The sequence below is a fragment of the Hymenobacter sp. UYP22 genome, from assembly GCF_040547285.1.
In the GTDB taxonomy this organism is placed as follows: Bacteria; Bacteroidota; Bacteroidia; order Cytophagales; family Hymenobacteraceae; genus Hymenobacter.
In genome coordinates this window covers 230,687-288,130 of the sequence record NZ_JBEPPK010000006.1, presented here as the reverse complement: position 1 = coordinate 288,130, position 57,444 = coordinate 230,687, and the positions used below count along the sequence as shown (strand labels likewise).

The 57,444-nt window shown below is 59.3% G+C and carries 46 protein-coding genes (1 of these 46 running past the window's edge); 17 read left to right on the top strand and 29 right to left on the bottom strand.

All coding sequences use genetic code 11. The annotated features are described in order from the left end of the window. The first annotated feature begins 46 nt into the window (after positions 1 to 46). Positions 47 to 1,813: a glycoside hydrolase family 10-like protein gene (locus ABIB60_RS12940; RefSeq protein ID WP_354580403.1), complete on the top strand. Its 1,767-nt coding sequence runs from the start codon at positions 47 to 49 to the stop codon at positions 1,811 to 1,813. Positions 1,814 to 1,901: 88 nt separating this feature from the next. On the opposite strand, the gene ABIB60_RS12935 is transcribed toward ABIB60_RS12940, so the two are convergent. From ABIB60_RS12935 to ABIB60_RS12925, 3 genes are all read right to left on the bottom strand, one after another. After that, a complete protein-coding gene (locus ABIB60_RS12935; RefSeq protein ID WP_354580401.1) occupies positions 1,902 to 3,176 on the bottom strand; it encodes a hypothetical protein in 1,275 nt (424 codons plus the stop codon). A 41-nt stretch (positions 3,177 to 3,217) separates the two neighbouring features. Then, complete coding sequence (locus ABIB60_RS12930; RefSeq protein WP_354580400.1) at positions 3,218 to 4,786, bottom strand: SusD/RagB family nutrient-binding outer membrane lipoprotein; 1,569 nt, start codon at positions 4,784 to 4,786, stop codon at positions 3,218 to 3,220. Positions 4,787 to 4,886: 100 nt separating this feature from the next. Beyond that, positions 4,887 to 8,015 (bottom strand): SusC/RagA family TonB-linked outer membrane protein, encoded by a 3,129-nt coding sequence (locus ABIB60_RS12925; protein ID WP_354580398.1) that lies wholly within the window; start codon positions 8,013 to 8,015, stop codon positions 4,887 to 4,889. A gap of 408 nt (positions 8,016 to 8,423) precedes the next feature. Here ABIB60_RS12925 and ABIB60_RS12920 point away from each other — a divergent pair, with 408 nt between their 5' ends. The 3 genes from ABIB60_RS12920 (at position 8,424) to ABIB60_RS12910 (ending at position 11,507) form a co-directional block, all read left to right on the top strand. Continuing rightward, complete coding sequence (locus tag ABIB60_RS12920) at positions 8,424 to 9,602, top strand: acyltransferase family protein (RefSeq protein ID WP_354580396.1); 1,179 nt, start codon at positions 8,424 to 8,426, stop codon at positions 9,600 to 9,602. Between the two features lie 218 nt (positions 9,603 to 9,820). After that, positions 9,821 to 10,954 (top strand): acyltransferase family protein, encoded by a 1,134-nt coding sequence (locus ABIB60_RS12915; protein ID WP_354580394.1) that lies wholly within the window; start codon positions 9,821 to 9,823, stop codon positions 10,952 to 10,954. A 40-nt stretch (positions 10,955 to 10,994) separates the two neighbouring features. After that, positions 10,995 to 11,507: a DUF2059 domain-containing protein gene (locus ABIB60_RS12910; protein WP_354580393.1), complete on the top strand. Its 513-nt coding sequence runs from the start codon at positions 10,995 to 10,997 to the stop codon at positions 11,505 to 11,507. Positions 11,508 to 11,662: 155 nt separating this feature from the next. On the opposite strand, the gene ABIB60_RS12905 is transcribed toward ABIB60_RS12910, so the two are convergent. After that, positions 11,663 to 13,282 carry a 3-(methylthio)propionyl-CoA ligase gene (locus tag ABIB60_RS12905; RefSeq protein WP_354580391.1) on the bottom strand — a complete coding sequence of 540 codons (1,620 nt, stop codon included), beginning with the start codon at positions 13,280 to 13,282 and terminating at the stop codon, positions 11,663 to 11,665. An 85-nt stretch (positions 13,283 to 13,367) separates the two neighbouring features. Between ABIB60_RS12905 and ABIB60_RS12900 the strand changes: the two genes are divergently transcribed. Next, on the top strand, positions 13,368 to 14,564 hold the full coding sequence (locus ABIB60_RS12900; protein ID WP_354580390.1) for a TIGR03435 family protein: 1,197 nt from the start codon (positions 13,368 to 13,370) through the stop codon (positions 14,562 to 14,564). 50 nt (positions 14,565 to 14,614) lie between these two features. On the opposite strand, the gene ABIB60_RS12895 is transcribed toward ABIB60_RS12900, so the two are convergent. Both ABIB60_RS12895 and ABIB60_RS12890 read right to left on the bottom strand, forming a co-directional pair. Next, on the bottom strand, positions 14,615 to 17,866 hold the full coding sequence (locus ABIB60_RS12895; protein WP_354580389.1) for a serine hydrolase domain-containing protein: 3,252 nt from the start codon (positions 17,864 to 17,866) through the stop codon (positions 14,615 to 14,617). 69 nt (positions 17,867 to 17,935) lie between these two features. Continuing rightward, the gene (locus tag ABIB60_RS12890) at positions 17,936 to 18,961 is read right to left on the bottom strand and encodes an alkaline phosphatase D family protein (RefSeq protein WP_354580388.1); all 1,026 of its coding nucleotides are present in this window, start codon (positions 18,959 to 18,961) and stop codon (positions 17,936 to 17,938) included. Between the two features lie 107 nt (positions 18,962 to 19,068). On the opposite strand from ABIB60_RS12890, the gene ABIB60_RS12885 reads away from it, so the two are divergent. Further along, the gene (locus ABIB60_RS12885) at positions 19,069 to 19,209 is read left to right on the top strand and encodes a hypothetical protein (RefSeq protein WP_354580386.1); all 141 of its coding nucleotides are present in this window, start codon (positions 19,069 to 19,071) and stop codon (positions 19,207 to 19,209) included. 124 nt (positions 19,210 to 19,333) lie between these two features. Here ABIB60_RS12885 and ABIB60_RS12880 read toward each other — a convergent pair whose 3' ends face one another. Then, a complete protein-coding gene (locus tag ABIB60_RS12880) occupies positions 19,334 to 20,599 on the bottom strand; it encodes a carboxypeptidase-like regulatory domain-containing protein (RefSeq protein WP_354580385.1) in 1,266 nt (421 codons plus the stop codon). A gap of 200 nt (positions 20,600 to 20,799) precedes the next feature. Between ABIB60_RS12880 and ABIB60_RS12875 the strand changes: the two genes are divergently transcribed. Then, positions 20,800 to 21,549, top strand: coding sequence for a superoxide dismutase (locus ABIB60_RS12875; protein WP_502915126.1), 750 nt, complete (start codon positions 20,800 to 20,802; stop codon positions 21,547 to 21,549). 78 nt (positions 21,550 to 21,627) lie between these two features. On the opposite strand, the gene ABIB60_RS12870 is transcribed toward ABIB60_RS12875, so the two are convergent. From ABIB60_RS12870 to ABIB60_RS12850, 5 genes are all read right to left on the bottom strand, one after another. Further along, positions 21,628 to 22,176, bottom strand: a complete 549-nt coding sequence (locus ABIB60_RS12870; RefSeq protein ID WP_354580383.1) for a DUF6438 domain-containing protein — start codon at positions 22,174 to 22,176, stop codon at positions 21,628 to 21,630. 126 nt (positions 22,177 to 22,302) lie between these two features. Then, complete coding sequence (yidC, locus tag ABIB60_RS12865; RefSeq protein WP_354580382.1) at positions 22,303 to 24,186, bottom strand: membrane protein insertase YidC; 1,884 nt, start codon at positions 24,184 to 24,186, stop codon at positions 22,303 to 22,305. A gap of 259 nt (positions 24,187 to 24,445) precedes the next feature. Next, positions 24,446 to 26,092, bottom strand: a complete 1,647-nt coding sequence (pyrG, locus tag ABIB60_RS12860) for a CTP synthase (protein ID WP_354580381.1) — start codon at positions 26,090 to 26,092, stop codon at positions 24,446 to 24,448. A 229-nt stretch (positions 26,093 to 26,321) separates the two neighbouring features. Then, positions 26,322 to 26,999 (bottom strand): hypothetical protein, encoded by a 678-nt coding sequence (locus ABIB60_RS12855; RefSeq protein ID WP_354580380.1) that lies wholly within the window; start codon positions 26,997 to 26,999, stop codon positions 26,322 to 26,324. A 219-nt stretch (positions 27,000 to 27,218) separates the two neighbouring features. Then, positions 27,219 to 28,640 (bottom strand): dicarboxylate/amino acid:cation symporter, encoded by a 1,422-nt coding sequence (locus tag ABIB60_RS12850; RefSeq protein ID WP_354580379.1) that lies wholly within the window; start codon positions 28,638 to 28,640, stop codon positions 27,219 to 27,221. Positions 28,641 to 28,813: 173 nt separating this feature from the next. Between ABIB60_RS12850 and ABIB60_RS12845 the strand changes: the two genes are divergently transcribed. Next, positions 28,814 to 29,830, top strand: a complete 1,017-nt coding sequence (locus ABIB60_RS12845; protein WP_354580378.1) for a dipeptide epimerase — start codon at positions 28,814 to 28,816, stop codon at positions 29,828 to 29,830. A gap of 91 nt (positions 29,831 to 29,921) precedes the next feature. On the opposite strand, the gene ABIB60_RS12840 is transcribed toward ABIB60_RS12845, so the two are convergent. The 11 genes from ABIB60_RS12840 to ABIB60_RS12790 form a co-directional block, all read right to left on the bottom strand. Beyond that, positions 29,922 to 30,695, bottom strand: a complete 774-nt coding sequence (locus tag ABIB60_RS12840) for a 3-keto-disaccharide hydrolase (protein ID WP_354580377.1) — start codon at positions 30,693 to 30,695, stop codon at positions 29,922 to 29,924. 156 nt (positions 30,696 to 30,851) lie between these two features. Then, positions 30,852 to 31,742, bottom strand: a complete 891-nt coding sequence (locus ABIB60_RS12835) for a hydroxypyruvate isomerase family protein (RefSeq protein WP_354580376.1) — start codon at positions 31,740 to 31,742, stop codon at positions 30,852 to 30,854. Between the two features lie 133 nt (positions 31,743 to 31,875). Next, positions 31,876 to 33,126, bottom strand: coding sequence for a nucleoside permease (locus ABIB60_RS12830; RefSeq protein ID WP_354580375.1), 1,251 nt, complete (start codon positions 33,124 to 33,126; stop codon positions 31,876 to 31,878). A 122-nt stretch (positions 33,127 to 33,248) separates the two neighbouring features. Beyond that, the gene (locus ABIB60_RS12825) at positions 33,249 to 33,719 is read right to left on the bottom strand and encodes a c-type cytochrome (RefSeq protein WP_354580374.1); all 471 of its coding nucleotides are present in this window, start codon (positions 33,717 to 33,719) and stop codon (positions 33,249 to 33,251) included. Positions 33,720 to 33,736: 17 nt separating this feature from the next. Beyond that, complete coding sequence (locus ABIB60_RS12820; protein WP_354580372.1) at positions 33,737 to 34,789, bottom strand: sugar phosphate isomerase/epimerase family protein; 1,053 nt, start codon at positions 34,787 to 34,789, stop codon at positions 33,737 to 33,739. 6 nt (positions 34,790 to 34,795) lie between these two features. Beyond that, on the bottom strand, positions 34,796 to 35,947 hold the full coding sequence (locus tag ABIB60_RS12815) for a Gfo/Idh/MocA family protein (protein WP_354580370.1): 1,152 nt from the start codon (positions 35,945 to 35,947) through the stop codon (positions 34,796 to 34,798). 94 nt (positions 35,948 to 36,041) lie between these two features. Further along, complete coding sequence (locus ABIB60_RS12810) at positions 36,042 to 36,656, bottom strand: gluconate 2-dehydrogenase subunit 3 family protein (protein WP_354580369.1); 615 nt, start codon at positions 36,654 to 36,656, stop codon at positions 36,042 to 36,044. 12 nt (positions 36,657 to 36,668) lie between these two features. After that, positions 36,669 to 38,345: a GMC oxidoreductase gene (locus ABIB60_RS12805; RefSeq protein ID WP_354580367.1), complete on the bottom strand. Its 1,677-nt coding sequence runs from the start codon at positions 38,343 to 38,345 to the stop codon at positions 36,669 to 36,671. Between the two features lie 40 nt (positions 38,346 to 38,385). Further along, entirely contained in the window at positions 38,386 to 39,270 is an 885-nt protein-coding gene (locus ABIB60_RS12800; RefSeq protein ID WP_354580365.1) for a sugar phosphate isomerase/epimerase family protein, read from the bottom strand. A 203-nt stretch (positions 39,271 to 39,473) separates the two neighbouring features. Then, positions 39,474 to 42,311: a hybrid sensor histidine kinase/response regulator transcription factor gene (locus tag ABIB60_RS12795; protein ID WP_354580364.1), complete on the bottom strand. Its 2,838-nt coding sequence runs from the start codon at positions 42,309 to 42,311 to the stop codon at positions 39,474 to 39,476. Positions 42,312 to 42,518: 207 nt separating this feature from the next. After that, complete coding sequence (locus tag ABIB60_RS12790; RefSeq protein WP_354580362.1) at positions 42,519 to 43,094, bottom strand: DUF6799 domain-containing protein; 576 nt, start codon at positions 43,092 to 43,094, stop codon at positions 42,519 to 42,521. Between the two features lie 202 nt (positions 43,095 to 43,296). Between ABIB60_RS12790 and ABIB60_RS12785 the strand changes: the two genes are divergently transcribed. Beyond that, a complete protein-coding gene (locus ABIB60_RS12785; RefSeq protein WP_354580360.1) occupies positions 43,297 to 43,746 on the top strand; it encodes a MarR family winged helix-turn-helix transcriptional regulator in 450 nt (149 codons plus the stop codon). A 54-nt stretch (positions 43,747 to 43,800) separates the two neighbouring features. Then, positions 43,801 to 44,439 (top strand): YceI family protein, encoded by a 639-nt coding sequence (locus tag ABIB60_RS12780; protein ID WP_354580358.1) that lies wholly within the window; start codon positions 43,801 to 43,803, stop codon positions 44,437 to 44,439. Between the two features lie 81 nt (positions 44,440 to 44,520). Here ABIB60_RS12780 and ABIB60_RS12775 read toward each other — a convergent pair whose 3' ends face one another. Together ABIB60_RS12775 and ABIB60_RS12770 are read right to left on the bottom strand one after the other, a co-directional pair. Continuing rightward, complete coding sequence (locus ABIB60_RS12775; protein WP_354580356.1) at positions 44,521 to 45,231, bottom strand: hypothetical protein; 711 nt, start codon at positions 45,229 to 45,231, stop codon at positions 44,521 to 44,523. A gap of 168 nt (positions 45,232 to 45,399) precedes the next feature. Continuing rightward, a complete protein-coding gene (locus tag ABIB60_RS12770) occupies positions 45,400 to 45,957 on the bottom strand; it encodes a hypothetical protein (protein WP_354580355.1) in 558 nt (185 codons plus the stop codon). 263 nt (positions 45,958 to 46,220) lie between these two features. Here ABIB60_RS12770 and ABIB60_RS12765 point away from each other — a divergent pair, with 263 nt between their 5' ends. Then, complete coding sequence (locus ABIB60_RS12765; protein WP_125427395.1) at positions 46,221 to 46,502, top strand: ATP-dependent Clp protease adaptor ClpS; 282 nt, start codon at positions 46,221 to 46,223, stop codon at positions 46,500 to 46,502. A 137-nt stretch (positions 46,503 to 46,639) separates the two neighbouring features. Then, the gene (gene recR / locus ABIB60_RS12760) at positions 46,640 to 47,254 is read left to right on the top strand and encodes a recombination mediator RecR (protein WP_354580353.1); all 615 of its coding nucleotides are present in this window, start codon (positions 46,640 to 46,642) and stop codon (positions 47,252 to 47,254) included. A 106-nt stretch (positions 47,255 to 47,360) separates the two neighbouring features. On the opposite strand, the gene ABIB60_RS12755 is transcribed toward recR, so the two are convergent. Continuing rightward, complete coding sequence (locus tag ABIB60_RS12755; RefSeq protein WP_354580351.1) at positions 47,361 to 48,497, bottom strand: glycosyltransferase family 61 protein; 1,137 nt, start codon at positions 48,495 to 48,497, stop codon at positions 47,361 to 47,363. A 297-nt stretch (positions 48,498 to 48,794) separates the two neighbouring features. Here ABIB60_RS12755 and ABIB60_RS12750 point away from each other — a divergent pair, with 297 nt between their 5' ends. From ABIB60_RS12750 to ABIB60_RS12740, 3 genes are all read left to right on the top strand, one after another. Beyond that, positions 48,795 to 50,792, top strand: a complete 1,998-nt coding sequence (locus ABIB60_RS12750; protein ID WP_354580349.1) for a glycosyltransferase — start codon at positions 48,795 to 48,797, stop codon at positions 50,790 to 50,792. 262 nt (positions 50,793 to 51,054) lie between these two features. Next, a complete protein-coding gene (locus ABIB60_RS12745; protein ID WP_354580348.1) occupies positions 51,055 to 52,278 on the top strand; it encodes a pyridoxal phosphate-dependent aminotransferase in 1,224 nt (407 codons plus the stop codon). Between the two features lie 190 nt (positions 52,279 to 52,468). Next, positions 52,469 to 53,488, top strand: coding sequence for a bifunctional heptose 7-phosphate kinase/heptose 1-phosphate adenyltransferase (locus ABIB60_RS12740; protein WP_354580346.1), 1,020 nt, complete (start codon positions 52,469 to 52,471; stop codon positions 53,486 to 53,488). A gap of 204 nt (positions 53,489 to 53,692) precedes the next feature. On the opposite strand, the gene hemE is transcribed toward ABIB60_RS12740, so the two are convergent. From hemE to ABIB60_RS12725, 3 genes are all read right to left on the bottom strand, one after another. Then, positions 53,693 to 54,730 (bottom strand): uroporphyrinogen decarboxylase, encoded by a 1,038-nt coding sequence (gene hemE / locus ABIB60_RS12735; RefSeq protein ID WP_354580345.1) that lies wholly within the window; start codon positions 54,728 to 54,730, stop codon positions 53,693 to 53,695. Positions 54,731 to 54,797: 67 nt separating this feature from the next. Then, a complete protein-coding gene (locus ABIB60_RS12730; protein WP_354580343.1) occupies positions 54,798 to 55,355 on the bottom strand; it encodes a hypothetical protein in 558 nt (185 codons plus the stop codon). A 5-nt stretch (positions 55,356 to 55,360) separates the two neighbouring features. Next, entirely contained in the window at positions 55,361 to 55,987 is a 627-nt protein-coding gene (locus ABIB60_RS12725; RefSeq protein ID WP_354580341.1) for a MarC family protein, read from the bottom strand. Positions 55,988 to 56,138: 151 nt separating this feature from the next. Here ABIB60_RS12725 and purE point away from each other — a divergent pair, with 151 nt between their 5' ends. Next, positions 56,139 to 56,690: a 5-(carboxyamino)imidazole ribonucleotide mutase gene (purE, locus tag ABIB60_RS12720; RefSeq protein WP_354580339.1), complete on the top strand. Its 552-nt coding sequence runs from the start codon at positions 56,139 to 56,141 to the stop codon at positions 56,688 to 56,690. Positions 56,691 to 56,750: 60 nt separating this feature from the next. After that, positions 56,751 to 57,444, top strand: partial view of an endonuclease/exonuclease/phosphatase family protein gene (locus tag ABIB60_RS12715; protein WP_354580338.1) — the 5' portion only. It continues 476 nt past the right edge of the window; only the first 694 of its 1,170 coding nucleotides appear in the window; its start codon is at positions 56,751 to 56,753; its stop codon lies beyond the right edge, outside the window.

The following is a 57,444-nucleotide window of genomic DNA, read 5'->3' as shown; positions in this document are numbered from 1 at the left end:
ACAAATCCTCCACCAGTTCACCGCCGCACTCCCTAACTTTGGGGCAATGTTTCGATTGACTGCTGCCGGCCGTTTCCTCCTTTTCTTGTTTCTGAGTGCTTTTCTGCTGGCTCCGCTACGGAGTCGCGCCACTGATGTGCCCCCCAAGCGGGAGTTGCGCGGCGTGTGGATTGCCACGGTGGAGAATATTGACTGGCCCAGCAGCCGCAGCCTCACGCCCGAGCAGCAGCGCCGCGAGTACCGCCGCATGCTCGATGACCACCAGAAAAGTGGCATTAACGCCGTGTTTGTGCAGGTGCGGCCCGCTTCCGATGCCTTCTACCAAAGCAGCCTGGAGCCCTGGAGCAAGTGGCTGACGGGCACCCAGGGCAAAGCCCCCACCCCCCTCTGGGACCCGCTGCCCTTCCTCATCGACGAGGCCCACCAGCGCGGGATGGAGTTTCACGCTTGGTTCAATCCCTACCGGGCCACCATGGACACGGTGACGCGCCGCCTAGCCACCAACCACCCTTACCGCCGCCACCCCGAGTGGTTCATGCGTTACTCCGGCAAGCTGCTTTATAACCCCGGCCTGCCCGAGGTGCGCCAGTACATCAACCAGGTTATTCTGGACGTGGTGCAGCGCTACGACATCGACGGGGTGCACTTCGACGACTATTTCTACCCCTATCCTGAAGCGGGACAGGTGATTCATGATGAGCAGGCCTACGCCCGCTTCAACCCCGACAATCTACCCGTGGCCGACTGGCGGCGGCAAAACGTGAACATTCTCATCCGCGACCTGCACACCTCCATTCAGCAGGCCAAGCGCTGGGTGAAGTTCGGCATTTCGCCCTTCGGCGTGTGGCGCAATCAAACCTCCGACCCCAACGGCTCGGCCACGAAGGCATTCCAGGGCTATGATGGGCTGTACGCCGATGCGCTGGAATGGACCCGCCAGGGCTGGATTGACTACGTGCTGCCCCAGTTGTACTGGAGCACCGGTTTTCGGGTGGCGCAGTATCCGGTGCTGGTGGAGTGGTGGGCCCGCAATGCCAACGGCCGCCACGTGTATATCGGGCACGGGGCCTACCGCATGTTGGAAAGTACCCGCTCCGACTCGGTATGGCGCAACCCACGCGAGCTGCCCCGGCAGGTGCGCCTGAACCGCACGTTTCCGGCTGAGGTGAACGGCAGCGTATTCTTCAGCTCGAAGTCGTTGATGGCTAATGCCCTGCACACTACTGACTCTCTGCGTCAGCACGAGTTTCGGTACCCGGCGCTGGTGCCGGCCATGCCCTGGCTGGATGCCGTGCCGCCCCGCCCGGCCCAGCAGCTCACCGCCTCTACCCAGCTCACGGTAAACACGCTCACCTGGCAGCCCGGACCCGTCGCCGCCGACGGCGACAAGGCAGTTTACTATGCCCTTTACCGCTTTAACGAAGACCAGACGCCTACCCCCGATGACCCCCGTAACCTGCTGGCCCTCATTCGGCCCCAGATGGGCGGCAAATTGCAGTTTCAGGATACCACGGCCCGGTTCGGCAAGGGTTACGCTTACTACCTCACCGCCTTCGACCGCCTGCACAATGAGAGCCGGCCTATTTCGGTGCGCACCACAGGCCGCCCCGCCGAGGTGGTAGTAGCACAGCAGGCTCCCCCCATACCGATACCCGCTCCCGCACCGGAGCCCCAACCAACCACGCCCCCGGTAGCCACCACGCCTCGCCCGACCCCTCCACGCCCAACCACGGTCAATACCCCTACCAAGGTGAAAGTGAAAACCAAGCCGAAGCGCCGGAGCCTTCTGGAACGCATATTTGGCCGGCGCTAAGTATGGTAGCTCAGTAAGCGTTGCTATAAAAGCAGAAAAGCCTCTCCTATTATCTAGGAGAGGCTTTTTACTGCAATTAAGAGGCTGCTTACAGCGTCCGGTACTCGAACTTCACGCGGCCGGTAGAGCCGGCGGCGCTGCTTTTGATGCCCGTAATGCGCAGGAGCATCATCTCGCCGGTGCCCCGCACGCGCACGGCGTATACGTCGTTGACGGCTACGGTACCCAGGTCGGCGGAGGTGGTGTTCTGGAAGAGCAGCAGGCCAATGGCGTTGGCCGTAGCCGTGGTATAAAGGCCCGATGCTACCTGCGCCGGCGTAAGCTTGTAGTAGCGGGTGGTATTGGCCGCAGCCAGCGTGAAACTGGTAGTAGAAATACCCGATACAAACAAGTCCTTGTTGGCCACTGGGCCGGCGGCCGGTTCATTCAAGGCTGTTTTCAGGTTGAATGCCAACGAATCGGAAGGAGCCGAGGCGCCAAACACTACCCGGCCGGTTTTCAGGGCCGTAGCAAACGACGTAGGCCCCACAATGTTGATGGGAGCGGCCGTGAGCGTGGTAGTGGTGTTCTGGGCGTAGGCTACAAACGAGTAGGTGAGGGTCTGGCCATTGGAGCCGGCCGGCACGGGCGCATTCACCGTGACGGTAGTAGCCGCCCCGGCCGAAGGGCCGCGCACTACCCCGAGGCGCTTGGGCGCATCAGTACCCACCCGCGCAAAGTAGGTAAGGCTGTCTACTGCTTTGAATAAGGTAGCCGTGCTGCCAGCGGTGGGGACCGTGGCAATACCGCCCTCATTCAGCAGAATAGAATACCCCAGAATGTCGCCGGAAGACTGCTGGGTGGCGCTCAGGCCGTTGCGGTAGGTTACGGGCGTAGCCGAAAACTTGAGCGTGGGCGAACTAGCCGACAGATACGTGAAGCGGCGTAGGCGCTTGCTGCCGTCGGCAAAGTTCAGGGTCACATCTACCCGCACCGGGGTTTTGTTGGCCAGCGTAGCGGGCACCGTGTAAGGTACAGTCTGGGTGAAAATCTGCGGAGTGCCGTTGTACTGCCCATTGGCCGGGTAAGTACCCACCACTGCTGAGTCCTGCTTGTTGATTACCTGGAACACGGTAACGTCTTTCAGGTTGTCGCCTTGATTAAAGGCCACAATTACCGGTACCGTTTCGCCAGGGGCATACTTGGTAGCCAAAGCCCCGCCGACGGTGGTAATGGAGCCAAAGCCGGCTTCGTCCTGCAAGGTGTAATGGTCGTCAAACTCTTCCTTTTTACAGCCGGCTGTAGCCAGGCCCAGGGCCAGCAGCCCGGCCAGCCCGAGGGGCTGCCACAGGCGGGCGGCAAAAAGAGAACTATGTCGTGTCATACTAGAGAGAAGTAAATAAGAGAGAAAACGGAGGCTAAGCCTCAGGGACGGTCCCACCACAGGGGCTTGCCAACGTACTCGTCGTTGGAGCTAGCCATGGCCTCAGCAAATAGCTTGGCTACGGCTTGAGGGTTGTAAAGCACCTCGGTAGCGCCCGGCAGCATGCGGCGCGGCCATCGGTTTTTGAACTCGGTTTCTTTGGACAGGGCAGCGTTGACGTTGGTGCCAGTTGGGTAGCGCAGGTTGGGGTAAATGACGGGGTCGTAATCCAGGCGGCGCAAATCCGACCACGACTCCGGGTTCAGGAACATAGCAATGTACTTCTGCTCCATGATGCGCTTGAGCGTCAGTTCCGAGGTGGTCTGGGCCACGGCGGCGCTGCTCAGGTAGGTTTCAATCTGGGCCCCGGAAATGAGCGGGAAGGAAACTGGCGGCACGGAGTTGGTGCCGCCCACGCCAATTTTGGCTATGTGCGCCCGAATGCCTTCCCGGTATGCCGTAAGCGCCCGGTTCAGGTTGCCGGCCCGGAACGCTGCTTCGGCCTCAATGAACTTGATTTCGTGGTAGGTGAGCACCTCAAAGTAGCCTAAGTCGCGGGCGTACCAGGAGCTGTAAAAGTCGGTGTAGCCGTTCACCACGGTGGCCGCCGCGGATGTGCCCACACCGGGGTCGGCGCCGGGGCTGCCGGCCGTGGCCATAATGGTCAGGCGCGGGTCTACCACGCCGGGGTAGGCGGCACCCGCGGCATTACCATTCAGGTACTTGATGATGTTGGTGGAGAAAGTAGCCGTAGAAAAGTTGTTGCGGGTGGTCCCGAAAATGTTGGTGGTACCCGTAAGCGGGGCCACGGCCTGGATGTACTGCAACTGGGCGTCGTCGGCCGTGGAGGTCAGGCTCTGATCCACCAGGGCCAGCACTTTGGCCGGGTCGTAGGAGCTTTTCTTGGTGAGGTGGTTGAGCTGGCGGGCTTTCAGGCCATTGGCAAACTTGATCCACTTCTGGGTATTGCCCTGGAACAGAATGTCGCCGGATACGCTGGGTGAGGTAATGTACAGGGGCCGGAAGTTTTCACCGGCTGGCTTCTGCATCAGGGCAATGCCCTCGTCGCAGAGCGTGTTAATGGTGGCGTAAATCTGCTCCTGAGAGTCGTACTTAGGAGTGTAGTTCTGCGCCCCTAGGTAGGCCTCCGAGTACGGAATGTCGCCCAGCATATCGGTGGCGTGGGCCAGCAGCATGGCCTGCACAATTTTGGCCGCCCCAATGTAATAGGGTGAGCCTTCTTCTTCCGCCGCTTTGGCCAGGGTGGGGATGGTGCCGCCCGAGTAGAAGTAGCTGTAGTTGAAGGTATTGGTGCTGTTGGCGTTGGTCAGAATGAACTGATCGGAACCCCCGATGGGCGACTTGCGCACCACGTATTGCGTGAGGTAGGGCGTTACCAGGGAGGTGAACATCTGGGTCTGGATGCCCTGGGAAATAATGCCGGGCAGCAGGAAGTTCGGAGTGGAGGTAACTGGGTTGTTGGGGTCGGTATTGACGTCGAAGAACTTGTCGCAGGACGTCATCACCCCGCTGCTCAGCGCTAAACCCAGCAGCAGCATATATTTTTTCATCACTTGAAGTCGGTTGATTGGTGCTCGTTGTCAATTATCAGCTATTCGATGTCAGCCTAAATGCTGCATGAACAGCTGATAGCCAGCAACTAATAGCTAGTTAGAAGTTCACGCGCAGACTCATGTCTACGCCCCGGGTGCGGGGTACTCCGCCGTAGTCGAAGCCGCCCGAGCCGCCCCCGCGCACCCCGGCCCCGGCCGAGGAGGTTTCTGGGTCACCGCCCGAGTACTTGGTGAACAGCAGCAGGTTGCGGCCTGTCACCGACAGCTCCACGCCTTTCACTGATTTAGAATCAGTAAACAGTTTGGCGGGCAGCAGGTAGGTCAGCGTGGCGTAGCGTAGCCGCGACCAGGAACCATCCTCAATAAAGGGAGTGCCAATCACGCCTAGCACGTTCTGGTAGTAGCTCTGAGTGAGCTCTACCGGGCGCGTATTTGGTACGTAGGAGCCATCCGTCTGCCGGATTACCCCCTCAAACACAGCCGTTTTGTAGCGGTCCAGCGTCCGTTCGCTCTGGCCGGTGCGGGTGGCCAGCCAGTCGTTGCCATTCACCACTTTACCGCCCTTGCGGAAATCCCAGAGGAAGGAGAAGGAAAGCTCCTTATAGCGTAGCGTGTTGGTAACCTGCACCGTGTATTGGGGCGCGCGGTTGCCGGCGTACACAAAGGTGCTGGTGTTTACCAGCGGGTAGCCGGTAGTGGGGCTGATGAGGATCTGACCATCGGGAGCGCGCTGGTAGTCCAGGGCGCTGATGGAGGAAATAGCGTAGCCGGGGAAGGCACCGCCCCGGGCCACATCCACCACCCAGGCATCCGACTGGTACACCTCCGTGAGGAAGCCGGGTAGCTTGTTGGCTTGGTTGCGGTTGGCATAGTAGTTGGCCACTACATCCCAGGTAAAATTGGCCTGCTGCACGGGCGTGCCACGCAAGGCAATTTCCAGACCCTTATTCTCCACGGTACCGCCGTTAATGTACTGCAGAATAAAGCCGGTGGCCTGACTTACGCGCGGGGCAATCAGCTGGTCGCGGGTGGTTTGCTGGTACACGTTGGCCTCCAGGCCCACACGGTTGCGCAGAAACTGCAGGTCTACCCCAAACTCGATGGCGCGGGTGTGCTCCGGTACCAGGTTGGCGTTGGATCCGTAGAAGCCGTTGCGGAAACCACCCCCGATGTAGGTGCCCTGGGCCAAAGGCGAATCCACGCGGTAGGGGCCCGTGTCTTTGCCCACATCCGAGATGGAGCCGCGCAGCTTGCCGTAGTTCAGCCAGGGGTTCTGAGAGAGGCCCAGCAGCTGCGTGAACTCCCAGCCCACGGAGGCCGCGCCGTAGTAGAACACGCGGCCGTAGTTTTTACCTTTGCCGGGGCGGGGCAGGGTAGAGGTCTGGTCGCGGCGCCCGTTCAGCTCCAGGCTTACTTGGTTGAAGAAATTAACATTCAGGCGGGCGAAGTTGCCCACTAGCCGCCGCTCCGAGTTGGTGGTGAGGGCGTTGCGGTTAACCGTGTTGTTGATGGACGGTACGGCCGGGTTGGGGTTCTGGAAAATCAGGCCTAGGTTGTCCACAATTTCCGAGCGGCTCACGTCCACCATGTTGCCCAGCACCAGCGCCCCCCCAATGTTGTCGGTAAAGTCGTGCTTGAAGGTGAGCAGGGTGTTGGAGTTGAGCAGGCGGCTCAAGGTGCTGGTTTCCGAAATACCGCCGTCTTGGTTACCGGTGAGCGAGGTGCCCACGGCCCGCACCGAGCGGTCCTTCTGGAAGTACAGGTCGGTGCCACTAGTGTTTGACAGGTTCAGCCACTTGAAGATGTCCAAAGAAGCCTGAATACTGCCGATAAAGCGGTTGTTGCGGGTGGTCTGGGGGTTGCGGTAAATGGAGAAGTAGGGGTTGTCGGCGTCGTTGGCCGAGGTAGCCGTGCCCAGCAAGCGGCGGCGCGTACCGTCGGGATTGAGGTACACGCGGGCATCGTCGTTGCGGGGCCAGTTGAGCAAGCTGGTGTAGAAACCGCCCGTGCCCCCAAACAAGCCCGGCCCCTGAATGGGCACCGTGCCACCCGAGTTGATGTACTGGGTGGAGCCCGTCAGGCTCAGCTTTTCCGAGAGTTTGGCCGAGCCGCCCAGGCGCAGTGTGGTGCGCTCGTAGCGGCTGGTGGGCACAATGCCATCGGTGGTATTGCGCGAGGCCGAGAAAATAAAGGAGCTTTTCTCCGAGCCGCCCGACATGGTCAGGAAGTGCTGCCAGCTTTTGCCCTTCTGAAAAAAGTCGCTCAGGTTGTTGTACACGGTTTCGCCGGGCTGAAACTGGGGCCCGAAGGAGGAGCGCACGGCGGGGTCGAAGGTGCCGTTGGTGCCCTGCTTGTAACGGTCCTGGAGCTTGGGCAACTGCCGTACCTCATCCACCGAAAACTGGGTGCGGTAGCTGATGGTAGTACGACCGGCGGTGCCTTTTTTGGTGGTAATGATAACCGCGCCGTTGGCGGCCCGCAGCCCGTAAATAGCGGCGGCGGCCCCGCCTTTCAGTACCGTGAGCGAGGCAATATCCTCGGGGTTCAGGTCGCCCACACGGTTCTGGCTGGCCACTGAGCGGCCCAGCAACCCGTTGAAGCCTGAGCCCCCGCCCGGAGCCGTGCTTTCCGTGAACGAGGAGTTATCCATAATCACCCCGTCAATCACAAACAGCGGCTGGTTGTTGCCATCCAGGGAGTTACCGCCCCGGATTACAATGGCAGCACCCTCGCCTGGCGCCCCACCCGACGACGTAATGCTTACGCCCGCCACCTTGCCCTGCAAGGCATTCACGATATTGGTCTGGCGGGTTTCCACCAACTCCCCGCCCTGCACCTGGGGGGCGCTGTAGTTCAGCTCGCGCCGCTCCTGCTTGATGCCCATGCCCGTTACTACCACCTCGCTGAGGCTCTTGGAGTCGGGGGCCAGCGCGATGTTGGCCGTGGTGGCATTGCCCACACGAAACTCCTGGGGAGCGTAGCCGATAAAGCTGAACACCAGCGTGCTGCCAGCGGGTACATTCGAGAGGCTGTAGCGGCCGTCGGCTCCGGTCTGGGTGCCAATGGCCGTGCCTTTTACCACCACGTTTACGCCGGGCAAAGGCTGACCATCATTGCCGCCCGTTACCACACCCTGCATGGTTGTGGTGGCCTGCTGGGCCCATACGGCCGGGGCGGCCAGTAGCAGCCCCAACGATAGGGAAGAGGACCATAGTTGTTTTTTCATACGCAATAGAGAGGTGAGAGAAAAGGAAGGAAACGGCACACCCAACGCGCCCGAGAGGGCGCGCGGCAGTTGGACTATGGCGGGACAGGTGGAGGGTGGGTGGGAAGCGGGCCAGCAAAAATCAGCTAAGGCCGAGGCAACGCACCAGGACTGTGGAAGGCGCTAGGTGGGAGTGGGAAAGGCAGAGCGGAAGCGGAAACGGAGCGGAGAAGCGTGTGGAATTCAGCTAAAACTAACAGTTGTTGTACAGTGAAACAACTATATATGGTATTTTTTGAAGGCTGTACCGACATTCAATCAAGGCAAACTTCTGGGCAAGTTGGCAGGGTCAAGTTGCGGTGCAGAAGCAACAAAACTCCGCCGGATACTGCATCTTGCCGGGAATTCCGCCCTCCGATTCCCGCACGTATGCAAACCACTACGCAGGCTGCCCATGCCACCACGGGTACCACGCCCCTGGCCGAAGCCTCCCAACCCGGCCGCCTCACGAGCCTTGATGTGTTTCGGGGCCTTACCGTCATGGCCATGATACTGGTGAACAACCCCGGCGACTGGGGCCACATCTACGCCCCTCTGGAACACGCCCACTGGCACGGCTGCACCCCCACCGACCTGATTTTTCCCTTCTTCCTGTTCATTGTGGGTGTCAGCATTACCTATGCGCTGGATGGAGCCCGGCAGCAGCCCGCCACCCACGGCCGCACCATGCTGCGGGTGCTGAAGCGGGCCGCCATTCTGTTTGGGTTGGGTCTGTTTTCGGCCTTGTTCCCGAAGTTTGAGTTCAGTACGGTGCGCATACCCGGGGTGCTGGCCCGCATTGCGGTGGTGTTTCTGGTGTGTGGCATCCTGTTTCTGAAAACCAACCGCAGGCAGCAAATTGGGCTGCTGGCCTTTATCCTGATTCTCTACAACGTGCTGCTGCAGCTGGTGCCCGTGCCCGGCTACGGCCCGGCCAACCTGGAGGCCGGTACCAACCTGGGCGCTTGGCTTGACCGCACGGTGCTGGGGGAGGCTCACCTCTGGAAGCAAAGCCGCACCTGGGACCCTGAAGGCCTGTTGAGCACGCTGCCAGCCGTGGGCACTGGGCTGCTGGGCCTGCTGGCGGGGCAGTGGCTGCGCCGCCGGGAAGTGGAGCCGGCTACGCGGGTGGCCTGGCTGTTTGTGGCGGGCGGGGGCTGCGTGCTGCTGGGCCTGGTCTGGAACGGGTGGTTTCCCATCAACAAAGCCCTCTGGACCAGCTCCTACGTGCTGTACGCCGGCGGGCTGGCCCTGGCTATGCTGGGCGGGCTGTACTGGCTGGTGGATGTGCAGCAGTACCGCCGCTGGACGCTGCCAGCCCTGGTGTACGGCGTGAATGCCATTACCGTGTTTTTCCTCTCGGGCCTGATTCCGAGGCTGCTGAATATGGTGCAGGTAACCGACGCTGCCGGCGAGAAAGTGGGCCTGCGTACCTGGCTGTATGATACGCTGTTCGTGCCCTATTTCAGTCCCATTAATGCTTCCCTGGCCGGGGCGCTGGTATGCGTACTCATCTGGTTCGGGGTACTCTGGCTGATGTACCGGCGCAATGTCATCATTAAGGTGTAGTAGGTGAATCAACAAAAACAGAACGTCATTCCGAGCTTGCCGAAGCATTTCGCGTGCTGACGTTGTGCTGCTATTGTCATGCTGAGCTTGTTGTGCGTCTGGCAAAGAACCGACGCATCTTTGCCGCTTCGGTGAGCTACCGGCACAACGTCAGCACGCGAAATGCTTCGGCTACGCCTCTGCATGATGTTCTATTACAACTACAACCAATCCACAGAATGCGCGCTGATAAACCCGCCCGCCTGCTTTCCCTGGATGTTTTTCGGGGGCTGACGGTGCTGCTGATGCTTTTGGTAAACAACGCCGGCGACTACACCCAGTACTACCGCCCGCTGGCCCACGCGCCCTGGCACGGCTGTACCCCCGCCGATCTGGTGTTTCCGTCCTTCGTGTTCATCATGGGGGTGGCGCTGGTGTACGGGCTGGCGGCGGTGCGCCCGCAGCCAGCGTTGCACCGCGCTACGCTGTGGCGGGTGGCCCGCCGCACGCTGGTGTTGCTGGTGCTGGGCCTGCTCATCGGGCTGATTCCCTACTTCTACTTCACTTCCTTCCGAATTCCGGGGGTGCTGCAGCGCATTGCTTTGGTGTACGGGGCCTGCAGTGTGCTTTTCCTGAAAACTACCTGGCGGCAGCAACTCTGGCTAGTTGGCGGGCTGCTCGTGTTTTATAACGTGCTGCTGCAGCTGGTACCGGTGCCCGGCTACGGCCCGGCCAATCTGGAACCGGCCACTAACCTGGGGGCCTGGCTCGACCAGCGGCTGTTCACCGTCAACCATATGTTTCTAAAAGACAAAGGCTGGGACCCGGAATCCTTGCTGGGCACGCTCCCTACCATTGCCACCGGGCTGCTGGGCGTGCTGGTGGGCCAGGGGCTGCACCGCCCCGCCCCCGACCGGGCCAGCAAAGCCGCGTGGCTGTTTGTGGGCGGCAGCGGACTGGTGCTACTGGGCCTTGTCTGGAACGGGTGGTTTCCCATCAACAAAGCCCTCTGGACCAGCTCCTACGTGCTGTACGCCGGCGGCATCAGCGTGCTGGTGCTGGCGGGATTGTACTGGCTGGTAGATGTGCAGCAGTGGTGCGGGGCTTGGACCCGGCCGCTGGTGGCCTGCGGTAGCAATGCGCTGCTGGTGTTTTTCCTGCCCGAAGTGCTGGAGCGGCTGCTTACCCGCCTCAAGCTGCACCACGCCAATGGCACCCTGTTTTACGCCCGCGACTGGCTGTACCGCACCTTCTTCACGGACCATATTGCTAACCCCTACCACGCCTCCCTCGCCTACGCCGTGGCCTATACTGCCGTGTGGGTGGGCATTTTGTGGGTGCTGTACCGGCGGCGAATTTTCTTTACCGTGTAGTGGCGGCCAGCTGCCGGTGCGAATTTTCCGTACTTCGAGTATGAAATATTCTTGGATCCTGACCGCCGCTCTGGCCCTGACTGCCACCGTGGCGGAGGCGCAAACGACTACCCCCACTACCGCCGCTGCTCCAGCCAAAACGCCCATATCGGCTAGCCAGCGCAAGGCGGCCGAGGAGCTGCTGGCGGCTTCCAACTCCGAGAAAAACCTGACGGAATCCATCGACCGGATGCTGGCTTCACAGATTGAGCAAAACCCCGGCATGAAGGCCGTGGAGCCTGAGATGCGCGCCTACATCACCAAATACATGAGCTGGAATGCCATGAAGGAAGATATGGTGCAGCTCTACGCCCGCGAGTTCACCGAAAAAGAGCTGAAGGAGCTGGCCAAATTCTACCAGACGCCCATCGGCCGCAAAACCATCGACAAAATGCCCCAACTGATGACCGCCAGCATGGAAATCGGGCAGCGCCGCATGCAGGAGCACTTGCCCGAGCTGCAACAGGCCATTGCCGAGAAGATGAAAGAGCAGAATCCGGGAGAAGTGAAGTAAACCGTCAGTTGTACGTACCAAACCGTTTGTCATCCTGAGCGTAGCGAAGGACCTTATTACGCCTGAACGAGGCGTTGTTACGGTTTTCGTTCAGGCGTAATAAGGTCCTTCGCTACACTCAGGATGACGATTTATTATTCAGTCCCAGCAATTAGCTACCACTGGTAGCCGTCAAAATCCTTGCGGAGCTGGGTTTTGAGGAGTTTGCCGGTGGCGGTGTGGGGGAGTTGCTCCACGAATTCCACAGCCTCAGGCACCCACCAGCGGGCTACCTTGCCGTCGTAGTAGGCCAGGATTTCTTCCTTGCTGAGTTCCTGGTCGGGCTTCTGGACTACAATCAGCAGGGGCCTTTCGCTCCATTTGGGGTGGGGCACGCCAATAACAGCAGCTTCAGCCACGGCGGGGTGCCCGATGGCCAGGTTTTCCAGCTCGATACTTGAAATCCACTCCCCACCCGATTTAATAACGTCCTTGCTCCGGTCGGTAATCTGCATGAAGCCAGCCGGGTCGATGGTAGCTACGTCGCCGGTGCGGAACCAGCCGTTTGCAGTAAGCTGGCCGGACTCGGTGCCGAAGTACTCGGCCACGATGAAGGGCCCGCGCACCAGCAGGTCGCCGAAGGCCACGCCGTCGTGGGGTAGCTCCCGGCCTTCGTCGTCCACAATCTTCATATCCACCCCAAAAATGACGCGGCCCTGCTTGGTCTGGATGGCGAACTGCTCGTCGGGGCTGAGGCTGAGCTGCTGGGGCTTGAGAGTGCACACGGTGCCCAGGGGCGAGGTTTCCGTCATGCCCCAGGCGTGGCGGATGGTGACACCCAGCTCCTCATCGAAGGCTTTTAATAATGCCGGTGGGCAGGAGGCCCCGCCCACAATCATCTGCCGCAGCGAGGAAAACCGCCGCTGCTTTTCGCGCATGAAGGTGAGCAGCCCAAACCAGATGGTGGGCACCCCGGCCGTAAACGTGACGCCTTCCGTCTCGAACAGCTCGTAGAGGCTGGCCGCATCCAGGCCCGGCCCGGGCAGCACCAGCTTACAGCCAATCATGGGAGCCAGGTACGGAATGCCCCAGGCGTTGACGTGGAACATGGGCACCACCGGCAGAATCACGTCCCGGGCCGAGCAGTTGAAGCAGTCGGGCAGGGCGGCGGCGTAGCTGTGCAGCAGCGTGGAGCGGTGGGAGTACAGCACGCCCTTGGGCTGGTCGGTGGTACCGGAGGTGTAGCACAGGGAAGACGCCGTGTTTTCATCGAAAACGGGCCACTCAAACGCGTTGTTTTCCGCCGCCAGCAGGTCTTCGTAGCAGCGCAAACCGGGCAGGGTAGTGGTTTCGGGCATGTGGGCCCGGTCGGTCAGCAGCACCCAGGCTTCCACAGTAGGGCAGCTGGGGGCCAGCTTTTCCACCAGCGGCAGGAACGTGAGGTCGAAGAACAGCAGCCGGTCCTCGGCGTGGTTGATGATGTACACCAGTTGCTCCGGAAACAGCCGCGGGTTGCTGGTGTGGCACACCGCTCCCGAGCCCGATATGGCATAATACAGCTCCAGATGGCGGTGCGTGTTCCAGGCCAGCGTGCCCACCCGGTCACCGCTCCGGATGCCTAGGCGGTGCAAGGCGTTGGCCAGCTGGCGGCTGCGGCGGCCCAGGCCGGCGTAGGTGGTGCGGTGCAGGCCGCCTTCGGGCAGGCGGCTCACAATTTCCGTGTCGGCGTGCCATTTTTCGGCGTGTTCCAGCAGCCCCGCAATGCGCAGGGGGGTGTTCATCATGAGGCCTAGCATAGGGCAGGGGGGTAGTGGGTGGCACAGTGCAGTAAGCTACTGAGAATATAGTAGTTTAAAGGCCTTAATCCAGTCGTCTTTTGCTATGCATATACGTCGATTTTTATCAGTTACTTGTCTACTGGGGGCCCCCTCGTTTGGTTCGGCTCAGGCGCTGCATGAGGGCGACCAAGTACCAGCTTTTACGCTGGCCACGCTCAACAGCCCGCGCCCAGTGTTTAGCTCTGCAGCGGTGGCAGGCAAGTTGCTCATTCTGGAGTTCTGGGGAACCTGGTGTAGCCCCTGCATTCCGGCGCTGCTGCACCTGGATTCTTTGCAGCAGGCGTTTCCGCAGCAGTTGCAGGTAGTAGGGGTAGCCGCCGACCCGGAGGCGCGGGTACGTACGTTTCTACAGCGCCGGCCGGTGCATATTCCATTAGCTGCGTTGCTCGACGAGCAGGCACTCCTGTACCGGTACTTCCCGCACCGTACCGTGCCGCACACCGTAGTCATCGGCCCCGATGGTAAAGTGCTGGCTATTACCAATCCCAAGGCCATTACGCTTACGGTGATACGGCAATGGCTAGCAGGACAGAGTGCGCCGGTTGAAGCCAAACACGATGAGCTGCGGAACCCACTGAGCTTTTTTCCGGCCGATACGAGCACGCGCTATGCCTTGCGGGTTCAGCCGTATTTGGTAGGGCTGGGCAGCCAAATGCGTCGTGACCAAACTCCCGGGTTACGAGGCCGTCGGGTTACCTTTATCAATACCAGTCTGCAAAATCTGGTGCAGCAAGCGTACCAGGTGTCGCACCTGCGCGTGCAAAATCAGCTGCCCGCCAGCCGTACGTCATATGAGCCCGCCAACTTGTTCTGCCTGGATTTAATCGTGCCGCCCGCGGAAAGTAGACAATTATTCAATCGGCTGAGGCCGGAACTTCACAGCCGGTTTGGGCTGCACGTTTCGGTGCGCCCTGAAAGCCGGCCAGTATACGTGTTGCGCCGGCTTGCAGCGGCTGCCTGGCCCGAATCGAACAAACCGGAACAGGCTTCTTGGTCCGGCAAAGGCCTAGAAGCAGAAGGTAGTAGCGTAGAAGTGCTGCGGGAGTTTCTGGAGAATATGGCGAGCAAGCCCGTGGTAAACGAAACAAACCTGGCAGGTCATTACGACATCAAGCTGGCAGTGCAGCCTGAGGATAAACTGCCCGAAGTAAAGCTGAGCTTGCAAAAGATGGGCTTAACCCTGGAAGAAGCTACCCGCACGATTGATGTAGTGTATATGGCCGAGCAGAAAACCCCCTAGGCACTACCTAAAAACAACAGCGCCCCGACCAGAAGGTCGGGGCGCTGTGCTTATTCCTCTTTCGGAACGGTGCTTTCCACTTCCTGCTTCTGCGGCTGCCGGACGCTTTGCAATGCAATCTGCAGAATACCGCTGCGCACGCTCAACTCCGTGATTTTGTTGTTGCGACGGGTGGGGTTTACGCGGTTGGTGAGCACCACGCAGGTAATTTCCTCCTTGGGGTCGACCCAGAAATAAGTGCCCGTGAAGCCGGTGTGGCCGTAGCTCTGGGGCGAGGCCAGCGGGGCCGAATTCACGGTCGGGTTGGTGGCGGGCCTATCGAAGCCTAAGGCGCGGCGGTTATCGGGGCAGAACTGGCAGCGGGTGTACTCCTGCACAGTTTCGGCTTTGAGAATTTGCTGCCCGCCGTACTTGCCATTCCAGGCGTAGAGCTGCACCAGCTTGGCCAAATCAGTAGCCGAGCCGAATAGGCCGGCGTGGCCGGAAAGGCCGCCCAGCAGGGCCGCGCCCTCGTCGTGCACCGTGCCGTGGAGCTGGCCGTGGCGGAACAGGGAGTCGTATTCAGCGGGGGCAATCCGGCTGAGCGGGAAGCGGCGGGTGGGGTTGTAGCCCAGCGTGGTAGCGCCCAGCGGCTGGTAGATTTCCTGGGTCACAAATTGGTTTAGGGGCTTACCCGACACCCGTTGCACAAAGCGCGGGTACAGGATAAACGACAAATCGGAGTACACGTAGCCCGGCTTCTCGTTCAGCGGCGACTCGGCAATGGCCTTCACAATGCGCTCCGGAAAGTCCTTGCGGGCCCACAGGCGCGGGCCGGCCGGCAGCGGAAACCGCGCCGACGAATCGGGGCGGAAGTAGCGGCGGTTTAGCTCCGAGGGCTGGGTAGTGGATACGACTTTGGCGTCCGGGCTTTTGCCGAAGATGGAGTTAAAGAAACCTCGGGGCTTAGTATAGTCCTTCCAAAACGGAATCCAGGCTTTCAGGCGGGCCTGGTGGGTAAGCACGTCGCGCAGCTTCAGGTCCTGCTTGTTGGTGCCTACCAGCTCCGGAAACAGCTGGCCCATCGTCATATCCGGATTGAATTTGCCCTCATCCTGCAGCTTCATCAACGAAGGCAGCGCGGCCGATACTTTGGTCAGGGAGGCCAGGTCGTAGAGGTCGGTGCTGCGGACGGGGCGGGCGGACTGGCCGGCGGTGGGGTAGTTGTGGGTGCCGTAGCTTTTCTGCAGCACCACCGTGCCGCGCCGGGCAATAACTACCTGCCCACCCGGAAAGGCCCGGGAGGCAATGGCCAGGTTCATCAACGAATCGACGCGGCTTTCCAGGTTGTTGTTCAGGCCCACGGCCTCGGGCTGGCTGTAGCGCAGCCGAATGCCGCCCTGGGTAGCCAGGCCTGTTCCGTAAGCATATCGGTCGGAGATGGTAACGGGCAACTTCCCGCTGGCCGAAATACCGCCGAAAATTACCTCGGCAGCTACTTCCTGGGCGTTCTTGCTTTCCTGATACGCCATTACCACAGCATCGGCGCGGTCCAGGTCGCGGAGCTTGGCGGCGGCGTAGGCCGAGCCGAACACCGACACGATAAGCCGCTGGCCCTTGCCACCCAGCTCCCGCAGCAGCACGTTGGCCTCGGGGCTTACCCCGAAGTTAGTGGCAGGCAGGCGGCCCAGGTTGTTCACCCCAATCAGCACGGTGTTGTAGGCCCGCAGGGTTTCGCGCATCCGCGTCAGCTCATCCATGGTGGGCGTAGCGGGCAGCCAGAAGTGGCGCACCGGCGCATAGTCGGCCACCATGCGCTGGAAGTCGGTGGTATCCTTGGTGCCAATGGTGAGCGTGGCCAGGCGCAACGTATCGAGCCGCTGCAGGGGCAGCAGGCTGCGCTGATTACGCAGCACCGTTACGCTCAGCTCCGAGAGCTGGCGGCTAAGGTATTGGGCGTGGGGCGTATTGAGGTCGGCAGTGAGGCCGCGCAGGTTGATGGGCCGGTACTGGTTCAGGCCGGCCCACTGTTTCAGGGCCAGCACCTTGCGGCAGCGCCGGTCAATGTCGGCCTGGCTTAGCTCGCCCCGGTTGATGGCCTCCCGTACCATGCGCAACGCCAGCGGAATGTTCTTGCTGAACTCCAGAATATCGTTGCCCGCCACCAGCGCCCGCACGTCGGCATCACCGGGCGGGTATTTGCTGATGACGCCCTTCATGTTCATGGCGTCGGTGAAGATGATGCCTTCAAACCCTAGCTTCTGCTGTAGCAAGCCCTGAATAATAGGTTTGGAAAGGGTGGAGGGCAGGCCCGTGGTATCGAGGGCCGGAATGTTGAGGTGGGCCACCATCATCCCCCCAATGCCGCGCTTAATCAGGCTTTTGAAGGGGTAAAGCTCCAGCGTATCAATCCGCTTCCGGTCGATGCGGAGCAGGGGCAGGGCCAGGTGGGAGTCGGTGTCGGTGTCGCCATGGCCGGGGAAGTGCTTGGCTACGGCCAGCACGCCCGCATCCTGCATGCCCTTCATGTAGAGGTAGCTTTTCTCCGTTACGCTTTCCCGGTTTTCGCCCCAGCTCCGGAAGCCAATGACGGGGTTAGCGGCGTTGTTATTCACGTCAATTACCGGGGCGAAGTTTACGTGCATACCCAGGCGCTTGAACTGGGCGGCAACTTCGGCGCCCATGTCATAAATGAGCTGGTTGTCGCGCACTCCGCCCATGCTCATCTGGTAGGGGAAGCGCACCACGCTATCCAGGCGCATACCTACGCCCCACTCGGCGTCCATGGCTACCAGCAGGGGCACTTTGCTCTGGCTTTGGTAGCGGTTCAGCAAGCGGCTCTGGCGCACCGGCCCGCCCTGGAAGAAAATCAGCCCGCCGATGCCGTATTGCTGAATCAGGGTCGAAATGGAGTCCTCATCGATGCGTTTCCGGTTGGAGTAGGCCGCCACCATAAACAGCTGCGCCACCCGCTGGTCGGGCGTGAGTGTGCGCATCACCGAATCAACCCATAGAGAATAGAATTCTTCCTGCTCAAATGGAACTGGAGCATTCTTTCCTCGAAAAATTCTTGGTGGAACAAATCGATTTTTACCACTTACCGCCACTGCGGTAGCCGAGGTAGCTGGCGTAGCGCGGCGTGGAGCGGGCGCCACGGGGGGCGCTTTGCGTACCGGGGCGCGGCGGGCTACGGTATGGGTAGTTTTGCGGACTGGGGATTTTTTGCGGCGGCGCTGGGCCGAGCCGGAATCGGGGCTGAGCAGTACCAGGGCCAGCAGCAACAAGGAAAAGAAGCGCGAAAAGGACAAAACGGCGGAAGGCAAAAAGTGAGGTGACGAAGTTAGCCGAACTGCGCTGGAACCGGCGCATAGATTCCGGGCCGGCGCGGCGGATTAGCGGTTCAATTTAATTTCTTCGGTGTAGAATACCTTTCCATCGTCGCCGCGCAGAGAGGCCGTAACGCGCAGTTGGCGGCCGTGAGGGCGAAACTGGAACAGGGCGTAGTGCTTCTGATTCACCAAGGGACCTACCCGGTACTGGTTAGGCTCACTGGTGTTGTGGGTGGCAGGGTGGGTGAGGCCGCTGGAGGTTATTTCATACACGGGTTTCTTCAGGCCCGGCACCGGCACCCGGGATACTTCGCCAATGTGCCGGTCGCCGCTGATGAGCAGAACGCCCTTGGGCCTGGTATCCTTAAGCAACGTGAGCAGGCGCTGCCGGGCTACCGGGAAATTGGCCCACTTCTCGAACCGGTGCTGGTAGGGCAAAAATTGAATGCCCGAGGCAATGATGTGGGCATCGGCATCGGAGCCGGCGAGCTGCTGCCGCAGCCACGCCCACTGCGCTTCGCCCAGCACGTCGCCGGTGGGGTTGGGGTGGTACACCAGGGCCGAGTCACGGAACAGCGGGTCCTGGAAATACCGGTCGTCCAGCAGAATTACCTTCACCTTCTTCTTGCCCACGGCATACGCATACGAGGTATAAATTCCTTCCTGCTTCCGTCGGGTGCTGTTTTGAGGCTCTTGCAAAAAGTCCAGGGCAATCTGCTGGTTTTGGGCCTTAAAGGGGTAATTCTTGTCGCCGTCGTTGCGGCCGTAGTCATGGTCGTCCCAGGTGCCAATCACCTGGGTGCCCTGCTCACGGAGGTGGCGGTAACCGGGCTGATTGAACTGGGCATCGTACTTGGCCCGCAGCACTTGGGGGTTATCAGAGTCGCCGTAGATATTGTCGCCCAGCCACACCCACACGGCTGGTTTATCTTGGGCAATATCATCCCACAAAGGCTGGGGTAAATCGTGACGGTTGCAGGAGCCGAAAGCAATTCGCAGCTCAGAAGCGGAAGCCGCAGATTGCGCCCGCGCTGCCGGCTGCTCCCCCAGCAGGCCCGCCGCCAAGAGGCAAAGCAAGATTGTTTTCATGGGCCAAAGATGCGGCCCCAGAAGCGCAACGCTGCGTTTAGCCCCTAAAAAAACCGTTGTAGTTAGCAGCGTTGGTTACTTTTTTTCGTTTTGCTGGTTACCAGCCTATGTCAAAGCGCCGCCCTACCGACCAACCTCCCCATTTCAGCTCCGATGATGCCCGCTTGCTAAAAGGCATTGCCATTGGTATCGGCTGCTCCTTTCTGGTGGGCATGCTGCTGCTGGTGCTAGTTGCGTTTTTCGGGTAATTGGGCCAGAGAAATCGGTTAAGAAACAGCGGGGAAGTGTAGCAGCACCATATACTTGGCAACGGCTACATTTCCCCGGCGGGCTGCTACTGCGCGTGCTAGGCACGGCAGCACAGATTAAGCATTAGCGTCTGTTTTGAGTTGGGGCCTTCTTTACCATGGAGCCGAAAGCGCCCTTTTTCTCGAAGGCGCTAACCACTTCCTCCTCGGCGGGGGTGCGCTTCACCACCGGGTTGTCGGCCCAGAACTCGGGGTCGTAGGGCTTGGCCCGGATGGCGTCCAGGTCCCGGTCGTTGAGGTTGGCGCGGGCGTAGGGCAGGCTCTGCACCTTGGAGCTCTGCTCGAAAAAGTAGGTAAACGAGGATACGTTGATGGCCAGCGGGGCTTTACCGGGCTCGGTCAGGTTGGTATTCAGATTCATCTTCATCAGCTCCAGCGGAGCCACCTCACCCTTGCCATTAGTGGATCGGAAAGTCATTTCGATGTCGAGCTTCGCATCCTCAAACTTCTGGCGGGGGTTGTTGGTGCTGCCCGTGAAGCTGGGCTGCGTCATGCGGTAGCGCACTACCTGATACGTTTCAATATCAATCCAGATGGTGCCCTGGGAGCGGTATTTCACCTCGGGCCGAGTTTCAAAGTTGATTTCCGCTACGCCGCCCGTGGAGTCCTCCCCAACAATACCCTTCAGCTCCAACAGGTAGGTTTTCTCCACGTTGGGGCTCATCAAAGCCAGCGAGGTAGTGCTATCCTGGCTGGGGTCGAAGAGGCCAAACTTGCGGGTATATACCGAGAAGTTGCTCAGGTTGATGGGGGCCTGCACGGCGGCGTAGCGGCCCTGGGCCAGCGTGGTGCCCACAATGCGCGCCGGGTTCGACTTTACATTCCACACCACTTCCTGCAGCTCCGTGGGCTGGTTGTCGATGCGGGTAATCTGACGGTAGAAAGCCTTGCCGTAGTAGTTGCGGCGGTAGTTGCGCTGCAAATTGCGGAAAGCCCGGTCTACCAGCTGAAACGGAAAGCTGGCCACTTTCACCTCGGGCAGCACTACGGTGGCCTCCGCCAGCAGAATATTCAGGGGCTCGGCCGCCGAGGTAATGCGCAGGGTGTCTTTTACGTGGTTCAGCTCCGAGAACAGCAGGGTGGTAGGCAGTTGCTTAACTACCAGCGTAAACTCGCCCTCCAGGTTGGTGGTAGTGCCGTTGGTAGTGCCGGGCACGGCCACGCTGGCAAAGGGCAGGGCCTCCTTGGTGTCTTTGTCGCGCACTACGCCGCGCAGCTGCACCTGGGCTTGGGCCACGTGGGCCAAACTAAACAGGATCAGCAACAGGCCGAAGAAGCGAAAAACCGGGGCTTTGCGGAAGGAAGGAGCGGAGCGGAGAGCAAACAGCATACGGGTACAAGCGGGTGAAGCGGCGAAGTGGCCTTCTGATGAACGTGCACCGGACCCAAAACCGTGCCCACTTGCACAAAAGTAGCCCCGAAACGCAACAGGAAGCTACCAATCCGGGTAAGTAGTTCTACCTTGGGCCTGGCTGGCTTCCTGCGTGCCGGCCCATATTCCTTGTCCACTGTTTCTTCTCTTCTACTCTCATGCTGAAGCGAGATTTCCTGAAAAATGCCCTGCTCACGGCTGTGGGCGCGCTGGTGAGCCCTGCCGTGCTGGCGGCCGCCCACGAAGAAAACCTGCTGCGCGAAGCCCGGGCCACGCCCATGGCCGATGGCCCCTTCACGCTGCCCGCCCTGCCCTACGCCTTCAATGCCCTGGAGCCGCACATTGACTCCAAAACCATGGAAATTCACCACGATGCGCACCATAAAACGTATGTATCCAAGCTGAATGAAGCCGTGGTAGGCAAGCCCGAGGAGAAGATGAGCCTGGCCCAGCTGCTGGCCTCGGCCAGCAAGCAGCCCGATGCTATCCGCAACAACGCCGGCGGCCACTGGAACCACTCGTTCTTTTGGCAAATCCTCTCGCCCAAGGGCGGGGGGCAACCCACTGGCGGCCTGGCAGCAGCCATCAACAAGGACTTCGGCTCTTACGAGAAGTTTACCGAGGAATTCACCAAAGCCGCCACCGGCCGCTTTGGCTCGGGCTGGGCGTGGCTGATTCTGGATAGGAAAGCCGGCAAGCTCATGATTACCTCCACGCCCAACCAGGACAACCCCCTGATGGATGTGGCCGGCATCCAGCGTGGTACCCCCATTCTGGGCCTTGATGTGTGGGAGCACGCCTACTACCTCAAGTACCAAAACAAGCGCCCGGACTATATCAAGTCGTTCTGGAACGTGGTAAACTGGGGCGAGGTAAGCAGCCGCTACGACGAAGCCCGCAAAGGCTAGCACCTGCAGTATCCAGCTACCGAACACGAAAAAAGCCACCCCGTTTTGGGGTGGCTTTTTTCGTGCTGCTACGGGTGGCTACTTTGCATTCACGGTACTCAGGGCTTTTTCAATGCGGGTGTTAATTAGGGCGAATAGCTGCTGCAACTCAGCCGGCGCGTTGCCCTCAGCCCGCACCGATTTCTTGGAGCCATCCGGGTAAGTAATGGTAAGTCCGGTAGAAGGCATATCAGAAGCACCACTGGTATACTCGGCGTTAAAGCGGCGGAACTGCCGGGCCTCGGCGGCCTGCATCATCTCCTTCACCACGGCTGCACCAAGCTGCACATCATAGGTACCTTCTACGGGCGCGTATTTGAAGCCCTCGTAGTGCATGCGGCCATCGGCATAAATCTGGGCCGTGAAGTGGGGGCATTTACCGAAGCAGGGCGTTTTGCCAAACGTAAGTACTGGTACGGCCTGCACGGGCGCGTTAGAAACAGGCAGACCATCCGTGGTCGGGGCCGGTAGGCTGGCAGGTGCAGTGGGCACGGCCGTAGCAGCAGGTACGGAACGATTTACCGTGCAGGCCGGCAAAGCAGATAACTCCAACAGGGTAATAAACGGAGCAAGTAGGAAAGCACGCATACCAACGCAGGAAAGTGAGGAGGGGAAATATAGGTAAAACCCTATAGCCAAACTTGGTGCCAGAAAAAACGCCCCGCAGCCAACAGGCCACGGGGCGTTTTCAGCAAACGTAATGCAGCGGTAGCACTAGGGGCGGCGCGTTTTGCGGGGTTTCTTTGGCGAAATATCCGAAGCACCCGTGCCGGGCTCCACATCCGTGTCGTCGTCGTTGGTGGTGGCAGTGGCGGCGCGGCCACCCTGGCGGCTCTGTGCTTCTTTTTCCTGGGCGGCCTTCATGGCATCCTGCAGGCGGGCCGCAAAGCCGGTAGGCTTCTTGTCTTTGTTCTTCACCTTGTTGGCTTCCAGCTTGGCGCGCACTTTGGTGTCATCCACGAAGCGGCGGGTAATAGCTTGCTGGGCCATGGTTACCAGGTTGGATACCAGGTAGTACCACGTCAGGCCGGCGGCGAAGCTGTTGAGCACGAAGAAGAACACCAGCGGCATCAGGTAGCTGTAGAACTTCATGGGCCCCTGCATGGCAGCCGGGTTGCTCTGGTTGCTCTGATAGGTCATGGCCAGCGTGGAGATGGTCATGAGCACCGTAAACAGGCTGATGTGGTTGCCCAGGAAGGGCACCGTGAAGGGCAGCTTGATCAGGTCGTCGTAGGTGCTCAGGTCGTGGGCCCAGAGGAAAGGCTGCTGGCGCAGTTCAATGGCGTTCGGGAAGAACTGGAACATGGCAAACAGAATCGGAATTGTCAGCAGCGTGGGTATGCAGCCGCTCAGCGGATTCACGCCCATGCTCTGGTGCAGCTTCATGGTTTCCTGCTGCTGCTTCACCTGATCGTCGGGGTACTTCTCCTTGATGGCGTCCAGCTCGGGCTTCAGCACCTTCATCTTGGCCTGGCTCTCGTAGGTTTTGTACGTGAGGGGCCAGGTTACCAGCTTAATGAGCACTACCAGCAGCACAATGATGATGCCGTAGGAGCCAATGAACTGCTCCAGGAAGTGGAACACGGGCAACACCACGAAGCGGTTTACCCAGCGGAACAGGCCCCAGCCCAGGTACACGTTCTGGTCGAAGTCGGGAGCTACTTCCTTGAGAATGTTAAAGGAGTTGGGGCCGAAGTAGAAGCGGAAGTTTGCCTTTCCCTGCTGCACATCGGCGGCCGGAATAGCCAGCGTTGAGGTCAGGGTTTTAATGTAGGTCGTATCGTTCAGGTCAACGCTAGAGTTCAACTGACCTGAGCTGAACTGGTTGTCAGCAATGATACCGGCCACGAAGAAGTCGTGCTTGTGCGCCACCCACTTCATGGGCTCCGCTACCTTAATTTCCTCGGGCGTTTCCGATGTTTCGGCCAAGGCCGTATGCTCGCCGGAGCTTAGGTAGCGGTTGATGGTGGTATGGTTACGGTTCTGCTTGCGGTCCTGCTCGGTCTGACGCACGTTATCCACGAAGGTGAATGTGAGCGGCTCCTGAGCTACGGCCCCCGACAAGCCATTGAAGCGCAGGTTGTAGCTCAGCTCGTAGCTGTTGGCGGGCAGGGTGTAGGTCTGCTCAATCTGCCCTCCAGCCACATCAGCCACAAAGCGCAGGGCGTTGCTACCCTGGGGCTCGGCCCGGAAATACAGGTCGGAAAGCTTTACTTGCCGCCCATCGGTGGTGCGGAAGCGGGTATCCAACTGGGCACTTTTAGCATCAAAGAGGTCCAGCGGCCGGCCGAAGAACGTTTTATACTTGTTGAGGCGCACGGCCTCCACGCGGCCCCCTTTCGAGGAAAGCGTTACCGTCAGCAGGTCGTTTTTCAGCTCCGTAGCCTGGGCGGCGCCCTGAGCGGCAGCGGCAAACGTGCCCAGCTGCCGGGCCAGCGCCACCGAGTCGGGGGCGGCGGGAGTTGCTTTAGCTACGCGGGCCGCAGCCGTGGTGTTGGCCGGAGCTGCTTTTTTCGGCTCTGGCTTGGGCGCAAACTGAAGGTAAATCAGAAGCAAGGCGGCCATCAAAAAGACGCCAATTGCTGAATTTCTGTCCATTTAAGTAATGGTGAAGCAAACAAAATGAGAAGCAAGGCAGCTAGCAAAAATCTGGCAGCCCTGGCGTAAAGGTCGGAGTTGTCAGGCGAATATTTTTCGCCCAGGCTTTTTGTCAGTAGATTAAATGCCAACCGCCCGTCATTCTGAGCCCAGCGCAGAGTCTTATAACGTCAGCACGAGCCGTTTTTGCGGTTGTCGTGCCCCCGTGATAGAACCCTCGGCTGGTCCCAGGATAACAGGCGGTTTCGCGTTACCTGCGCTACCCCTTTCGGTACTGAATGGCCGCTTTCACAAAGCGCACAAACAGCGGGTGCGGGTTTTGCACGGTGCTTTTCAGCTCGGGGTGAAACTGGCCGGCCACAAACCAGGGGTGGTTGGCCAGTTCCACTACTTCTACCAGCCCGGTTTCGGGGTTGCGGCCCGAGGCCAGCATGCCGGCTTCCTCGTACTGCTTCAGGTACTCGTTGTTGAACTCGTAGCGGTGGCGGTGCCGCTCACTGATGTGGTTGCGGCCGTAGGCTTTGGCGGCCTTGGAGCCCCGGCGCAACTCACAATCGTAGGCCCCCAGGCGCATAGTGCCGCCTTTCAGCGTCACGGTTTTCTGCTCCTCCATCATGGCAATAACGGGGTTAGGCGTCTGGGCGTCCATTTCGGTGGAAGAGGCATCCTTCAGCCCCAGCACGTTGCGCCCGAACTCCACCACGGCCACCTGCATGCCCAGGCAAATCCCGAAGAACGGGATGTTGTTTTCCCGCACGTACTGCACGGCGGCAATCTTGCCCTCGAAGCCCCGCTCGCCAAAGCCGGGCGCTACCAGCACTCCATCTGCGCCGTGCAACTGCTGGGCTACGTTCTCGGCGCTGAGGTGGTCGCTCTGAATGCTGCGCACCGTTACCTTGCACTCATTCTGGGCGCCAGCGTGCACAAAGGCCTCAATAATGGATTTGTAGGCGTCGGGCAGCTCTACGTATTTGCCTACCAGCGCAATGGTTACCTCCTCGGTAGGGTTTTTCAGCCGGCCCAGGAATTCCTTCCACACGTCCAGGTCGGGCAGGGCCGCGCCGCCTTGCAGCTTCAGCTTCTTGATAACCCGCTCATCCAGGTGCTCTTTCAGCATCAGCAGCGGCACCGAGTAGATGCTATCCGCATCCAGGCTCTCAATAACGGAGTTGATGTTGACGTTGCAGAACAGGGCAATTTTGCGGCGCATTTCGGCCGGAATCGGGTGCTCGGAGCGGCACACCAGAATATCGGGCTGCAGGCCGGCGCTACGCAGGTCGCGCACCGAGTGCTGGGTGGGCTTGGTTTTCAGCTCCCCGGCCGCCTTCAGGTAGGGCAGCAGCGTAAGGTGAATAACGAGGGACGAGTTTTCGGGCAATTCCCAGCGCAGCTGCCGTACCGATTCCACGAAGGGCAGGCTTTCAATATCCCCAATTGAGCCCCCGATTTCGGTAATTACCACGTCGAACTGCCCGGTTTGGCCCAGCAGGAGCATACGGCGCTTAATCTCATCGGTGATGTGCGGTACCACCTGCACGGTTTTGCCTAGGTAAGCGCCTTCCCGCTCCTTGGTAATCACGTGGTCGTAGATGCGGCCGGTGGTGACGTTGTTGGCCTGGGAGGTAGGCACGTTCAGGAACCGCTCGTAGTGGCCCAGGTCGAGGTCGGTTTCGGCCCCGTCGTCGGTTACGTAACACTCGCCGTGCTCATAGGGGTTGAGCGTGCCCGGGTCGATGTTGATGTAGGGGTCGAACTTCTGGATGGTGACCCGGAAGCCGCGGGCTTGCAGCAGTTTGGCCAGGGAGGCCGAAATGATGCCTTTGCCCAGCGAGGAGGTAACGCCGCCCGTTACAAAAATGAATTTGGCCGTAGTGGCAGCCGCGGAAGTGGAATTTCGGTCTGGCATAACGGGAAACAAAGGTAGGCTATATCTCCGGCCGGCCGGGCTTGCAGGTTGTTTTTTTTGGCGTAAGGCAACAGAATAAATAGATATGACTTAGCAGTAGTCAGCCGGATTTCAGCCAGGAATATCCAAAAAAACCGGAGCCCCGCACCCCCGAAAAAGGCTTTCTATTGCCTTAATTTGGGGGTGCGGGGCTCCGGGTGCGGTATAAGTCGCGGCGCTTGGGGGCCGGTTATCTGTTGCTCGTGCTGTCTTCCTTCAGAGCGGCCGAGCCGGTGATTTGCTCCACTGGGCCGGCAGTAGCCAGTTGCAGGCGCAAGGTGTCGGCGTCGGCGTCCAGCTTCGGCCGAATCTGATCGAGGGCTAGGCGCATGGCCTTCACGTCGGAGAGGCGGGCCGCTTTCGATTGGCTGTAGCCGTGGTACATGGCCACGCGCACTTTGCTGCGGCCCGTGCCGGTATAGGTGCCAATTACTTCGCCCTGAGCATTAATAATTTGCACCTCGGCCGTAACGTTAGTGCGGTACCACTCCAGCGGAATACCCAGCAAGCTAGGCGTCATGAGGGTAATCATCTGAAAGGCCTGGAATACGTGGCCAGTGCGCTGCTGCTCGGCTTTGGTTACCGTGAACTTGGCATAACCGTAGCGCACAGTATCTTCCTGGGGCTCAGCTAAGTGGTAAGAAAGCTCCTGGCGGAACACCTTGCTGGCGTCATCGGGTAGGGCTCCTTCGCTTTCAGCCATGCTTAGGGGGCCAGGCTCCACTACCGCCTCCAACTTAGGCAGCCGACCCAACGCCACCGAGTTATTGGAGCGAATAGTTTGGAAAACGGCTTTTTCTGTTGATTTACAGCCCGTAAGACCCAGAAAACCCAGCAGGCACAGGAGGGAAGCGGAACGGTTCACCATAGAGAGTGGAATGTGTAAGTGAGGCTACTAATCAGGAAGGAATCCAAAAATAACCACGTAACACGCGCAAACGTGCTTACGCAGACGGAATTACGCAAAAACTCGGTGAGTGACCTAAAATCAGGCGTTCAGCCGACACTACATGCCACGCCACAAAAACATTCCCGCCCCCAGAGCTGGAAGCGGGAATCCCAAAAAAGGAAACTAGTCTTTGCCAGGCTAGTGAGCGTGCTGAGCCAGAGTGCTGTCGGCCTCCGCCAAGTCCTGCAACGGCTCGGGGGCCACGTAATTGTCGATAAACTCCCCTTCCCAACGGGCTACTACGGCCGTAGCCAGGCAGTTACCAATTACGTTTACGGCTGTGCGGGCCATATCCATGAGGGCATCAATTCCCAAAATAATAAACACGGGCCAGGAAGGCAGGTTGAATGAAGCCACCGTAGCCAGCAGAATAACCAGGGAAGCCCGCGGCACGCCCGCTACGCCTTTGGAGGTGAGCATGAGCGTGAATACCATTACCAGCTGTTGCCCAAAAGTCAAATCAACGCCGGCAGCCTGCGCCACAAAAATGGCCGCCAGGGAAAGGTAGAGCGTGGTACCATCCAAGTTAAAGGAGTAGCCCGTGGGCATTACGAAGGCCACAATGCGGCGGGGGACGCCAATGCTTTCCATGGCTTCCATGGCCCGGGGCAGGGCCGCTTCGGAGGAAGTGGTGGCGAAGGCAATGCTCACCGGCTCGGCAATGGCCTGCACGAAGCGCTTGAGCGGAATGCGGGCAATGAGGGCAATGGGCACCAGCACCAAGAGCAGGAACACGAACAGGGCGCCGTAGAGCGTGAGCAGCAACTTAAAGGCGTTGAGCAAGGGGGCAAAGCCCATTTTGCCTACTGTGTAGGCCAGAGCGCCACCCACACCCAGGGGAGCAAAGAACATGACCACGTTGGTGAATTTGAACATCACCTCCGAGAGGCTTTCCGTCCATTGCAGCATGGGCTGGCGGTGTTTCTGGTGCACCATGGCCAGCCCAATGGCGAAAATGATGGCAAACACCACCACTTGCAGCACCTGCCCCTCGGCTATGGATTTGGCAATATTCTCGGGGAAGATGTGCAGGATAATATCGGCGGTAGACTGCTTCACCGTGGCCAGCTGCTCAGTGTCGGCGGCAATACCGCTGCGGTCTACGCCTTCACCAGCCTTGGTTAGGTTGATGGCGGCCAGCCCGATGAACAAGGCAAACGTGGTGACGATTTCAAAGTACACCAGCGCCTTAAGGCCCATTTTGCCTACCTTTTTCAGGTCGGCGTGGCCGGCAATACCTACTACCAGCGTGGCAAATACCAGCGGCGCAATGATGGTTTTTACCAGCCGCAGAAATACGTCACTGAGTACTTTCAGGCCCACGGCCTGCTTGGGGAAGTCGTGGCCGATTTCAGCCCCTACCAGCATGCTCACCACAATCCAGAAGGTGATGGAGCGCCGCTGAACGGCCAAGGCAATAAGGCCGACGAGAGCCAGCCAGCGGACCACAAACGCCACCATCGGGTCGAGGGCGGGGGGCGTTTGGGCGGCTAGTACCGTAAGTACGGCCGCTACCAGAAACAGGATAAGTACAAGGAGCGAGAGTCGCGAAAACTTCATGCGCGGCAGTTCAGGGAAAGAAAAACAGTGGGAACCGGACAAAGATAGGTTTATCGGGGCTGAGAACTGTACCCGATGCCGTAGCTTGGCCCAGTGGTTAGTAAATTTCCCGCTTAGTGCCGCCTACCAAGCAGCTGGCCGCCAATTTTTTGCCGTTCTAGCAGTTCCCACCCATGCTCACCTGGATCCTCACCACCCTGCAACTGCCCCTGCGCTACACCTGGAAAATATCCCGCAACTCCTCCACCTTCAAAACCAACCTGCTGCTGACGGTAACCGGCGGCGGCTGGCAGGGGCGGGGCGAGGCGGCTCCCAACGTGCGCTATGGTGAAACCCCCGAGGGCCTGCAAGGGCAGTTTATGCAACTCCAGGCCGCGGGCCTAAGCCAGTGCGAGACAGTAGAGGAGCTAACCACTTTCCTTGCCCAGCACCAACCGGCGCACGCGTTGCGGTTTGCACTGGAGTCGGCATTTGTGCACCGGGAGGTGGCCCGCACCGGCCAAACGGTACCTCAATGGTTGGGTATACCGGCCCCAACTGCGGCAGTAGGCACGGCGGCTACCTTGCCCATCATGGAGCCCGGCGAGGTAGCGGGTTTTCTCGAAATGCAGCAACTCAGCCGCTTTCCGCTGCTCAAAGTGAAAGTAAACCGGGAGGGTGCCGTAGAGCTGCTACGCGAAGTGACCCGCCTGTTACCCGGCCACCCGCTCATTGTGGACGGTAACGAAGCCTGGGCCGACGCCGACAGCCTCCGCCAGAGCTGGGAACAGATTCTGGCGCTGCCGGGCCTGAATGTGCGCCTGCTGGAGCAACCCCTGCCTGCTGCCTGCGCCGCCGACTACCGCGCTTTGAAAGGCGAGCTGAACTGCCCAGTTTTCGCCGATGAATCGGTAACCGATGAAGCTGACTTTGCCGACATAGCCCGGCAGTTTGATGGGGTGAATATGAAGTTAATGAAAGCCGGTGGCTACCTCAATGGTCTGCGGATTTTGCAGGAAACCCGCGCCCACGGCCTGCAAACCATGATAGGCTGCATGGTAGAAACTTCGCTGGGCATCTGGTCGGCAATGCAGCTGAGTGCACTCGCCGACGTGTGCGACCTGGACGGCATTATCATCGTGCGCGACGAGCCGTTTGGGCTTGTGCACGAGCGGGAGGGAAGGCTGGTGGAAGGAGTATCCAACAGGTAAGCTCCGTCCGGAACGAAGCCAAAGAGCCCGTTATCCTCGGCTGAGGATAACGGGCTCTTTGGTTTTGTAGGGCTTCTCAATCCATAGGTAGCTACTTCATTTCCTGCACCCAGATATTGCGGAAGCTGAGCGGGGCACTCGGGTCGCCGTGCGACTGGAGCTTGATGGGCGCGGCGCCGTGGGCCTCGTACTGGGGCGGGCCGATGTAGCGGGTGGGGCCGGCCAGCGCCACATTCTTCTGCACCGTTACGCCGTTGAACTCTACCGTTACGCGGGCCGGGGTGTTCACCGTACCGTCGGCTTTGAACGTGGGAGCCGTCCACCACACGTCGTACGACTGCCACTCGCCGGGCTTGCGGCCGGGGTTGGCCAATGGAATGCGCTGCTTGTAGATGCTGCCCGCCATACCATTCACATAGGTCGGGTTCTGGTAGGGGTCGAGGATTTGCAGCTCGTAGCCCAGGTCGCCTTTGCCCAGGGAAGCCAGGAATACGCCGCTGTTGCCGCGCACCTGGCCCTGGCCGGTGATGTCGGCGGGCACGCGCCACTCCAGGTGCAGGCGGTAGTTGGTGAAGGTGCGCTTGGTTTCGATGTTGCCCTTGGGTTTGTCCACCGTCAGCAGGCCATCGGCCACCGTCCATTGGGCTGGTTGGGTGCGGTCCTCCGTCGACACCCATTCGTTCAGATTCTTCCCATCGAACAGCACTACAGCTTTGGCCGGGGGCGGGGTGGTTTTCAGTTTGCCAACTACCGTTTTCGGAATGGGCTTCCATACTTCGGTATCTTCCGGCTTGCCGGTTTGTTGGGCGCAGGCGGCCAAAGTGAAACCTGTCAGGAAAGCGGCAGTCAGGAGCGGGAGTTTCATGGGATGCAGTGTTGAGACGAGAGGTTAGGCTACCAAGGCCTAGCATTTTATTGTCATTCCGAACAACGTAAGGAATCTGGGTTTACCGTTTAAAGAGGTACTCAGATTTCTCACTTCGTTCGGAATGACAAATAGAGAAATTCGGGCCAAACCATACTACACGTCGCAGAGCTGCACGGCCTGGCGCAGGGAAACGAGCTTGTCGGATTGGGTAGGAATGAACTCCTGGGCCACGTAGCCTTTGAAGCCGGTGGCCTGGATAGCGCGCATGATGGCCGGATAGTTCAGCTCTTGGGCGTCGTTGAGCTCGTGGCGGCCGGGCACGCCGGCAGTGTGGTAGTGGGCAATGTAGCGGTGGTGCTCGGTGAGGGTGCGGATAACGTCGCCCTCATCAATTTGCATGTGGTAGATATCATAGAGCAGCTTGAAATGCTCGGAGCCCAGGCGTTTGGCCAGCTCCACACCCCAGGCCGTCCGGTCGCACTGGTAGTCTTTGTGGTCGATTTTGCTGTTGAGCAGCTCCATTACCAGCACCACGTTGTGCTGCTCGGCCAGCTTTATGAGCGGCTTGAGCCCGGCTACGCAATTGGCCCAGCCCTGCTCATCCGTCTTGCCCCGGCGGTTGCCGCTGAAGCAAATCAGGTTGCGGTACCCGGCTTTGGCTACCTGCGGAATCATCTCGGTGTACTGCTTCTGCAAGCGAGCGTGAAACTGCGGGTCATTGAAACCGTCGACTAGGTTGATTTCCGCGCCGTTGCACATGGGCGAATCCAGCCCGTACTTCTTCAAGGTGGGCCATTCCTGAGGGCCAACTAGGTCAATGCCTTTGATGCCCATTTCCTTGGCGGCGGCGCACAGCTGCTCCAATGACAAATCAGAGAAGCACCAGCGGCACACCGATTGGCGGATATTTCCTTTCAGGGCGGCAGGCATAGAGGTGCGTTTTTCATTGGGCGTACATGCCTCGGCCAAGCCGATGGTGCCCACGGCGGCGGTAGTGGTCAGCAGCCCCTTCAGGGCGGCGCGGCGGTTCCAGGCGGTAGCCATAAACTCAGAATGTAAGAGATGAACCGAAAGGCGGTCATGCAGAGGCGCAGCCGAAGTATCTCGCGTGCTGACGTTGAGTTATCATTGCAATGTCAGCACGCGAGATGCTTCGGCTGCGCCTCTGCATGACGTTCTAGTGAGCGTTGGCCAGGTGCGGAGCAGCGTCAGCACCGGCCCTTTCGGTGGGAGCGGTGTTGCGCTCCTTGAATAGCAGCAGAAACAGCGTCAGCACGGCGGCGGCAATACCGGCCGGAATCAGCCAGATCATGCGCCAGTCGTGGGCCCCGGCCGTGAGTTGGTACTGGTCGAAGATGCGGCCCGAGAGTAGGGTGCCGATGAGCATGCCCACGCCGTAGGTAGCCAGCGTGATAAAACCCTGGGCAGAGCTTTTGAACTGCTCGCCGGCCAGGTTGTCGGTGTAAATCTGGCCCGTCACGAAGAAGAAATCATAGCAGATGCCGTGCAGCACAATGCCCGCAATCAGCAGCCAGTAGCCGTTTTCTCCGCCGCCGTAGGCAAAGCACACGTAGCGCAACACCCAGGCCGCCATGCCAATGGCTAACATTTTCTTCACGCCCAGCTTGCTGAAAAACAGCGGAATAGCCAGCATGAACAGCAGCTCCGATACCTGCCCTAAGCTTTGCACGCCGGCGGCGGCCTTCATGCCTACCTCGTTGAGGAAGGGGTTGGTGAAGCCGTAGTAGAAGGCCAGCGGAATGCAGATGGCAATGGAAGCCAGGAAAAACGTGAGGTAGGAGCGGTTTTTCAGTAAGCCAATTGCATCCAGCCCCAGCAAATCACCCACGGAACTGGACTGGCCCTTTTTCACCGGGGGCGTGGCCGGTAGCGTGAAGCTAAACACACCCAGCAAGGCCGAGGCCCCAGCCGCCATCAGAAAGGTAAGCTGCAGACTGTTGCTCTGTTCCCAGTTCAACCAGCCAATGGTCAGGCCGGCCACAATCCAGCCCAGCGTACCCAACACCCGGATAGGAGCAAACTCCTTCTGCGGGTTCTGCATCTGCCGAAACGCAATGGAATTCACCAGCGCCAGCGTGGGCATGTACAGAATCATGTAGGTGAGGATGCTGGGGTAGAAGCTGCCGAAATCCGGAGCCTGGGAGGCCCGCCACAACAGCACGGCCCCGGCTAGGTGCAGCACGCCCAAAATCTTCTGGGCCGAGAAAAACCGGTCGGCAATGAGCCCCACGATGAACGGCGCCACAATAGCCCCAATGGATTGGGTGAGGAACGCTACGCCCACCTGCGTGCCCGAGGCCCCCAGGTTGCGCAGCAAATATGTGCCCAGCGTGACAAACCATGCGCCCCAGATGAAAAACTCCAGGAACATCATGAGGGACAGTTTTACCCGGATTGTAGAGGTCATAAGCAGGTGGGCGTGGGATTGGGAGTTGGGTAGCTAGTTATCATTCTGAGCGAAGCGAGGAATCTGGATTTACCGTGTGACGATGCACCCAGATTCCTCGCTTCGTTCGGAATGACAATGTTTTACTTCAGGCTCAATATGTAGCGGGTCATTTCCTCGGCGTCTTTTTGGGAGAGGCCGGGGTGGGGTGTCATGGCTACGTCGCCCCAGTTACCGCTGCCGCCGGTTATGATTTTCTTGGCCAGCATGGTCACGTTGGCGGGCGTGTTGGGGTACTTGGCGGCTACATCCTTATAGGCCGGACCCAGCAGCTTTTCATTGTCGCGGTGGCAGGTGGTGCAGTCGGAGCCGGCAATGAGTTTGGCACCGTCAGCGGCGGGCGTGCCCGTAGGCGTGGTACCGATTTTGGTGGCGTTGGTATCTACCTGGGGCTGGCGGGCCACGGCGCTGAGGTTGGCACCGGTGGTGCTGTCCTGGGCGGTTTCGGCTTCGTCGGCGAGGGTGTAGGACTCCTTGGCAGCAGGCTTATCGGACTCGGAACCGCAGGAAGCTAAGCCGGCGCAGAAAGCAAGGAGAAGAAAGACGTTTTTCATGAGTGAGTTCGGAAAGGTTAGAGGCCGAGTAGCGTCTTGTTGCGGGCCGCGTCGATGCCGGAAGCAGCAAAATCATCGAAAGCTTTATCGGTGACGCGGATGATATGATTCTGAATGAAGGGTGCGCCTTCGCGGGCTCCGTCTTCGGGGTGTTTGAGGGCGCATTCCCACTCCAGCACGGCCCAGCCGGGGTAGTCGTACTGCGTGAGCTTGCTGAAAATAGCGTTGAAATCTACCTGCCCATCCCCCAAGGAGCGGAAGCGGCCGGCGCGGTCTACCCAGTTCTGGTAGCCTCCGTACACGCCCTGACGGCCATTGGGGTTGAACTCGGCATCCTTTACATGGAAAGCCCGAATCCGCTCGTGGTAGATGTCGATGTACTCCAGGTAATCCAGGCACTGCAGCACGAAGTGGGAGGGGTCGTAGAGCAGGCAGGCGCGGGGGTGCTGGTCTACTTTCTCCAGGAATAGCTCGTAGCTCACCCCATCATGCAGGTCCTCGCCGGCGTGCACTTCGTAGCACACATCCACGCCGCACTCGTCAAACACGTCCAGAATGGGCCGCCAACGGCGGGCCAACTCGTCAAAACCGGTTTCCACGAGGCCGGCCGGGCGTTGGGGCCAAGGGTACATGTAGGGCCAGAGCAAAGCCCCGCTGAACGTGGCATGGGCCGTGAGTCCCAGCCGCTGCGAGGCCTGGGCCGCGTACTTCAACTGCTGCACGGCCCATTGCTGGCGGGCGGCGGGGTTGCCCCGTACCGCCTCGGGTGCAAACCCATCAAACAGCTGGTCATACACGGGGTTTACGGCTACCAACTGCCCCTGCAAGTGGGTGGATAGTTCGGTGATTTCTAAGCCTGCTGCCTGCACCGTGCCTCGTACTTCGTCGGCGTAGGTCTGGCTTTCGGCGGCCAGCTTCAAGTCGATGAAGCGGCTGTCCAGGGTAGGCATCTGCACGCCCTTGTAGCCCAGGCCGCCCGCCCACTCACAGATGCTGGCGAGACTGTCGAACGGGGCTTGGTCGCTGATAAACTGGGCCAGAAAGATGCCGGGGCCTTTAATGGTTTTCATGGGTAGCTACACGGTAAACTCGGTCCACTTCTGCGTGGAGCGGCCCGAGGCAATAACGGTTTCGATGAAGGCCATGCCCCGCACACCGTCCTCGATGCTGGGGTAGTCGTGGGCTTCGGCTGGGGCGGGGTGGCCGGCTTGCTCGGCCAGCAAGGTGAGGGCGAAGTTGCGGTAGAGGTTGGCAAAAGCTTCAAGGTAGCCCTCGGGGTGACCGGCCGGAATGCGGCTGTTGTGGCGGGCGGCGGCGCTGAGGTAGCCCGCGCCCGTCCGCCGGATTTCGGTGGGCCGGTCCAGCCACTTTACCAGCAACGTGTTGGCGTCGGCCTGCTGCCAGTCGAGGCCGCCTTTTTCCCCGTAAATGCGCAGGCGCACGTTGTTTTCCTCGCCAGCTGCTACCTGGGTAGCTACCAGTACCCCACTGGCCCCACTGTTCAGGCGAAGCAGCACGGCCCCGTCATCATCGAGCTGGCGGCCGGGCACTACCGTGTTGATGTCGGCGCACAGCTGGGTTACCTGCAGGCCGCTCACGTATTCCAGCAGGTTGAAGGCGTGGGTGCCAATGTCACCCATGGCCCCGGCCACGCCGCTGCGGGCAGGGTCGGTACGCCAGGCGGCTTGCTTGTTGTTGCCGCCTTCCTCAAAGTTGCTCAACCAGCCCTGCGGATACTCCACGTACACCTTCCGGATGGTGCCAAGGGCTCCGGAAGCTACCAAATGGCGGGCTTCCTTGAGCATAGGGTAGCCGGTGTAGGTGTGCGTTAGGCAGAGCTTGCGGCCGGTAGTGGCTACCACTTGCTGCAACTCCTTGGCCTCCGCTAGGGAAAACGTCATCGGCTTGTCCAGCACTACATCAAAGCCGCTTTCCAGGGCCAGCTTGGCCGGCGCAAAGTGCAGGTGGTTGGGCGTTACGATGCTGATAACCTGCACCCGCTCATCTGCCGGCCGCTGGACTTCCCGTTCAATTAGCTCCTGATACGAGCCATACACCCGCTCCGCAGCCAAGCCCAAGTCCTGCCCGGTGGCTCTTGATGTTTCGGGGTTGCTACTGAAAGCACCAGCGGTCAGCTCATACAGGCCATCCAGGGCGGCCGCCATGCGGTGCACCGCCCCGATAAACGCGCCCTGTCCCCCGCCAATCATCCCCAGTCGTAGTTTCATGCAGTTGTTGGTTTAGTTGTTGGTTGTTTGTTGTCAGTTGTTAGTTGCGGCTTTTGAAAATGTCCCTGACAACTGACAACGAGCAACTAACAACTCAGGTAGTAGCCCAGGCCCGGTCACCTTTTTTATAAGGTACGCAGCCGTCGTATTTGCCGGGAACGGGCAGGTAGCGCAGGGCTTTGGTGGCGCCCACTTCGGAGGTGAAGTAACCCAGTAGCGTCAACTCCTTAATCATGCGGAAGTAGTGGTTAGGCTGCTCCGGCGTTTTGGTTTTGGCGTAGTTTTTCTGCTCCGCATCGATGGTCGTAATCAGGGCCGTGCGCTGGGTGGTGTCCAATTCCATAAACCCTTTACTGTACTTCTGCTTGGCGGCATCCTCCAGCTTGGTCAGTCCCTGCTTGAAGATCTGCTGGTCGTCGGGCTTGTAACAGTCGCGCACCATTACGGCCATAAAGCCGCCCACATCGGCAGCCTTGGCTCCCGGCGACTTCGTGGTGGGCAGAATGGTGTCGCCGACTTCGTTCAGGTAGGCTACCTGCTCGGCAGTCAGCACGGCTGGCAGCTCTTTCGGAGCAGTAGTCGTGGTTTTCTTGGCGCTGGTTTTTTCCTCGCTGGGCGAGGAGCAGCTGGTCAGGAAATAGTCGCCCCCAATAACGACTCCGCCCATCAGCAGAGCTACGCGGGCCAGGGCATCACGTCGGTTCATCATCGTTGGTAGGGGCTAGATATTCTGTTTTTTGAGCTCACTCACGGCGTGGTCTACGGCGCGGGCCGTGAGGGCCAGGTACGTCAGGGAAGGGTTCTGGCAAGCGGCCGAAGTCATGGCGGCGCCGTCGGTTACATACACGTTGGGGGCGTCCCACACCTGGTTGTGCTGGTTGAGCACCGAGGTTTTGGGGTCCCGGCCCATGCGGGCGGTGCCCATTTCGTGAATGCCGCCACCCAGGGTGTAGCCGTTGTTGTAGGTGCGCACGTTTTTGAGGCCCGCTTTTTCCAGCATTTCCTGGGCATCGTTCATCATGTCCACCCGCATCTTCTGCTCGTTGTCCCGGATGGTGGCGTCGATGGCCAGTACCGGCAGGCCCCACTTATCCTTCTTGGTTTTGTCGAGGTAGGCGCGGTTGTCGTGGTAGGGCAGGGTTTCGCCGAAGCCGGTGAGGCCCATCGTCCAATTACCGGGCTCGGTGAGGGCGTCCTTGAAGTCGCCACCGATGCTAAGCTCCGCCACGTCGCGGCCCCAACCTTCCCGGCCGGCTCCGCCCTGGTAGCCGAAGCCACGCAGGTAGTCGCGCTTGTCGCCAAACAGGTTGCGGTAGCGGGGTACATAAATACCGTTGGCGCGACGGCCGTAGGTGTATTTATCCTCGTAGCCGGGCATTTCGCCGTGGGCGCCCGCTCGGAAGTGGTGGTCCATGAGGTTGTGGCCCAACTCCCCGCTGCTGCTGCCCAGGCCATCGGGCCACACGTCCGTAGCCGAGTTCATCAGCACCCAGGCCGAGTTCAGGGCCGAGGCATTCACAAACACGATTTTGGCGAAGAACTCGTAGGTCTGGTTGGTTTCCGCGTCCAGCACCTCCACGCCCTTGGCTCGCTTGGTGTCCTTGTCGTAGATGATTTTGGTAACGATGGAAAACGGCCGCAGCGTGAGGTTTCCGGTCGCCATAGCCGCCGGCAGAGAGGCTGACTGCGTGCTGAAATAGGCCCCAAACGGGCAGCCCAGCCAGCACTTGTTGCGGTACTGGCAGTTTACGCGGTTGTTGTGGGGCTTGGTAATGTTGGCCGTGCGGCCAATGACCATGTGGCGGTCCTTGAAGTTTTTGCGGATGCGGGCGGCCACATCTTTTTCCACGCAGTTCATCTCCATGGGCGGCATAAATTCGCCGTCCGGCAGCTGGGGCAGGCCGTCCCGGTTGCCGCTGATGCCCACAAACTTCTCGACGTAGCTGTACCAGGGGGCCAGGTCTTTATAGCGGATGGGCCAGTCCACGGCCGTGCCATCCTTGGCGTTGGCCTCGAAGTCGTACTCGCTCCAGCGGTAGCTCTGCCGACCCCACATCAGGGAGCGGCCGCCCACCTGGTAGCCCCGGAACCAGTCGAAGGGCTTCACCTCCACGTAGGGGCTTTCCTTCTCCTTCACCCAGAAATCCAGGTTGCTCTCGTTCAGAGTGTAGTCCCGGCTCAGCACCGGGTAGTCCTTAATCATCTGCTCGGTGCGGCCGCCCCGGTGGGCAAACTCCCAGGGGTTTTTGTTGGCATTCACGTAGTCTTTGATGTGCTCTACGTTGCGGCCCCGCTCCAGCATGATGGTTTTCAGGCCTTTTTCGGTCAGCTCCTTGGCAGCCATGCCGCCCGAAATGCCGGACCCGATGACGATGGCGTCATAGGTGTTCTTTTCCATAAGAAATGGGTGGGAAGTGTGGGAAGCGAATGGCAGCCGGCTACACCAGGTTGCGCTTGATGTGGGTAATGCTTTGTTGAATGCTGTCGAAGGGGGAGCCGGGCGTTTGGTCCTGCTCCACGAAGAAGTATCTCATGCCCGCCACCTTGGCCTGGGCAAAAATGCGCTTGAAGTCGATGCTGCCGTTGCCTACTTCCGTGAAGCTGTGCTGGGGCGTTTTGTCCATGTCTTTCACGTGCCAGAGCGGGAAGCGGCCGGGGTTCTTCTTGAACAGCTCCACCGGGTCGTGGCCGGCTTTGGTAGCCCAGTACAGGTCCAGCTCCATTTGCACCAGATTCTTGTCGGTTTCCTTGAGCAGAATATCGTAGGGTAGTTTACCGTTCTGGGCGGCAAACTCAAAGTCGTGGTTGTGGTAAGCCATCTGAATGCCGGCCTTTTTGCACCGCTCCCCTGCCTTATTCAGGCGCTCGGCCAGCAGTTTATAGTGGTCCAGGTCACCACGCTCCGAGTCCAGTAAGTAAGCACATACCATATACTTAATGCCTACCTGGGCGGCATCGTCCACAGCCTTATCCCAGCCATGCAGAATGGTGCCCTGAGTGGCTTGGCCATTGTTCTCCTGCTCCCCCAGCAGGTAGTGGCTGCTGGGCATAATGAGGCCATTCTGCTTCAGCACCTTGGCAAAAGCGGCCGGCTCCATGCCGTAGAATTTCTGGTTGCCGGTATAGGTAGCGCCTTCTACCGAGTTGTAGCCCAGCTTGGCTATCCGGGCCAGCGCGGCGGCGGGGTCCTGTTGCATGGCGTCGCGCACGGTGTACAGCTGTAAACCAATGGTGGAGGGCGACTTTGCCAGCAGGGACGGGGCCGCCAACACGCCTGCCGAAAGCAGGGCAGCGGATTTTACAAAAGCACGACGGGATGTCATAGGAGCAGTTGAGGATGGGAAATCGGATGGGGTGATACTGTAAAGATTCAGTGTCCAGCTTCCCGGCTTATGCTCAAATCGTGCAATGTGCGTTCAACTTGAAATAAATATGTAAGTGATTAATATAAAGAAGATTAGAGGTATGTTGATCTTCGTTTTGTCAGATTTTTACTCAGGATACGAACCGTAGGTGCACAATTATTTCAACTCACTCCAGCCTGATGGCGGGCCCGAAACTCGGACGGAGCCATTCCGTAGCGCGCTTTGAAGCTGTTGGAGAAGTAGGAGTGGGAGGCGTACCCCACTTCATAGGCCACGGCTGTTACGCTGAGTTTTTCTGCCCGTAGCAACTCGCAGGCTTTTTTCAGGCGTACACTCTGGATGAAGTCGGTGATGCTGGTGCCGAGCACGGCTTTCACTTTCCGGTAGAGCTGCATGCGCGAGAAACCCAGGGCGTGCGCCAGCTCCTCCACCGTGAGGTCGGTGCGGGTTAGGTCGGCTTCCACTTGCGCGGTAAGGGCCGTAATGAACGCCTGATCGGGGTTGGGCGCTTCGGTGGGTTCCGGGAGCGTCAGCAGCTGCCGGCTGAGGTGCTCCCGCTGCCGGGAGCGGTTGGCCAGCAGGGTGCGCACACTCTCCAGCAAAAAGGCCGGGTTGAATGGTTTGGTCAAGTACACATCAGCTCCGGCCTGCACGCCTTCCACCTGCTGCTCGGGGGCGTTGCGGGCCGTGAGCAATATCACTGGTACGTGAGACGTACGCCAGTCGGCGCGGAGGCGGGCTACTACCTCCAGCCCGCTCAGGCCGGGCATCATTACGTCGCACACTATCAGGTCCGGAATTAGCTCCAAAGCCAGCTGCAACCCCGCCTTGCCATCGGCCGCCGACTGCACCCGGAAGTGAGGGCGCAGCTTGCGGGCCACAAACTCGTTCACGTCGGCATTGTCCTCAATCACCAGTACCAGCGCCTCTGCTTCGGCGGCCGGCGCATCTGCCTCAGTGGTGGGCAGGGCCAGCGGCTCATCTACGGAGAAGTTGAGGGGTTCGGCCGCGTCTGGGCTGTGCAATTCCGCCGGTAGTTCCTGGGGTAGGGTAACGGTGAAGGTGCTGCCCTGGCCCAACTGGCTGCTAAAGGTGAGCTGGCCCTGGTGCAGCCGAACTAGGCCTTGCGCTAGGGCCAGCCCCATACCCGAGCCTTTGCCCGTAGCCGGCTGCTCGCCCTGGTAAAACCACTCGAAAATATGCGGACTATCCTGGGGGCGGATGCCGCGGCCCGTGTCGGTAACTTGTACCTGCAGGCTGCGGCCTTCCTCTGCAAACTGCACGCTTACCGTAATCTGTCCGCCGGCGGGGGTGTATTTCAGAGCATTGGAAAGCAAGTTCAGAAACACTTTGTCCAGCACGTTACGGTCGAGCCATGCCGGCAGTACGGGTTCCATAGGCTGAAATGCCAGCGCTACCCGCTGCACCCGGGCCGCCGGTTCAAAAGCTTCCACCAGCTCCCGCACAAACGCCACTAAATCGTCGGGCCGGGCTTGCACAGCCATTTTGCCCACCTCAATCTTTCGGAAATCGAGCAGCTGATTCACCAGCTGCAGCAGGCGCTGGGTACTGCGCCGGATCAGGCCCAGGTCGTGGCGCTGGGTGGGGAGCAGGGCAGTGCTGTTGCGGCCGGTCAGCATTTCCTCCACCGGGCCCATAATCAGCGTAAGCGGGGTGCGTAGCTCGTGGGAGAAGTTAGTGAAGAACCGCAGCTTGGCTTCCGTTTCCACGCGGGCCTGCTCGGCCAGAGCCGCCAGCTGGTTGCGTTGGGCCCGTATTTCCTCGTTCTGGGTGCTAAGCTGGCGGTTAATAGCGTCGTTGGCCTCATTCTGCCGCACCAATTCCTGATTGATGGCATCGTTGGCGGCATTCTGTCGGGCCAGCTCCTGGTTGGTGCGGCGGTTGTTGCGGGCTGCCCGCCAGGCGCTGGCCCCCAGGCCAAGGGCCGCCGCCAGCGTAACCAGCAGGCCATAGAGCACAGTGCGCTGACTGGCAAAAGTGGCCTGCAGGGTGCGCAGCAGGTGCTGTTGCTGCTCAATACCCGCCTGCTGGCTGGCTAGCTTAGCGGCCTGCTGCTGCAAGGTGAGCACGTTGGTTGAGTCAATAACAATCGTGCCCAGGATGTTTTCCCGCTCGTACGCCTGGTGCTGCAGAATTTTTAGCGCCACCCGTATAGCTTCCTCCCCACCGGGCGAGTAGAATAACGAAGCGGTACTGCGGCCCTGCTGCACCATTTCCAGCCCGTTGCCTTTGCCTGCCAGACCATCTATGCCAATGATGCGCACATCGTCCCGGCCCAGCCGCTGGCAAACCTCATGGGCGCCCTGGGCCATCAGGTCACTGTGCGCGAAGATGAGTTGGGTTTCGGGGTACTGCTGCAGGAGTTTGGTTAGAGCCGGCTGCGGCAAGGTAGCACTCCAGTTGCCTACAATGGTGCCAACTACGCGCATATGAGGATACGCTTGCAGGGCTTGCGTAAACCCCTGGTGCCGCTCCCGAGCAACGGACGAGGGAGTGCCCGTTATTTCAATTACGTCTCCCTGCTGCCGGAGCAGCTGCGCGGCGTAGCGGGCGGCCGTGGCCCCAGCACCATTGTTATCACCACCCACGTAGGCAGCGTAGTGGGACGAGTTGGTACGATGATCCAGCAGAATGACCGGTACCCCGCGGCGGTACGCCTCCTCGACGGAAGCCGACAGCGCCTGCGGCTCATTGGGTGCTACTATAAGTACGTCGGCGCCGGCATCCAGCAAGTCGTGGATTTGCTGCTGCTGCTGCCGGCTGTTGCTCTGCGCATCCCGCACCATAAACTGGATTTCGGGGTGAAATGCCAGTTCCCGCTGCATACCTGCCAGCATGGCCTGCCGCCAGTCGCCGGAACTCACGCTCTGCGAAAAACCAATGCGGTAGGTGGGCGACGGAGTAGGGGAGCAGCCTGCTAGCCAGCTCAGCAACCCCAGCAAAAGCCCTAAACGACACAAATAGGCGAAGCGGAGCACGCGGGCAGTACAAGTTAGAGGATCGGTGTGCACCCCATCCGGGGGCTGCCCCAAGGTACTGAAATGCTGAGTTGGTTGAGGCTCGGGCCAGAAATACAGACTTGGCAATAGCTTGCTTGGTATAGTTGGCCGGTACCCACTACATAAAAACTCCTCGCCCGGAGCAAGTGCAGCGGACGAGGAGCAGATGAACGGAAGCAGAGAGGGTTATTTCAGCTTCGCATCAATGGCCTGAATCTTCTGGTCGAGGGCGGCGGTATCGGTGGGGCGCTGGGCATTGGTACTCAGCAGGCTGATTTTCTGGTTGAGCAGCTGAATCTTCTCAGCCATCAAGCTAATCTTGGTGTTCATCTCCGTCAGGCGGGTTTCCATGGCGGCGGGAGTGGCTGGGGCCGGGCGCGGGTCGGTGTAGGTGTTGAACTGCGCAGTAGCCGGCACCGTGTTGTCGCCGCGCGACTGCGCGGCGCTGCCCGCCGTGGCAAATACAATTTCACCCGTGGGGCGCACGTAGTCGCCCTCTTTTAGCGTGGTGATTTTGCCACCTGGCAGCTCTACAATGCCGCTTTTGGTGTTGATTTTGGTGCCGTTTGAGAGCAGTACGTTGCGGTTAAGGGGCTGAGGCTGGCGGCCGCGCATGTGCACTACCTCGCCATTCTGCATCACAAACCGGTCGGAGGGAGTGGTTTCTACGGCTCCCGCCACGGTGCGCGAGCTGCTTTGGGCGGTAGCAGCTCCCGCGCCGCATAGCAGCAGGGCCAGAAGGGGCAACAGTATTTTTTTCATGGTAGTGCGGTGTAGGGTGGAGACTGAGCCTACGTACGCACCACGTCGCGGTGGCGTTTGCAGTTGGGCACACTAATTGCCCTAAGCGCTGCCAGATTCTGCGGCCGTCTTCTAATTTCGCAAAAAAGAAAGAGAATTATGTTTGCACATTAAATGTATGTACATATATTTGCAACGCGTTCTGTAACCTTTGCCGCCCTACATGAAAATCGAGGAGGAAATCAAGCAGCCTACATTCAAGGATAATTACCAGAAAGCGCTGATTAATCTGGTGTTTACCGCCGGGTGGTTGCAGCAGCAGCAGAGCAGCTTGTTCAAGAGCCACTCCTTAACGCTGCCGCAATTTAACATTCTGCGCATTCTGCGGGGGCAGCACCCTAAGCCGGCCACCGTGAACCTGCTCATTGACCGAATGCTGGACAAAACCAGCAACGCTTCCCGCATCGTGGACAAGCTGGAAGTCAAGCAACTGGTTACCCGCACCGTGTGCCCCAGCAACCGCCGTGCCGTGGATATTTGTATTACGGAGGCAGGGCTGGCCCTGCTAAACCAACTGGACCCCGTGTTGGAACATCAGCGCAATGGCCTGCAAAACCTGACCGACGAGGAAGCCGCTCAGCTTAGCGACTTGCTCGATAAAATCCGCAACTGACGGTTTCAGTTATTCAATTTCGCTTTTCGTTTCCCTTTTTTCTTTTTTTCTGTCATGAAAAAACTGTTTATGCCAGCCCTGCTGGTTGCTGCCCTGTTTGCTGTTTCACCTGCCTCGGCCCAGAAAAAAGTTACGCCTGGCTCCGAGAAAGCCGCTTCGCAGTCGTACGCGCTGCAGCCGCAGCTGAGTACCCTGGGCTGGGTTGGTAAAAAAGTAACTGGCCAGCACAACGGTAACGTACAGTTCAAAGATGGCACGGTACTGGTGCGCGGCAGCCAGATTGTGGGCGGCACGTTTGTGGTAGATATGAACTCCCTGAAGGTGGAGGATATCAAGGAGCAGGAGTACAATGGTAAGCTGGTGGGTCACCTGCGCTCCGAGGACTTCTTCAGCATCGATAAAAATCCGACCTCCACGTTCAAAATCACCAGCGTAACCCCGCTGAAAGGTGACGCCAACGGCAACAACGCCACTGTGGCCGGCGACCTGACCATCAAAGGCATCACCCAGAAAATTACCTTCCCCGCCAAAGTAGGCGTGAAAGGTGGTGTAGCTTCGGCCAGCGGCACGGCTACCATCGACCGGACCAAGTTCGACATCAAATACGGCTCGAAGTCGTTCTTCGAAAGCATCGGCGACAAAGCCATCATGGACGAATTCACCATGAGCTTCAACGTAATTGCCAAGAAGTAATTTCGGATAGCATTATCCGTAAAAAAAGCCCTGTTGCGTAGTGCAGCAGGGCTTTTTTATGTATTCAGAAGCAGTGAGAGGCTACTGCCCGCCGTTGGATGGTGCGGGGGTAGCAGCCGGAGCCGTTGCCGGTACGGTAACCGGAACCGAAGCGGCACTGGTGCGAAGCACGAGCTTGAGCGGGGCCACATTCATTTCCCGGATAGGCACAATGCCGTACACCGTTTCGCCGGGCCGGATTACTTTGTTGGTGAGGTCAAAGCGGGCAAACTCGTTGCGCATGTTCTTGTTGGCCATGCTGGCGCCCAGCATGTTGCCGCCGGCAATGAACGGGCCGGTAGGAATGAACGTGGTGTTGTCCTGCACAACGGTGCCATTCACGGAAGAAGTACTGCCAACGTTGAAATTCAGCAGTACATACAGTAGGTAAATAGCTACGCCCTGCTTCAGGTCGCTGGCGGCCTGCACGCTGGGTACGGGTATGATGGGCCGGTCACCGAACGTCAACTCCAGGTCGCGGGAGAAGTTCAGGTCGGTGCTGGTGTTATTCTTCACCTTCACGGCTACTACCTGGTAGCCTTGTTTGCGCTCCTTTTTAACGTACTTTTTGTTGGCTCCATTGGCGAGCAGCGCGCTGTACCGGTATTCGAACTCAACCGGAGCGCCCGCCTGCGTGGCCGCCTGGTAGTTGCCGAGGCGGTCGGGCCGAATGGCATGGTAGCTACCAGCGCAGCTGGAGATGGTGGCCGCTACGGCTGCAGCGGCGGCTAAACGAGTAAACTGTTTCCGCATAGGAATAGAATTAGGGGAATACTTGCCAGAATACCAATTTGGTATCCTGGATAAAGCTAGACAGGAAGAAATAGTATTGCGAAATAAAGATGGATAATTAATGAATTATCCTGTTAAAGTGCCGGCTTCATGCAAAACCTTTTTGCAGCTTCGTCGTTATGTGCGCACCTAATCCGGTAACACCAATTCCCGAGGTAGTTCAAATTTAAGGCTGCGGCTTTTGCTGCGGGTGTGCAGTTGTTGCAGGAAGTCATCCAGCTCCGCTTTGTACTCCAGCCACAGGTCTTCGTGCAGATTATTGAGGATGAGTTGGGCCGTGCGGGCTGCCAGGCGGGCCGTGCTGGTATAGAAGCCCGCGTACACACTTTCAAACTGGCCGGTATAGTTTTCGAAAATGTGGCGCAGCGTGTACAGGTTCAGGTCGATTTCTAGGCGCTTATCTTTGGTGATGCGGCGGGCCCGGGCTACCTCCTTCGTGGCCTTGCCTAAGGCTTTGGTAAGGCTACGGTTGAGCAGGCGGCCGGTAGCTCCCACAGCAAACAACTCATGAATCTGGTCGGAGGCCTGCTCGAACACGGTTTCTGTCGTTACATCGGGCAGGAGTTCAAAGCACAGCGTATCATACAACTCCGCGTCGCGGCGGGCGGCCCGCAGGAGCAGGGCTTCTTTTTCCTTATCGGTGAGTCGCTTGAGGGCGCGTTTGAACTCGGCGGATGGAACGGGCATGGAAGGCAGGCGGAAAACGGATGCAGGCTAAAAGTACGCTATATACGTAGCGCCACAAGATGGAGTACGACGGGCCGTACCAGGTTGTACTAACCTCACCTGCGGAATCCGGGCCGGCCGCAGTGCGCCGGAATGCCCCCGCAAACAATATTCTGCACAGCTAAGGAAGGTATCCTCAACAGGGCATGCTGTCAGGTAGTTATCGCACGCCGATGCTGGGCGGGCCTTTCGCCTTTTTGCCGGTTTTTGCGTAATTTTGCCCTATGAACAGTAACCCGCAAATCGAGTACGACGAGGACGTACTGCTCCTGGAAGAAACCATTGATGTGCGCGACCTGGTGGTGTACAACGATGACATCAACACGTTTGAGCACGTTATCCGGACGCTGATGGATGTGTGCGGCCACCAACCCGAGCAGGCCGAGCAGTGCACTCTGCTGATTCACTACAAAGGGCAGTGCACGGTAAAGCACGGCGGCTACGACGAGTTGGCCAGCATGTGCACCGCCATTCATGACCGGGGTATTTCGGCCGATGTAGTATAAGGGAGTATCCTCTCAAAAAAATCTGTCATCCGGCGCTTGCCAAGGATTTATCGGGGCCCGTCTGGTGTTACCATTCGTACTCCCCGCTATACCGGGCAAGCCCCGGATGACAGTTCTTTTACCTCTTCCCGACCTGAATGGAATTTCCTTCCAAACTGATTGAAAACGCCGTTGGCGAGTTATCGAAGCTGCCGGGCGTAGGCAAGAAAACTGCCCTGCGTTTGGCGCTGCATCTGCTAAAAGCTGAGGCCGACAGCACGGCTTCCCTGGCGGAGGCACTGGCCAAAATGCGCTTTGAAATTCGCTACTGCGACACGTGCCACAATATTTCCGATACGCCGGAGTGCGCCATCTGCGCTAACCACCTGCGCGACCAAAGCACCGTGTGCGTAGTGTCGGACATTCGCGACGTAATTGCCATTGAAAACACGGCCCAGTACCAGGGCATGTACCATGTGCTGGGCGGCGTAATCTCGCCCATTGAAGGCATTGGCCCTTCCGACCTGACCATTGACTCGCTGGTGCAGCGCCTCAGTCGGGAAGGTTCTGAAATCAAAGAAGTTATTCTGGCTATCAGCCCCACCATGGAAGGCGACACCACCGCCTTCTACCTCTCGCGCAAGCTCCGCGACCTGCCGGAAATCAACGTCAGTAGCATTGCCCGCGGCATTCCCATGGGCGGGGAGTTGGAGTACGCTGACGAAATTACCCTGGGCCGCAGTATTGTGGAACGCCAGCGGCAGGCGCGGTAAGCTGTCTGCTATATGTCCTTTAAAAAAGCCCGCCGCATTAATCTCGGCGGGCTTTTTTTGTCTTGCTATTCAAAGGTTAGGGGAAGAGACATGCCAATGAAGGAGGTTAGCTGAGCAGTAGGTTGAGTTGGTGTTCCAGATCCGCCAGGGGCACCATAATATCGTGGCTTACATTGGTCCAGTGGTTGTTGGTTGGCCCCACCCGGTAATCAACCAAAAACTGGTAGTGCAGATGAAGCGCGGTGCACAGGTAATAAAAATAGTTGGGCCGGTAGCCGTCGTAGCAAAACTCTAGCACCTTTGTGCCCGGTTCGCACCATAGTAGGTTGGTGAGCCCGGCCCCGTGAGGCGTTACAATAACGGCGGCCTCCTGAAACAACTCAATTTGGGCGCTAACGCTACGGGGCTCATCCTCGATGATTTCAAAGCCATGAGCCTGCAATAACGCCCGGACTGGTTCTTCATTCAGTACCCGGCGGCGGCCCCCACGCGAAATGTACAACCGGCGCCAGGGCGGCCCCGCTGTCTTTGGCCGTCGAAACCGTGCCCGCAGCAAAGCTAAATCCCCTAAGCTAGATGACCAGGAAGGCTGGCTGTTGGCCACCAGAGCACAGTCGGTGCGCAATTCCGTGCCCCATAGCGCGGCTGTATCGATGATGTTGGCGGCCGGAATACCGAGAAGTGCCAAAAAATCCTTCTCAAATTGAGTATGCAGTAAGGGGTAGCATACTTTGGCCTGCTGCCAGATGCCCGGCCCCAGTGCCCGCTCAATACGGCATAATTTAGCTACCACAAACGTGGTGTAATCGTAGAAGCCACCCCACAAATGCGGCCACGGTGCCACCACCAGTGGGTAATGCACATGCCGGCGCTTGAAAGGTGAATCGAGCAAGCCGGCTGTGGCGGTAAAGTCGAGGTCGAGCAGGGTCCGGCCATTGATCAGTAAGCCACCCGTGCGGCACACCACTAATGACCGAATATCGTGTTGGCCAGTACACACCTGCCACACGTAATCGGGGGCAAAGGAACGCACTTCGGGCGTGTGCTGGGCGCTGCCTCCATTAGCTGCCCTGATTCCGCTCAACTGCACCGAGGGGTGTTGCTCCTCATATAGGGCTTGCCCTTGTAGCAGGGCGAAGCTAGCGGACTGGCTTAGCGGGGCCCGCCAGATTTGCTTGGATACCGTTAGAGCAGCATTCTTGAGCAGTACTTTGGTATCACTGGCAATTCTTTTTAACGTCATGGCAAAGGAAATAGGCAACGGCTGACGGCAGCTGGCAGAGCTTTCATTATTGAGTTAAATATATAATCATTTTGCTATTATTTTGAATAAAATTAATTATTAGATTGTGTTTGTCCGAGTTGAATCGTACCGGCCGTGTATGGTGCTGGTACCGAATGGGGTAATGTTCAGCCCGACGTAGAGCTACTAGTGGGCTTGGGACCACGAATAATTGCCTTGCCCTTGCGACGGGGAGAGTAGTGAGGGAGGTTATTCGTTACTACCTTTCACCGCCCATTGCTCCTGCATTATCCATCTGTGACGCCTGCCTGCAAGCTTTCCGTCGTAATCGTCAACTACAACGTCTGCTACTTTCTGGAGCAGGCGCTGCTGTCGGTGCGGCGGGCGGTGGAGAAGCTGGGTGAGCCGGTAGAGGTGTTCGTGGTGGATAACAACTCCGTCGATGGTTCGGTGGCTATGGTTAAGGCCCGTTTCCCCGAGGTCATTCTTATCGAAAACCACGACAACCCTGGCTTCAGCAAGGCCAACAACCAGGCCCTGCGCCAAGCCAGCGGCCAGTACCAGCTCCTGCTCAACCCCGATACGGTAGTGGAGGAAGACACCTTCCGGCGGTGCTGCGAGTTCATGGACGCGCACCCGCAGGCCGGGGGGCTGGGCGTCAAGATGCTGGACGGGCAGGGCCGGTTTCTGCCGGAAAGCAAGCGGGGCCTGCCCACGCCCTGGGTGGCATTTTACAAGATTTTTGGGCTGGCCCGGCTGTTCCCGAGGTCCAGGCGGTTTGGACGCTACCACCTGGGCTACCTCAGTCCCGAGCATACCCACGAAATTGAAGTGCTCAGCGGCGCTTTTATGTTGATGCGCAAAACGGCCCTGGATGCCGTGGGCCCGCTGGATGAGGACTACTTCATGTACGGTGAGGACATTGACCTTTCGTACCGGCTCACCCAGGGCGGCTGGAAAAACTACTACCTGCCCACCACCCGCATCATCCACTACAAGGGTGAAAGCACCAAGCGCACGAGCGTGAACTACGTGTTCGTGTTTTACCGGGCCATGGTCATTTTTGCCCGTAAGCATTTTGCCCCCGAGCGCGCGGGCACGTTCAGCTTCCTGATTAACCTGGCCATCTGGCTGCGGGCCGGCGCGGCCGTGGCTCAGCGGCTGGTTACCCAGGCGGCCCCCATTCTGCTGGATGCCGCGCTGCTGTACGCGGGCATGTATTTCCTGAAAGAGTACTGGGAAGACAACCACAAATACGTGCCCACGGCCTACCCGCCGCAGTTTATGCTGCTGGCGGTGCCCGTGTATATTGCCGTATGGCTGCTGGCCGCGTTTTTCAGCGGCGCCTACGACCAGCCCACCCGGGCCAGCCGCATCGTGCGGGGCGTGTTTCTGGGCACTGTCTTGATTTCGGCTTTCAGCAACTTTCTGGATGCTTGGCGCTTCTCCAAAGCCCTGATTGTGCTGGGGGGCGTGTGGGCCACGGCGGCCCTGATACTGCGGCGCATGGCCAGCAACTTCCTGCGCTACCGCACTTTCAGCCTTGCCCGCCAGCAGCAGAAAAACGTGGGTATCGTGGGCTCCTGGGAGGAAAGCCGACGAGTGCGCCAGCTCCTGGAGCAGGCCGCCGTGCCGGCCCGCGTCATCGGCTACGTGGAGCCCCAGGCCGCTCCGCGCTCTGCACCTGCTGCCCCCGACGACCTGCTGGGCGAAGTACGGCAGCTGGAGGACATCATCCGGATTTATGGGCTGAATGAGCTGGTGTTTTGTGGCCGTGACCTGCCCGCCAGCCAGATTATCGGGCTGATGGTGGGCCTGCCCCAGCACCCGCCGGTAGCCTACAAAATCCTACCCCAGGACAGTGAATACATCATCGGCAGTTCCGGCAAAGATTCGCCCGGCGACTATTACGCTCTCGACATTACCCTGAACCTGTACCGGCCCCAGCAGGCGCGCAACAAGCGGGTGCTGGACTTTGCGCTGGGCGCGGGGTTGCTGATGTTGGCTCCGGTATTGGTGTGGCGGCAGGAGCAGAAAGCCGGTTTTCTGCGCAACTGCCTGCGCGTAGTAGCCGGCCGCAGTACCTGGGTAGGACTGCGCTACGCTACCAGCCCCCGCCGGCAGGCCCGCGCCGTGCTTTCCCCCGCCGATGCGGTGCAGGCCGCAGAACCACTTACAGAAGCCACCCGCCAGCGCCTGGAGCTGCTCTACGCCAAGGACTACGAGCCCTCCACCGACGTACGGGTGCTGTGGCAATGCTTCCGCAAGCTGGGGCGAGAGGAAATAGTAGGGTAGGAGTTGGAGTAGTACTGTCATCCTGAGCTTGCGAAGGACCTTATCACGTTTAGGACTACCAGCTCATGCGTGATAAGGTCCTTCGCAAGCTCAGGATGACAGTGCCATTTCAACTCATACCCTCGCACCCCCTTACCCTCACACCCCCTTACCCTCACACCCCCAAAACCCCCTACCCCCAGACCCTTACACCCCGACAAAACCTCCGTACCTTCCGCTTACCTTTACGGCCCACCCATTTCTCCCTTTATTCCCCAAGTTCATGTCGGCTGACGCTACTACTTTCGCGCCCCTCGTTCTATCTGACCGCATCAACGCCATGCAGGAGTCGCAGACCATTGCCATGGCCAAGAAGGCCCGGGCGCTGGCCGCCGAGGGCGTGGACGTAATCAGCCTGAGCTTTGGGGAGCCGGATTTTCAGACGCCGCAGTACATCAAGGATGCCGCCAAGCAGGCCCTGGATGAAGGCTACATTTTTTACACGCCCGTGCCCGGCTACCCCGAGCTGCGCCAGGCCATTTGCGACAAGCTGCAGCGCGACAACCAGCTCAGCTACAAGCCCGAAAACATTGTGGTGAGCACGGGGGCCAAGCAGGCCCTGGCCAACGCTGTGCTGGCCCTCATCAACCCCGGCGACGAAGTGCTGGTGCTGGCCCCGTATTGGGTGAGCTACGAGGAGATGGTGAAGCTGGCCGAAGGCACCACCGTGCAGCTGATGGGAAGCCTGGAAAACGATTTCAAAGTAACGGCCGAGGAGCTGGAAGCGGCCATTACGCCCCGCACCAAGCTCATCATGTACTCCTCGCCCTGCAACCCCACTGGCTCGGTGTTCAGCCGCGAGGAGCTGGCGGCCTTTGCCGAGGTAGTGGCCCGCCACCCCCAGGTGTACGTGCTGGCCGATGAGATTTACGAGTACATCAACTTCACTGGGGAGCACGCCAGTCTGGCCCAGTTTGAGGCCGTGAAGGACCGGGTAATTACCGTCAACGGCTTCTCCAAGGGCTACGCCATGACGGGCTGGCGCATCGGCTACCTGGCGGCCCGCAAGGAAATTGCCGCCGCCTGCGAGAAGCTCCAGAGCCAGATTACCTCCGCTACCTGCTCCATCACCCAGCGCGCCGCTTTGGCCGCGTTGCAGGGCGGGCGCAGCTCGGCCGATGAAATGGTGGAAGCCTACCGCCGCCGCCGCGACCTGGTGCTGGAGCTGGTGAAGGACATTCCCGGTTTCCGCACGCCCACGCCCAGCGGGGCCTTCTACATCTTCCCCGATGTAAGCGGCTACTTCGGCAAAACCACGCCCACCGGCGAAACCATCAGCAGCGCCGCCGACCTGGCCCTGTACATGCTCAACGATGCCCACGTAGCGGCCGTGGATGGCGGCGCATTCGGGGCTCCCAACTGCATGCGCTTCAGTACCGCCGCCGCCGATGAAAAGCTGCGCGAAGCCTTTATTCGCATCAAAAACAGCTTGGCGAAACTGCAATAGACCCCCTAAAAGAACGTCATTCCGAGCGGAGCGAGGAATCTCGCGTGCTGATGATGCAGACTAACTCTGACGTCAGCACGCGAGATTCCTCGCTCCGCTCGGAATGACGTTTTTGTGGCATGTCCGATCAAATGGGCCTTATTTCTTCCGGTAGGTTACCTTTGCGGCCTCTTACCTTGCACACGCCGTAATGCCCGCTGCCGTTCCCGCTTCGCTGTCCGAGTTATTCGCCGCTTTCAACCGCCTCACCGTGCTCATTGTGGGTGATGTGATGATGGACGCCTACGTGTGGGGCAAAGCCGCCCGCCTCTCGCCGGAGGCCCCGGTGCCGGTAGTAAACGTGAGCCGCACCGAAAACCGCCTGGGCGGGGCAGCCAACGTAGCCCTGAACGTGCAGGCCCTGGGCGCCACGCCCCTGCTGTGCGCCGTGATAGGGGAGGACCAGGGCGGCGACCAGCTGCTGGAACTACTGCACACCACCGGGCTATCGGCCGAAGGCATGGTGCGCTCCGGCCACCGCCCCACTACCGTAAAGCAGCGCATTCTGGCCCACGGGCAGCAGCTGCTCCGCATCGATTCGGAAGTGGAAACCAACCTCAACGCCGAGGAAAACGCCCAGCTCACTGCCCGCTTCGAGCAGCTGCTCAGCCGCGCCGACGTGGTGATTTTTGAGGATTACGACAAAGGTGTACTGCAGGAAATTAGCATTCAGCACTTCATTCAGCTGGCCGGGCAGCACGGCGTACCCACCGTGGTGGACCCCAAGAAAAAGAACTTCTTGGCGTACCGGGGCTGCACCCTGTTCAAGCCTAATCTGAAAGAACTGCGCGAAGGCCTGAAGCTGGAGTTCGACGAAACGGATGCCGCCCGACCCCAATTTGAAGCTGCTGTTACTCGCCTGCGCGAAGTGCTGCAGCCTGAATCAGTGCTGGTAACTCTCTCCGAGCGGGGCGTGTTCGTGGAAAATGGCCAGCTTACCCGTACCTACATTCCCGCCCACCTGCGCACTATTTCCGATGTATCGGGTGCTGGTGACACCGTTATTAGCATTGCGGCCTTGTGCGTAGCGCTGCGCCTGTCCGCCCCAGCCACGGCCGCGCTGGCCAACCTCGGCGGCGGCCTGGTCTGCGAGCAGGTAGGCGTGGTGCCCATCGAAAAAACGCTGCTGCTAAAAGAAGCTGAGCGGGTTGGACTAGAGCTTGATGCCTAATACCTTGGCCCTTCGGCAGTAGCGCGAACTTTGTAGTTCGCGCCCCCGCGCCATTCGGACGGGCTTACCGGCGCAAAAACGCGAACTACAAAGTTCGCGCTACTGCTACGCCATTCAGAAAACGATAGAAGGACTTAGTGCCTGGCCTCTAACGAAAAAAGGCCCCGCCGTAACCACGTCGGGGCCTTTCTCATACATTCAGCTCTAAGCTCTAAGCGTAGCGCTATACTCTTTCACTGTGTTGATGAACACCTTCACGTTGTCGGGGTTGGTGTCGGGGTAGACGCCGTGGCCGAGGTTGGCAATGTGGCGCTGGGGGCCGAACCGGTCGAGCATGGCAATGGTGGCGGCGCGTACTTGCTCGGGGGAGCCGTAGAGGGCGCAGGGGTCGAGGTTGCCTTGCAGGGTTTTGTCGCTTACCAGAGGGCGCACGGCGCGCGGGTCCTGGTTCCAGTCGAGGCCGATGGTGCGGCAGGGCAGCTGAGCGAATTCCTCCACGGCCCAGAAAGCGCCTTTGGCAAACACCGTCACCGGAATATCGGCCGGCATGGCCGCGCAGATTTCGGCAATGTAGCGGGTGCTAAACTCCTGATAGTGCGCGGGCGGCAGAATTCCAGCCCAGGAGTCAAACACCTGAATGATGTTGGCCCCGGCTTCTACCTGCGCTTTGAGGTAGGCAATGGTGGTAGCGGTGATTTTACGCAGCAGGGCGTGGGCCAGCTCGGGCTCGGCATAGAGCATGCGGCGGGCCTTGCTGAAGGTTTTGGAGCCGTGGCCCTCCACCATGTAGGCCAGAATCGTCCAGGGGGCACCGGCGAAGCCGATGAGCGGCACCCGGCCGTTGAGGGCGCGCTTAGTTACCCGAATGGCTTCCAGCACGTAGCCTAGGTGTTCCTCGGGGTCGGCGATGCGCATGCGCTCCACGTCGTGGGCCGTTTTGATGGTTTCCGGGAACAGGGGGCCGCGGGCTTCCACCATTTCGTAGGTGAGGCCCATGGCCTCGGGCACCACCAGAATATCGGAGAAGATGATGGCGGCATCCACGTCCAGCGCGTCGATGGGCTGGATGGTTACTTCGGCGGCGAGGTCGGGGGTTTCCACCAACTCTTTGAAGCCGCTGAGGCGGGCGCGCAGGGCGCGGTATTCGGGCAAAATGCGGCCGGCCTGGCGCATGAGCCACACGGGGGTGCGCTCAGTGTCTTCGCCACGGGCGGCCCGGAGGATAAGGTCGTTCTTCAGCATAGGAAGCGCAAAGATACGCCTACTGCTCAGGATTGCAGAACTATCTAAGCCAGATGAAAAATAAGCTTCAACTGCTGTAGCGGTAAATAATAATTGTCTTCCTATCAGCCAAAAAGCCAATGAACTGATAGGCATGTTGCACAGAACTGCCTTTTGAATACCTCTTTGCGTAGGACTCAGTGGTGACATTCCCAGCAACTTTGATGAATGAATCACTCCTAACAGGAATGTCAGTTGCTAAGGAAGTGGCAGCGAAGGAAGAATCTTGTGCGATGCGCTGAAGAATAGCTTGATATTCTTGGGGCGATACTTCAACCAAGGCACAGGCACTGTAGTCGCCGTGCTGGTCTGGGTAACTGGCATCTTTGGTTAGAATTTCGCCGGATTTAGGGAAAGGTAGCCCAGCTATGTGCTGGAATTCCTTTTCGTAGAACTCATCCGTTGGATAAAAGGCTGTGTACACAAAGTAGCTTACTACTAATAAGCCGCAACCTAGTAGGCCTGCGAAGATTCTCGCTGCTTTGCGTTTGCCTTTCTTACGAAAGTGCCAATAAATATTCCAACAAATACCGAAGGGTATGGACAGAATAAGCAGGGCAAAAAAACCGAATAGTAGTACGCCCATTTAACCTACCTACTCAGCCCCGGAAACAGCGCCACAATGGCCGTAGCCAGGAAATTCACCCCAATAGCCAGCGTCAGAAAGCCCATGATGCGGGCCAGGGCCGCCATGCCGGGCCGGCCCAGAAACCGCGTCAGGCGCAGGGACGACATCAGGATGATGTAGGCCGCCAGGGCTACCAGCACAAAGCCCAGAACAATCAGGCCCATATCCGGGATGCTCAGCTTTTTGGTGAACAGACCGATGCATACGGCCATGGAGCCGGGGCCCGAAAGCATGGGCATGGCCAGGGGCGTGAAGCTGATATCGTCCTTGTGCATACTTTCCTCCAGGGTCGCTTCCGATACCTTGGCTCGGTTGCCGCCCGGCGTCAGCAAATCGAAGGCGGAGCGCATGAGCAGGATGCCGCCCGCAATACGCAGGTGGTGAATGTTGATGCCGAAGAAATTGAGCACGTACTGCCCCGCGAAAAACGAAACCGTGAGTACGCCCACCATGTAGAGGCAGGCTTTCAGGCCGATGTTGGCGCGCTCAGCGGGCGTGTCTTCCTCCGTAAGCGTCAGAAATACCGGCATGGCCCCGAAGGGGTTGACCACGGAAAACAAGGTGGTGAAAGTGGCAAGCAGAATTTCCATCGGCGGGGCAGTAGGCAGCGGGTAAAGGTACGAGCCTTTGAGAATCAGCAAACAGGGAAAATGCTATGTTTAAGGTCCCAACCAGGGTGGCAGCCGCGCGTAGAAGCCAGTCCAGGTTGGGGGCCGCTCCAATATTTCTCTCCTAAGTAGTATGACCACCGCCGTTCCCACGCCCAATTCTGATTCCGTACCCTCCGACACTCCCCTCGTAGGCATACTCATGGGCTCCCAGTCGGACCTGAAAATTATGACCGCCGCCGCCGAGCTACTGCGGCAATTCGGGGTGCCCTTTGAGCTCACGCTGGTATCGGCCCACCGCACGCCCCACCGCCTGGTAGAGTACGCCGAAACGGCCCGCAAGCGGGGCCTGCGCGTGCTAATTGCCGGTGGGGGCGGGGCCGCCCATTTGCCCGGCATGGTGGCCTCCTTCACTACACTGCCCGTTATTGGGGTGCCCATCAACTCGGCCACCTCCATCCACGGACTCGATTCTATCCTGTCGATGCTGCAGATGCCGGCGGGAGTACCGGTGGCCACCGTGGCGCTGGACGGGGCCGCCAACGCCGCCGTGCTGGCTACCCAAATGCTGGCCCTCAGCAACGCCCGCCTGCAGGATGCGCTGGAAAAATACCGTACTTCGCTTAAAGACAAAGTAATGCGCACCATTGAAGAGTTGCGTAAAGGCGGCCTCAACGACGATTAGCGGCCCATTTGCTCGTCCCTGCTCTGTTTTCTTCTCTCTCCCTCCGTCCTTTTCTGTCCCTTGCCCGACTTCGACTCTCTTCCTCTCTGGCTGACCCTGTTGCATGGCCTAACGGCTATATTGGCCCTGGCGGCGCTGGTGGCTACTTTGCTGCCCCTGCTACGCCAAACGGCGTGGTGGATTCGGGTGTTTGATTTTCCGCGCTTGCAGATTGTGGGTGTATTGCTGGTTGTAATTCTGGGTGGGCTGGCGCTGGGCTGGGCCGAGTTGCCCGGTTACTACGGCCTGGGGCTGCTGCTGACCCTGGCAGCCGCCGTGGTGTACCAGGGCTTCCGGATTGTGCCCTACACTCCGCTGGTGAAAAAGCAAGTGGGCGACAGCACGCTCAAGGATGGAAAGCGTCATTTGAGCCTGGCTATGATGAACGTGCTGCAGTTCAATAAGCAGGGCAAACGGGCCCTGCAGGTGCTGCAGAAAGTTGACCCCGATATTATTATGGCCGTGGAAACCGATGAGTGGTGGTATCAGCAGCTCAAGCCGCTAGAGGAAACCCACCCCTACACCTGCCACGAACCCCTGGACAACACCTATGGCCTGTTGTTTTTCTCGCGCCTGAAGCTGGAAAACTGCGAGATTAAGTACCTGCTGGATGATGATGTGCCCAGCCTGCACACCCGCGTGCAGCTAGCCGATGGCCGCACCTGGGTGCAGGTGTACGGCCTGCACCCCAAGCCCCCAGCGCCGGCCGAGTCTA

Excerpts from the sequence above, each read along its gene's own strand:
- ABIB60_RS12940 (WP_354580403.1), top strand. The coding sequence starts at position 47 with ATGTTTCGATTGACTGCTGCCGGCCGTTTCCTCCTTTTCTTGTTTCTG.
- ABIB60_RS12935 (WP_354580401.1), bottom strand. The coding sequence starts at position 3,176 with ATGACACGACATAGTTCTCTTTTTGCCGCCCGCCTGTGGCAGCCCCTC.
- ABIB60_RS12930 (WP_354580400.1), bottom strand. The coding sequence starts at position 4,786 with ATGAAAAAATATATGCTGCTGCTGGGTTTAGCGCTGAGCAGCGGGGTG.
- ABIB60_RS12925 (WP_354580398.1), bottom strand. The coding sequence starts at position 8,015 with ATGAAAAAACAACTATGGTCCTCTTCCCTATCGTTGGGGCTGCTACTG.
- ABIB60_RS12920 (WP_354580396.1), top strand. The coding sequence starts at position 8,424 with ATGCAAACCACTACGCAGGCTGCCCATGCCACCACGGGTACCACGCCC.
- ABIB60_RS12915 (WP_354580394.1), top strand. The coding sequence starts at position 9,821 with ATGCGCGCTGATAAACCCGCCCGCCTGCTTTCCCTGGATGTTTTTCGG.
- ABIB60_RS12910 (WP_354580393.1), top strand. The coding sequence starts at position 10,995 with ATGAAATATTCTTGGATCCTGACCGCCGCTCTGGCCCTGACTGCCACC.
- ABIB60_RS12905 (WP_354580391.1), bottom strand. The coding sequence starts at position 13,282 with ATGCTAGGCCTCATGATGAACACCCCCCTGCGCATTGCGGGGCTGCTG.
- ABIB60_RS12900 (WP_354580390.1), top strand. The coding sequence starts at position 13,368 with ATGCATATACGTCGATTTTTATCAGTTACTTGTCTACTGGGGGCCCCC.
- ABIB60_RS12890 (WP_354580388.1), bottom strand. The coding sequence starts at position 18,961 with ATGAAAACAATCTTGCTTTGCCTCTTGGCGGCGGGCCTGCTGGGGGAG.
- ABIB60_RS12885 (WP_354580386.1), top strand. The coding sequence starts at position 19,069 with ATGTCAAAGCGCCGCCCTACCGACCAACCTCCCCATTTCAGCTCCGAT.
- ABIB60_RS12880 (WP_354580385.1), bottom strand. The coding sequence starts at position 20,599 with ATGCTGTTTGCTCTCCGCTCCGCTCCTTCCTTCCGCAAAGCCCCGGTT.
- ABIB60_RS12875 (WP_502915126.1), top strand. The coding sequence starts at position 20,800 with ATGCTGAAGCGAGATTTCCTGAAAAATGCCCTGCTCACGGCTGTGGGC.
- ABIB60_RS12870 (WP_354580383.1), bottom strand. The coding sequence starts at position 22,176 with ATGCGTGCTTTCCTACTTGCTCCGTTTATTACCCTGTTGGAGTTATCT.
- yidC (WP_354580382.1), bottom strand. The coding sequence starts at position 24,186 with ATGGACAGAAATTCAGCAATTGGCGTCTTTTTGATGGCCGCCTTGCTT.
- pyrG (WP_354580381.1), bottom strand. The coding sequence starts at position 26,092 with ATGCCAGACCGAAATTCCACTTCCGCGGCTGCCACTACGGCCAAATTC.
- ABIB60_RS12855 (WP_354580380.1), bottom strand. The coding sequence starts at position 26,999 with ATGGTGAACCGTTCCGCTTCCCTCCTGTGCCTGCTGGGTTTTCTGGGT.
- ABIB60_RS12850 (WP_354580379.1), bottom strand. The coding sequence starts at position 28,640 with ATGAAGTTTTCGCGACTCTCGCTCCTTGTACTTATCCTGTTTCTGGTA.
- ABIB60_RS12845 (WP_354580378.1), top strand. The coding sequence starts at position 28,814 with ATGCTCACCTGGATCCTCACCACCCTGCAACTGCCCCTGCGCTACACC.
- ABIB60_RS12840 (WP_354580377.1), bottom strand. The coding sequence starts at position 30,695 with ATGAAACTCCCGCTCCTGACTGCCGCTTTCCTGACAGGTTTCACTTTG.
- ABIB60_RS12835 (WP_354580376.1), bottom strand. The coding sequence starts at position 31,742 with ATGGCTACCGCCTGGAACCGCCGCGCCGCCCTGAAGGGGCTGCTGACC.
- ABIB60_RS12830 (WP_354580375.1), bottom strand. The coding sequence starts at position 33,126 with ATGACCTCTACAATCCGGGTAAAACTGTCCCTCATGATGTTCCTGGAG.
- ABIB60_RS12825 (WP_354580374.1), bottom strand. The coding sequence starts at position 33,719 with ATGAAAAACGTCTTTCTTCTCCTTGCTTTCTGCGCCGGCTTAGCTTCC.
- ABIB60_RS12820 (WP_354580372.1), bottom strand. The coding sequence starts at position 34,789 with ATGAAAACCATTAAAGGCCCCGGCATCTTTCTGGCCCAGTTTATCAGC.
- ABIB60_RS12815 (WP_354580370.1), bottom strand. The coding sequence starts at position 35,947 with ATGAAACTACGACTGGGGATGATTGGCGGGGGACAGGGCGCGTTTATC.
- ABIB60_RS12810 (WP_354580369.1), bottom strand. The coding sequence starts at position 36,656 with ATGATGAACCGACGTGATGCCCTGGCCCGCGTAGCTCTGCTGATGGGC.
- ABIB60_RS12805 (WP_354580367.1), bottom strand. The coding sequence starts at position 38,345 with ATGGAAAAGAACACCTATGACGCCATCGTCATCGGGTCCGGCATTTCG.
- ABIB60_RS12800 (WP_354580365.1), bottom strand. The coding sequence starts at position 39,270 with ATGACATCCCGTCGTGCTTTTGTAAAATCCGCTGCCCTGCTTTCGGCA.
- ABIB60_RS12790 (WP_354580362.1), bottom strand. The coding sequence starts at position 43,094 with ATGAAAAAAATACTGTTGCCCCTTCTGGCCCTGCTGCTATGCGGCGCG.
- ABIB60_RS12785 (WP_354580360.1), top strand. The coding sequence starts at position 43,297 with ATGAAAATCGAGGAGGAAATCAAGCAGCCTACATTCAAGGATAATTAC.
- ABIB60_RS12780 (WP_354580358.1), top strand. The coding sequence starts at position 43,801 with ATGAAAAAACTGTTTATGCCAGCCCTGCTGGTTGCTGCCCTGTTTGCT.
- ABIB60_RS12775 (WP_354580356.1), bottom strand. The coding sequence starts at position 45,231 with ATGCGGAAACAGTTTACTCGTTTAGCCGCCGCTGCAGCCGTAGCGGCC.
- ABIB60_RS12770 (WP_354580355.1), bottom strand. The coding sequence starts at position 45,957 with ATGCCCGTTCCATCCGCCGAGTTCAAACGCGCCCTCAAGCGACTCACC.
- ABIB60_RS12765 (WP_125427395.1), top strand. The coding sequence starts at position 46,221 with ATGAACAGTAACCCGCAAATCGAGTACGACGAGGACGTACTGCTCCTG.
- recR (WP_354580353.1), top strand. The coding sequence starts at position 46,640 with ATGGAATTTCCTTCCAAACTGATTGAAAACGCCGTTGGCGAGTTATCG.
- ABIB60_RS12755 (WP_354580351.1), bottom strand. The coding sequence starts at position 48,497 with ATGACGTTAAAAAGAATTGCCAGTGATACCAAAGTACTGCTCAAGAAT.
- ABIB60_RS12745 (WP_354580348.1), top strand. The coding sequence starts at position 51,055 with ATGTCGGCTGACGCTACTACTTTCGCGCCCCTCGTTCTATCTGACCGC.
- ABIB60_RS12740 (WP_354580346.1), top strand. The coding sequence starts at position 52,469 with ATGCCCGCTGCCGTTCCCGCTTCGCTGTCCGAGTTATTCGCCGCTTTC.
- hemE (WP_354580345.1), bottom strand. The coding sequence starts at position 54,730 with ATGCTGAAGAACGACCTTATCCTCCGGGCCGCCCGTGGCGAAGACACT.
- ABIB60_RS12730 (WP_354580343.1), bottom strand. The coding sequence starts at position 55,355 with ATGGGCGTACTACTATTCGGTTTTTTTGCCCTGCTTATTCTGTCCATA.
- ABIB60_RS12725 (WP_354580341.1), bottom strand. The coding sequence starts at position 55,987 with ATGGAAATTCTGCTTGCCACTTTCACCACCTTGTTTTCCGTGGTCAAC.
- purE (WP_354580339.1), top strand. The coding sequence starts at position 56,139 with ATGACCACCGCCGTTCCCACGCCCAATTCTGATTCCGTACCCTCCGAC.